Annotated in this window: 32 protein-coding genes and 2 pseudogenes; 17 read left to right on the forward strand and 17 right to left on the reverse strand. The window is 65.3% G+C overall.

Translation table 11 applies throughout. The features are described from left to right. Positions 1 to 539 precede the first annotated feature (539 nt). Positions 540 to 779, reverse strand: a pseudogene (locus tag MRBLAR12_RS11695) (recombinase family protein); the annotation flags it as partial. A gap of 543 nt (positions 780 to 1,322) precedes the next feature. Here MRBLAR12_RS11695 and MRBLAR12_RS11700 point away from each other — a divergent pair. From MRBLAR12_RS11700 to MRBLAR12_RS11710, 3 genes are all read left to right on the forward strand, one after another. Continuing rightward, the gene (locus MRBLAR12_RS11700; protein WP_364746187.1) at positions 1,323 to 1,676 is read left to right on the forward strand and encodes a VOC family protein; all 354 of its coding nucleotides are present in this window, start codon (positions 1,323 to 1,325) and stop codon (positions 1,674 to 1,676) included. A gap of 364 nt (positions 1,677 to 2,040) precedes the next feature. Then, entirely contained in the window at positions 2,041 to 2,298 is a 258-nt protein-coding gene (locus MRBLAR12_RS11705; RefSeq protein WP_229996170.1) for a hypothetical protein, read from the forward strand. Between the two features lie 370 nt (positions 2,299 to 2,668). Beyond that, positions 2,669 to 3,637 carry a DUF4386 domain-containing protein gene (locus MRBLAR12_RS11710; protein ID WP_364746190.1) on the forward strand — a complete coding sequence of 323 codons (969 nt, stop codon included), beginning with the start codon at positions 2,669 to 2,671 and terminating at the stop codon, positions 3,635 to 3,637. Positions 3,638 to 4,442: 805 nt separating this feature from the next. Here MRBLAR12_RS11710 and MRBLAR12_RS11715 read toward each other — a convergent pair. Both MRBLAR12_RS11715 and MRBLAR12_RS11720 read right to left on the reverse strand, forming a co-directional pair. Further along, positions 4,443 to 5,921 carry an FAD-binding oxidoreductase gene (locus MRBLAR12_RS11715; protein ID WP_364746193.1) on the reverse strand — a complete coding sequence of 493 codons (1,479 nt, stop codon included), beginning with the start codon at positions 5,919 to 5,921 and terminating at the stop codon, positions 4,443 to 4,445. Between the two features lie 107 nt (positions 5,922 to 6,028). Further along, positions 6,029 to 7,756, reverse strand: a complete 1,728-nt coding sequence (locus MRBLAR12_RS11720; RefSeq protein ID WP_364746196.1) for a helix-turn-helix transcriptional regulator — start codon at positions 7,754 to 7,756, stop codon at positions 6,029 to 6,031. 478 nt (positions 7,757 to 8,234) lie between these two features. On the opposite strand from MRBLAR12_RS11720, the gene MRBLAR12_RS11725 reads away from it, so the two are divergent. After that, positions 8,235 to 8,666 (forward strand): DUF309 domain-containing protein, encoded by a 432-nt coding sequence (locus tag MRBLAR12_RS11725; RefSeq protein ID WP_229994289.1) that lies wholly within the window; start codon positions 8,235 to 8,237, stop codon positions 8,664 to 8,666. A 98-nt stretch (positions 8,667 to 8,764) separates the two neighbouring features. On the opposite strand, the gene MRBLAR12_RS11730 is transcribed toward MRBLAR12_RS11725, so the two are convergent. From MRBLAR12_RS11730 to MRBLAR12_RS11740, 3 genes are all read right to left on the reverse strand, one after another. Then, the gene (locus tag MRBLAR12_RS11730) at positions 8,765 to 9,313 is read right to left on the reverse strand and encodes a GNAT family N-acetyltransferase (RefSeq protein ID WP_414645504.1); all 549 of its coding nucleotides are present in this window, start codon (positions 9,311 to 9,313) and stop codon (positions 8,765 to 8,767) included. An 868-nt stretch (positions 9,314 to 10,181) separates the two neighbouring features. Then, a complete protein-coding gene (locus MRBLAR12_RS11735; RefSeq protein WP_229994290.1) occupies positions 10,182 to 11,546 on the reverse strand; it encodes an MFS transporter in 1,365 nt (454 codons plus the stop codon). Positions 11,547 to 11,663: 117 nt separating this feature from the next. Beyond that, positions 11,664 to 15,530, reverse strand: a complete 3,867-nt coding sequence (locus MRBLAR12_RS11740; protein WP_364746201.1) for a hydantoinase B/oxoprolinase family protein — start codon at positions 15,528 to 15,530, stop codon at positions 11,664 to 11,666. Positions 15,531 to 15,832: 302 nt separating this feature from the next. Between MRBLAR12_RS11740 and MRBLAR12_RS11745 the strand changes: the two genes are divergently transcribed. Further along, on the forward strand, positions 15,833 to 16,063 hold the full coding sequence (locus MRBLAR12_RS11745) for a hypothetical protein (protein WP_229994292.1): 231 nt from the start codon (positions 15,833 to 15,835) through the stop codon (positions 16,061 to 16,063). 155 nt (positions 16,064 to 16,218) lie between these two features. Continuing rightward, positions 16,219 to 17,046, forward strand: coding sequence for an IclR family transcriptional regulator (locus MRBLAR12_RS11750; RefSeq protein ID WP_229994293.1), 828 nt, complete (start codon positions 16,219 to 16,221; stop codon positions 17,044 to 17,046). A gap of 213 nt (positions 17,047 to 17,259) precedes the next feature. Here MRBLAR12_RS11750 and MRBLAR12_RS11755 read toward each other — a convergent pair whose 3' ends face one another. Continuing rightward, positions 17,260 to 18,006 (reverse strand): IclR family transcriptional regulator, encoded by a 747-nt coding sequence (locus tag MRBLAR12_RS11755; protein ID WP_229994294.1) that lies wholly within the window; start codon positions 18,004 to 18,006, stop codon positions 17,260 to 17,262. Positions 18,007 to 18,740: 734 nt separating this feature from the next. Between MRBLAR12_RS11755 and MRBLAR12_RS11760 the strand changes: the two genes are divergently transcribed. Then, on the forward strand, positions 18,741 to 19,520 hold the full coding sequence (locus MRBLAR12_RS11760) for an N-carbamoylsarcosine amidohydrolase (protein ID WP_229994295.1): 780 nt from the start codon (positions 18,741 to 18,743) through the stop codon (positions 19,518 to 19,520). A gap of 416 nt (positions 19,521 to 19,936) precedes the next feature. Further along, a pseudogene (locus tag MRBLAR12_RS11765) lies at positions 19,937 to 20,242 on the forward strand (IS982 family transposase); the annotation flags it as partial. A 603-nt stretch (positions 20,243 to 20,845) separates the two neighbouring features. On the opposite strand, the gene MRBLAR12_RS11770 reads toward MRBLAR12_RS11765, so the two are convergent. From MRBLAR12_RS11770 to MRBLAR12_RS11800, 7 genes are read right to left on the reverse strand one after another with little or no spacing between them, the layout of a single operon-like run. Then, positions 20,846 to 21,544: a substrate-binding domain-containing protein gene (locus tag MRBLAR12_RS11770; RefSeq protein ID WP_229994296.1), complete on the reverse strand. Its 699-nt coding sequence runs from the start codon at positions 21,542 to 21,544 to the stop codon at positions 20,846 to 20,848. Next, positions 21,541 to 22,515, reverse strand: a complete 975-nt coding sequence (locus MRBLAR12_RS11775; RefSeq protein ID WP_229994297.1) for an aldo/keto reductase — start codon at positions 22,513 to 22,515, stop codon at positions 21,541 to 21,543. Before MRBLAR12_RS11775 ends, MRBLAR12_RS11770 begins: the two co-directional genes overlap by 4 nt. Then, positions 22,512 to 23,465: a Gfo/Idh/MocA family oxidoreductase gene (locus MRBLAR12_RS11780; protein WP_229994298.1), complete on the reverse strand. Its 954-nt coding sequence runs from the start codon at positions 23,463 to 23,465 to the stop codon at positions 22,512 to 22,514. The genes MRBLAR12_RS11775 and MRBLAR12_RS11780 overlap by 4 nt, the downstream gene beginning before the upstream one ends. A 25-nt stretch (positions 23,466 to 23,490) precedes the next feature. Then, the gene (locus MRBLAR12_RS11785; RefSeq protein WP_364746208.1) at positions 23,491 to 24,792 is read right to left on the reverse strand and encodes a protocatechuate 4,5-dioxygenase subunit alpha/beta; all 1,302 of its coding nucleotides are present in this window, start codon (positions 24,790 to 24,792) and stop codon (positions 23,491 to 23,493) included. 1 nt (position 24,793) lies between these two features. Next, on the reverse strand, positions 24,794 to 25,732 hold the full coding sequence (locus MRBLAR12_RS11790) for an amidohydrolase family protein (protein ID WP_229994300.1): 939 nt from the start codon (positions 25,730 to 25,732) through the stop codon (positions 24,794 to 24,796). Beyond that, positions 25,732 to 26,424: a 4-carboxy-4-hydroxy-2-oxoadipate aldolase/oxaloacetate decarboxylase gene (ligK, locus tag MRBLAR12_RS11795; protein ID WP_229994301.1), complete on the reverse strand. Its 693-nt coding sequence runs from the start codon at positions 26,422 to 26,424 to the stop codon at positions 25,732 to 25,734. Before ligK ends, MRBLAR12_RS11790 begins: the two co-directional genes overlap by 1 nt. Before the next feature lie 12 nt (positions 26,425 to 26,436). After that, positions 26,437 to 27,465, reverse strand: coding sequence for an amidohydrolase family protein (locus MRBLAR12_RS11800; RefSeq protein ID WP_229994302.1), 1,029 nt, complete (start codon positions 27,463 to 27,465; stop codon positions 26,437 to 26,439). 145 nt (positions 27,466 to 27,610) lie between these two features. On the opposite strand from MRBLAR12_RS11800, the gene MRBLAR12_RS11805 reads away from it, so the two are divergent. Next, the gene (locus MRBLAR12_RS11805) at positions 27,611 to 28,516 is read left to right on the forward strand and encodes a LysR family transcriptional regulator (RefSeq protein WP_229994303.1); all 906 of its coding nucleotides are present in this window, start codon (positions 27,611 to 27,613) and stop codon (positions 28,514 to 28,516) included. A gap of 302 nt (positions 28,517 to 28,818) precedes the next feature. Here the strand turns inward: MRBLAR12_RS11805 and MRBLAR12_RS11810 are convergent, their stop codons facing one another. Both MRBLAR12_RS11810 and MRBLAR12_RS11815 read right to left on the reverse strand, forming a co-directional pair. Further along, entirely contained in the window at positions 28,819 to 29,469 is a 651-nt protein-coding gene (locus MRBLAR12_RS11810; RefSeq protein ID WP_229994304.1) for a nucleotidyltransferase domain-containing protein, read from the reverse strand. Positions 29,470 to 29,730: 261 nt separating this feature from the next. Beyond that, a complete protein-coding gene (locus MRBLAR12_RS11815) occupies positions 29,731 to 31,527 on the reverse strand; it encodes a CocE/NonD family hydrolase (RefSeq protein WP_229994305.1) in 1,797 nt (598 codons plus the stop codon). A gap of 501 nt (positions 31,528 to 32,028) precedes the next feature. On the opposite strand from MRBLAR12_RS11815, the gene MRBLAR12_RS11820 reads away from it, so the two are divergent. From MRBLAR12_RS11820 to MRBLAR12_RS11855, 8 genes are all read left to right on the forward strand, one after another. After that, the gene (locus tag MRBLAR12_RS11820) at positions 32,029 to 33,180 is read left to right on the forward strand and encodes an FAD-dependent monooxygenase (protein WP_364746214.1); all 1,152 of its coding nucleotides are present in this window, start codon (positions 32,029 to 32,031) and stop codon (positions 33,178 to 33,180) included. A 274-nt stretch (positions 33,181 to 33,454) separates the two neighbouring features. Beyond that, the gene (locus MRBLAR12_RS11825) at positions 33,455 to 33,838 is read left to right on the forward strand and encodes a hypothetical protein (protein ID WP_364746217.1); all 384 of its coding nucleotides are present in this window, start codon (positions 33,455 to 33,457) and stop codon (positions 33,836 to 33,838) included. A gap of 277 nt (positions 33,839 to 34,115) precedes the next feature. After that, positions 34,116 to 34,499: a winged helix-turn-helix domain-containing protein gene (locus MRBLAR12_RS11830; RefSeq protein ID WP_414645505.1), complete on the forward strand. Its 384-nt coding sequence runs from the start codon at positions 34,116 to 34,118 to the stop codon at positions 34,497 to 34,499. A 153-nt stretch (positions 34,500 to 34,652) separates the two neighbouring features. Further along, complete coding sequence (locus tag MRBLAR12_RS11835; protein ID WP_229994308.1) at positions 34,653 to 34,844, forward strand: hypothetical protein; 192 nt, start codon at positions 34,653 to 34,655, stop codon at positions 34,842 to 34,844. 673 nt (positions 34,845 to 35,517) lie between these two features. Beyond that, on the forward strand, positions 35,518 to 36,975 hold the full coding sequence (locus MRBLAR12_RS11840; protein WP_229994309.1) for a cation:proton antiporter: 1,458 nt from the start codon (positions 35,518 to 35,520) through the stop codon (positions 36,973 to 36,975). Between the two features lie 427 nt (positions 36,976 to 37,402). Then, positions 37,403 to 38,728: a DUF2254 domain-containing protein gene (locus tag MRBLAR12_RS11845; RefSeq protein ID WP_364746221.1), complete on the forward strand. Its 1,326-nt coding sequence runs from the start codon at positions 37,403 to 37,405 to the stop codon at positions 38,726 to 38,728. 331 nt (positions 38,729 to 39,059) lie between these two features. Further along, the gene (locus MRBLAR12_RS11850) at positions 39,060 to 40,259 is read left to right on the forward strand and encodes an allantoate amidohydrolase (RefSeq protein WP_229994311.1); all 1,200 of its coding nucleotides are present in this window, start codon (positions 39,060 to 39,062) and stop codon (positions 40,257 to 40,259) included. Then, positions 40,256 to 41,647: a formimidoylglutamate deiminase gene (locus MRBLAR12_RS11855; protein ID WP_229994312.1), complete on the forward strand. Its 1,392-nt coding sequence runs from the start codon at positions 40,256 to 40,258 to the stop codon at positions 41,645 to 41,647. Before MRBLAR12_RS11850 ends, MRBLAR12_RS11855 begins: the two co-directional genes overlap by 4 nt. Before the next feature lie 12 nt (positions 41,648 to 41,659). On the opposite strand, the gene MRBLAR12_RS11860 is transcribed toward MRBLAR12_RS11855, so the two are convergent. Continuing rightward, on the reverse strand, positions 41,660 to 42,013 hold the full coding sequence (locus tag MRBLAR12_RS11860) for a VOC family protein (RefSeq protein WP_229994313.1): 354 nt from the start codon (positions 42,011 to 42,013) through the stop codon (positions 41,660 to 41,662). Positions 42,014 to 42,753: the final 740 nt, after the last annotated feature.

Raw genomic sequence — 42,753 nt, forward strand, 5'->3', positions numbered from 1 at the left:
GCACAGCTGGTCCTTGAACTCCTGGCTGAACCGGCGACGTGATGCAGGCATTCTGCACATTCCTCATTTCAGTAGTCCCCCGATTTTAAGGGGGTCCACTGTCCGAGAACTCCGAGGCGGCCCAAACCTCGGAACTGTCACCATTGACCTGACAAAGAACTGTCACCTATGTCCTGCGACATAACACGTCGGACTGGGTCGTACCTAGGTCGGTTCGGGTCGGATTCCGCATGTTTCCGGGGGAGTCCAGTGTTTGCGTGGGAGGGAATGCGGTTCGAGTCCCACCTCGGGCACGTGTTTTCACTGTTCAGGGGCTTGTGGTCCTCTGAATGTGTACAAATCTCCTTTATGGGCCCCGGGGCCCATTTTTGTTGGTGGCCGTTGCGGTCTGGCGGCTCCTTCTTTTGACGTGGACAGCGGTGTTGCTGGGTTCACCTTCATGGCTGGGAGCGCTTGGAAACTGCATGACTTGCTGTGACTTGGGATCAAATTCTCATGATCGTCCCTGTCGGCGGCCGGAACTCCTGTCCTCGATGATGTTCTCGAGCATCGGGTAGGGGCCGGGCGAACCTATCGAGTTTGGTGACGATCAGGGTGCCGCCGGCCCGGACGGCCGCCAGGGCTTCGTTCAGTCCCGGCCGTTCCCGTTCTCCGGTCACGCCGTGGTCACCATTGATTAGGCCCTCGAGGACGCCCAGACTCGTAAGTGCCTTGCGCTGCGTTGTTAGGTCTTGTTGGTTGGTGGAGACCCGGGCGTAGCCGGAGATCTGCGCGGGCAGGTGCAACTATCGCGATTGTCCAAGTAGAGCGGGACAGTATTGCGGGCGGGATGTACGAGAATCAAGGGTCCCAGCAACTGTGTCGGATTTTCTCGCAGAGCCAGTGCGGGCCGAGGATGTCGCGATGGGGGACCGGCATGCGGGAAACGGTGAGCCCGAACGCCCCGCCTGGGACCTGCACCACCCGGAACTGGCACCGCAGCAGGTCCCGGCAAAGAGCCCGGCGGGAGCTCATGGGCTGCGCGAAGGAGGTGTCGTGGCCATGGAGTTGTTCGTTGTCAGTTCGGCTTCCCAGTCGTTGAAAGCTCCGTTGATTGCGGGGTGCCGTGCCCTAGAAACTTGGACGGCGTGAACCCGTATGGGAAGTCCCCACTCTTGCCAGGTCAAAGGAGAACCGCGCCCCTCAATGGGGAGTGCGGGAGGCGTTCGGCGTGCTCAGAAGGACAATTTTGGGGGTGTGTTCGTTGTCCACACTTTCGGCTTCGGACGTGGTCGTTTGTGGGTCGGACACCGGCGGACGCGTTGCTCAGGTATGCTCCGAAAATGATTGGAAGCGTTGACGAGGTAGTGGTGGATTGCCAAGATCCAGCCACACTCGCTGAGTTCTGGGCCACTGTCCTTGGCGGAACTCCCGTGCATCGAAGCAATGAATGGTCGTTCATCGATCCGCCGGGATGGACGCGATTAGCCTTCCAGCGCGTGCCCGAGACGAAGCAGGTGAAGAACCGCCTCCATATAGATGTGCACGTGGATGACGTGCCTGGCGCTGCCACTGCGGCGGTAGCCCTTGGCGCTGTAATGGTTGGCGCAATCCATGCCGATTCAGTGGGCACATTCCAGGTCTTGCAGGATCCGGAAGGCAACGAGTGGTGTGTCGTTCGCTCAGCCGCCGATTGAGACACAGGTCGTGGCGATTGGCGCGGCCTGCGGAATCGGCGGGGTTACCTCGGTTGAGCATTCACGCTGCCCGCACTGCATAGGTCAGGCTGTCCATTTAGAGCGCCTATTCGAGCCGCGCGCCCTTCCTCCGCCACCTCTGAGGTGGCTGTTGAATTCGGCGCCGGAGTCATCGTGGCCGCCACTGCATTCAAGCTTCCACGCTCGAGGATCAGCCTCTGTACGTGCCGGTAAGTCCGTTCCCTCCATGCGACCATTCAGCTCCGAGCGCCGTGTCATTCTCCGATCGCGGGGCGTAGGCTGAGCACGATCCACTACCCGGACCTGGCGCTTCGGCCGTGGCCACCACAGGAAGGCAGCATCGATGGAGATGATCGTCAAGGACAACTGGCACAGGCTCAGGCCCGAAACGCGGCAATGGCTGGTCGACAACCCGGGATGCCTGATCCTCCCGCGCACGATGGTGGCCACCATCTGTGAGGCGACCGGCGGAAGCGCCGACTGTGACCAGCACGGCGAGATTACGCTCTCACAGGAAGACCGCGATTTTATCCGGTCCCGGGCAGGCCAGATCACGGCAACCGGACCGGACGAGCGTTTCTTCGACGCAACACAGCCCTGAAAGGCAGGCCTTCCAGAGTGCCCCGGGGAACACCGCCGACTTGCCGATTTTCGGGACGGCGGCAGCGGGGGGTGCGCGAGGGCGGAGCCAATTGGCCGAGGTGTGCCGTGTCCTTGTCAGCGTCCCGGCGCAGAGCTACCGTGATGCCGGCGGAGGCAGGATGATGGGGCCTGCGTTGAATGCGGCTTCCTCTATGTCCACCCGGCCAATGTGTGTGGATGTACGCCTCGGCGTCAACCGAACAACTCGGTGACGTGCCCCTGGAGGTGTATCCGCGCACCAGGGTCCGGCGCCGCGGCGGCGGCTTCCAGATGGAAATACTGGACTGACTTATGCCCGGCCGGAAACTGGATGTTGAACATTGACCGTCGTGACATTCACGTACTCGGACAGGAACCTTCGCTGGGTGACGGGCGGATTGTTCGTTGTGTGCGCCCTCGCGTTCGCCGCGGCAGCCACCACACGTTCGGTAACGTTTGACTGGCCGGACATCCTGCGGGAGCCGGCCAGCGTGGTGCTGGCGGCATTCGCAGCCGACGGTCCCAGGTTGGTCTGGATCTGGTTTGCGACGGCCTGGGCGTACGGGCTCCTTGCCGTACCGGTTCTGCTACTGCCCGCGGCGCTCGGCCTCCGCCAGGATCCGGTCCTGCGGGTCGCCACGTACGCAGGTGCCGCCTCGGTGCTGCTGTCTCTCATAGGATTCCTGCGTTGGGTGTTCGTCGTTCCGCCCCTGGCCGGCTCCTATGTCAGCGGCGACGCCACGACACGGGCGGCCGTGGACGCCGCCTGGACCGCCCAACATCAGTTCGGCGGAGCGCTGCCGGGGGAGCATCTGGGTCAGTTGCTTGTCATCGCGTGGTCGGTCACACTCTGCGTGATCATCCTGCGCAGCGGGGTCCTTCCGCGCTGGCTCGGTGCCGTCGGACTCGCCGTCAGCATGATCTACCTGCTGAATCAGGGCGACATCATTGCCACCGCACTCCCGGGCTTCCCCGTCTGGGACCTTGCGGGCCTCCTCGGCAGCACCGGCTGGGGGTTGTGGGTGGCTGCACTCGGCGTCAGCATCGTGGTCTCGCCGGCCCGCCGTGGAACAGCGCCCCGGCGAGACGGCCGGGGTAGCAGCAGCGTGAGCACGGGACTGCACGTCATCTTCGGTACCGAAGCCATCGGGCTCGCCACGTACGACGCCCTCCGGAGCCGCGGCCGGACCGTCCGGCTCGTGAACTGGTCAGGACGAGCACGCGGTCCCAACGACGTGGAAGTTGCCGCCGGGGACGCCAGCGATACCGCATTCGCCGCCGAAGCAGCCCGCGGGGCGCCGTCGTTTATCAGACCCTGAACCCGCCATACCCTGAGTGGAACACACAGTTCTAAGCCCTGCAGTCCGGGGTACTGGCCGCCGCCGAAGGCACCGGCGCCCGTCTGGTCAGCATGGAGAACGTGTACATGTACGGCCGCCCCGATGGACGTCCGCTGACCGAAGAGGGAACACCCCTCGATCAGGCCATCGCCGAAACACTCGTGGATTGCGGCGCTGACGAATTCCCGCTCGTCCGATAGCCCTCCAGAAGGGGAACGCGCCGTTCCGGGGATAGGGCTGTCTCCCTGTCCGATTCGGGGCCGCTGACGACGGCTCAGGGGCGGCTCAGTCAACTTGGTCCGACCCGTTAGGCGCAGGTGTTCCGGGAGGGATCGGGCGAGCCTGTCGAGTTTGGTGATGACAGGCGTGGCGCCATCACTGACCGCGGCGAGGCTTCGCGCAGGCCCGGGCGGGGCACGCGCCAACTTGTGAGCCCGGTATCTGAATGGGATTTTTCGCGGTGGGGGGAACGGGCAGGATATGTTGTGGTGGCGGACCGGCTTACGGGGCGGCGGTGGACCTCCGACTGGTGCGGGGGCCGTACGCCCTGACGCGACTGCATGAAGAAGCGGCGTGGTGAGTGCGATTGTTGGACGAAGTCCTCCCGACAACGTCCGCATCGACCTTTGGGCGATGCCGGAGTCGTGGCCTGGTTGTATGCCAAATCGCGGCTTTCGACCCATGGCGGCCCCGGGGGCGTAGCGGGGCTCGCCCTAGCCGGCAGCAGGCAGTTGATTTCCACCGCGGGCCACACTGCCGCCGCGCATGACCAGCGCCCCGCCCGTCATCCGCTTTCCGGAACGGCTGTGGGTACGACGTTGCGGTTCACCCGGAACTGGTTTCCCGGGTCATATCTGCGTTTGATGTCCACGAGCCGCGCGTAGTTTGCGCCGTAGCTCGCGCGGACACGCTCCTGGCTGTCGTCTGCGGTCTGGAAGTTGATGTAAGTGCGGCCGGTCGCGAAGGGGCGCTGCCGCTGCCAGGCGTCGCGGATCCACTGGCGGTACGCGTCCGCCCGGGGCTCGTTCGGCTCCCACATGCCGTTGACGCCGAGCACATACTGCGCGTTCCGGTTCCCGACCGCGCCGTCGTCCTCGGCGCGTTCGTTGAGCGCTCCGCCGAGGTGGAGGAACCCCAGCTCCGCGCCCGGGACCGGACACTCGGCGAACTGGTCCACGACGGTCGCGAGGAGCCCGTCGCTGAGAGCGGCGACGAACTCGGTCTTCCAGTAATAGTGCAGGCCCTTGGGCTCACCGTCGTCGAGGTAGGACTGGATCTGGGTATACGGCTGCTCGCAAAGCAGGTCCACGATGGGTTTGCCGAGCGCGCGGATCGGCGCGAGCACCTCGTCGACGCGGTCAAGCTCACCGGTGTAGCAGACGGTCATGGCACAGATCTTCCTGCCCTGCCACTCCAGCGGGATGAACGGCTCCGGTGGCGCCTGCATGAGGAGCAGCCACACGGCAAGCTCCCGGGGCGCGTCGCCCGTCATTGTCCGGTAGGCGCGGAGGATCTCATCTGTCCGCTCGGAGGGCCAGGCGATGAAGCCCCCGAACACGATTGGGCCGACGGCATGCAGCCGGAACGTGAAGCGGGTGACGACTCCGAGGTTGGCCCCGGCTCCGCGCACCCCCCAAAACAGGTCGGCGTTTTCGGCACGGTTGGCGGTGCGGATCTGACCGTCAGCTGTAACGATTTCGACCTCTTCCAAATTGTCGACCGTCCAGCCGAATCGGCGGGTCAGATAGCCGAGGCCGCCACCGAGGGCCAGTCCTGCGACGCCAACCTCGGAGATGAAGCCAAGCACGGTCGCCAACCCGTATTCCTGTGTGGCCCGGTCCACGTCCTGCAGCAGACATCCCGGACCGACCCGTGCGAGCCGGGCTTCCGGATCGACGCTGACGGCGTTCATTCCGGACATGTCGAGCATCAATCCACCTTCGGCCACGGCTGTTCCGGCGATATTGTGGCCGCCGCCCTTGATGCTGAGCAGCAGGCGGTTGTCCCGGGCAAAGGAGACGGCAGCCGCGACGTCCTGTGCAGACGCGGCCTGGACCACCAGCGCGGGGGCCTTGGCCACATCGGCGTTCCACAGCATGACCGCTGCCGCCCAGCCGTCAACGCCGGGCCGCAGGAGCGGCCGTCCAATGCCGGAGGCCAGTCCCTCCAGTTGGTCGTCCTTCAGGTGAACCGCGCCGCCGTCGAGTCCGGCGATCACGGTTCGCCCGCCGTTGGACTCCCTTTCCACCAGGTGCCTTGACATTGTTTCGCTCCATTCAGGCTTGTGTCGCTGCTGCTTGTGCACACGAGATTAGGCAGCGGTGGCCACGCGGCGCATCGGTAGAATTGCCCAATTCCGCACCCGGTAATTCAGGCCACGGGCTTACCGCCCTGAATGAGTCCATGCTCGTAGGCGAAGGCAGTAGCTTGAGAGCGTGATGATAGGTCTAGCTTGGTGAAAATGTTGCTGACGTGGCGTGCCACTGTCCGCTCGCTCAGGAACAAGTCGGCAGCAATCGCCCGGTTCGTTTGCCCGCTCGCGACCAGGCGCAGCACCTCCCTCTCGCGGACCGTCAGCGGGATTTCGCTCCCGTGGCCAACTCCTGGCTGCAACGTGTCTATCCTGGCCACATCCGGCAGGGCGCCCAGCTCTTGAAACACCCACCGGGCGGCGTCGAACTCCATTTCCGCCGAGTGTTCGTCTCCGAGGCCGCTGCATGCCAGTCCCATCAGGACCCGGACACGGGCCGCTTCATATGGTGCGTCGAGTTCCTGCCAGTCCGTCCAGGCGCGGCGCAACGCCGCCATTGCAGACTGCGAATGCCCCTCTGCGACGAGTACGGCTCCAGAGGCCTGCGCCGCCTGCGCGCCTAGCCACGACCCGCCGAATCCCTCCGCGATTCCCTGGAGTTCGTCGGTCGCCGCCCGGGCGGCCGGCACATCACCTGCCGCGAGCATAATATCGACACAAGGGCCGAGCAGCTTGGCGCGGTCCACACTGTTCCCTGCTTCGCTAAGCGACCGGCGAATGGCCGCGGCAGCCGCCTCGATTTGCCCTTGGACAAGCCGAAGCAGCGCGAGTCCTGGCTGCGGGTCCCGCACCCATCGGCTGGCATGCAAGTAGGCCGCCTCGGCCTTTGCATATTCGCCGCACAGGCGATGCAGTTCGCCCAGTTGGTAGTACGCTGCGCCGAGTGCGGGCTGGTCCGGCGGGTCGGCCAGCCGCCTGCAGGCGGCCTGTACGGCAATCACGGCATCCGTCCAGGCACCATGGAGTTGCAGGATCTGGGCCCGGTGCACTTGGCACTGCCCTCTGTACGGGACCAAATCCGGTTGGGCCGCGCACCAGCGGCTGAGAGCCGCCGTCCAGTCCTGCGCCCGAGGCAGGTCGAACACGTCAAAACACGCCTCGATCACGGCGCAATATACGATTCCGGCAGCGACTGGGGACACTTCCCCGGCAGTGACAGGGACGATAATTTCGTCCAGCAACTCTACGGCCCGGGTCGTTTCACGCGCACCTACCAGGGACTGCGCGAGCCCGAGCCGGGCCAGCGCCATCAGATCGGGGTCACGGAAGCGGTCGCCTGAGTCAGCGGCAAGGCTGAACGTGGCGCGCGCAGTTGGTACGTTGCCCTCCGCCAGGCTTTCGAGTCCGGCCAACACTAGGACGTATCCCTGCTCGGCACAGTCATGTCCGACGTCGTCGAGCAATCGGCGGGCGCGCGCGAGCCAGGCCCCGGCCCGGGCGTTCTCGCCGCCCAGCACGAGGTGTATTGCGAGCCAAACCCCGCACCGGGCTGCGCCGGAGCGATCCGCACGACGCAATCGCTCTCGGTGCGCGCGTGCCAGGACCTGTTCGCCGACGTCGTCCCTGCCTATCAAGTAGGCTGACGTGGCGAGCAATTCGAGATCATCGGGTTCCAACCGCACGCCACGGTCTGCGGCTGACAGCTCGGCAAACGCATTCGCCCATGCCTGTCTCCCGAAAGCAGTCCGCCCTATTTCGAGCGTGCTGGCGGCCATAGTCAAACCCTTCACCGCTGGGATCGTGTCTACGGTGCTGACAATGGTCATGGCTTCGGTCTTGACGTACACCGTGGAGTCCTATGACATTGAGGATCCTCTTCGGAAAATTCCGTGGCAACAGCAACGCCAGCGCGCCGTGGGGCCAGTGAGGCGTCGGGAGCCACTCGCAGGTTTCCAGCCCCTGGCCGTTATGCCGGACGGTCAGGGGTGTACCGGCCAGGGTGAACCGGACGTCCACTGCAACGTCGGGGGCTGTTCATTCGTTGCTCATGGTGCGCGCTCTCCCAAGTTCCTGTTCATCTGATGAGGACGCCGTCACCCGATCGGCCCAGGCACCAATCGAGCGCCGTGAAACGATCCAGTTGACGTACCTTCGCGGGTCGGCATGCCAGATTGCGCCGCTTGCGACCAGCAGTGATCATTTCTTCTCTCGCGGCCGCTGTCCCGACGGCATCCTAGCGGCGGAGCGGATGTTCGAAGGGCCGGGTCTTAGGATTGGGCGTATGAAGGTCGGTAGGCTCCGGGCACGCTCAGGGCGGAGACGGCAATGACGGGTGACAGGGATCGGGATGCTGCAAGGCGCCCGCGGCAGGCCCGGCCGCGTGACGCTCTTGGCCGGCCGCTGGCGTACGGGAGCGTTGGCGTCGAGCCGGTCTCGGAGGAGCCGCTGCCGCCGGCGGAGACGTTGGTTGCGGCCCGGAGTCTGGTGGAGGCAGGCCGGCCCTTCGCCGCTCATGAGGTACTCGAGGCCCGGTGGAAAGCCGGGCCGGCCGAAGAACGCAACCTTTGGCAAGGTCTCGCCCAGATCTGCGTCGGGCTCACCCACGCCGCCCGGGGGAACAGCATTGGTGCGATCCGGCTCCTCGAGCGCGGTGCGGCCCGCCTAGAGGAGTACGGTTCCGGCGACGGGCCGACCTACGGGCTGGACTTGTCCGCCGTTGTGAGGTGCGCACGTGACCGGATGCGCACCGGCCACTGACCGGCGGCCGGCATCCCCGCGGCAGGCGGCGGAGGCACTAATTCCGGGGGACTGCGGAGAGTTTGCTTGACCATTGGCCTGTCCAATAAGCGGGTCGTTCAGCGGGAGCGGGTTCTCCTGGGCACGACCTTCCGGTCCGTTTCGGCGACGAGGAAGACATCGATCGAATCCTCGTGCTCGTGGACGAATCCGGTGCGTTCGTAGAGGCGTCTCGCCGGGCTGCCTTGGAGGACGGTGAGCCGGAAAGGCCGGTGATCGCGCTTCGCCTCCAATACGTGGCGCAGCACCGCGCTCCCCAGACCCTGCCCTTGATACTCGGGGGCCAGATAGAAGTGTTCGATCCATTTCTCATCCGATTCGGGGCGGACAGCAATGACACCCGCCGCGGAGGCTCCGACGTCGATAACAAACGTATGCGCCGGGTGAAAGCCCGTGAGGAAGCGCTGTCTGACGCGCACCGGATCCCAGCGTCCGAGGCGCTCGAGATCGGGACGCATGACTTGAGCGCGGAGCTCGGCAATCCATGATGCGTCAGAGGGAAGGCTTTGGCGCAATGACCAGACGGGAGGCATGTAGCCATTGAAGCTGAAACTACCCGGTACGACGAAATCGAGCAGGATCCCCGCCCCGTAGCTGAAGAGTGCCATCTGAACGACTGAACCACTCTCGCAACAACGGGCCAAGATCCGCCTGGTTCCCGGGGCGGGATGACCATCCAGACCGTGAAGTGGTTGTGCGGGATCTTCAGTTCCATCGCGCGTTCAAAGAGCTCAACTGCCGTCGGGCGGAGCTGTCCGCCGGGAGGAACTGGAATCCTGGGCAGAAGGTGCCGTCGTCGATGAATTAGTTTTCCTCCGGACCTGACGTTGCCAGTTGTGGACAGGGCTGGGGAGGAGAGTGGACGTCCTAGCGAGGCCAGGTTGCCGGACGGAGCTTCAACGTCCTGGACGGCACGGTCAACGGCAACGGAAGCCGGTTCCATAGTTTTGGCAATAGTGTCAGCGACAGGATCTTCCAAACCCAGCAAGCTCAGAGCTGAAGCTGTCCCAGAGTCACCGCCTGCCCGTCCCGGTTGCAGCGTCCATGCTGCCCACCTATGGGCCCCTTCGGATCACTTCCGCGTTGCGTGATAGCCGCTATCGGCACGCGTCGGGGCATCACCGCGGGCACCGGCCGTGGATGACCGAGCTGGTGGAGCAGGCCAAGCTGCGCAAGGAAGCTTAGCGGAACGAGCGGCCCGTCAGCCCTCTTCGGCAACCTCGGCATGCCACCTCCTGCTCACCCAGGCGGGGAAACGGTGCAGCAGCAAACCCGCTGGACCGGTAGATGACGGGGGTGCATTCATGGATCAGGCGGTGTCAGCGCCAGTGCTTGAGGGCGGTGAGGACCTCGCCGTTAGGTGGTCCACCCGATAAGGGAACCTGCCTTATTAAAGTCATAGGCACGGCGGGAGCTCTCTGGTGTTCAGGGAGTTCCCGCCGTGCGGATGGTGTTTGTGGTGCGGGTTCGTCCCTGTCAGTCCTGGCGGACGTTGCTGGGGTCGACGTTCCGGGCGGCGAAGATGAGCAGGCCGGAGGCCAGGATGGGGAGGACGCCCCACCATAGGGTGGCGTTGATCCAGCCGGCGCCGGCGGCGAGGGCGGCGGTGATCAGCAGGCCGCCGATGATCGCTCCGACCTGGCCGGAGGCGTTGATGATGGAGCTTCCGGTTGCCCGGGTGTGGACGGGGAAGCTTTCGCCGGTGAAGAACAGCAGGGCGGAGAAGGGGCCGATGAGGAAGAACAGCCCGGCGCTGTACAGCCCGATGATGAGCGGGAAGTTCCCGTTCGGTGCCTGGAGCATGGTGAAGAAGGAGGCGGAACACAGGATCCAGCCGATTCCGATCGCGTTGCGGCGCCCGATCCGGTCGCCGAGCCAGCCGTGGAACAGGTAGCCGGCGAAGGCCGTTGCATTGGAGATGATGAGTACCAGCAGCGCGTTGTCGAACTCGATGTTCTTGCCGTCCGGTGCGGTAAGCAGCGACGTGCCGAGGATCGCGAATGCAAGGACGCCGAGCCAGTTCAGGAGGAAGGCTCCGCCGATCGTCAGGGTGGACCTCAGCGACTCTCCGCGGAAGACCGAGACGAGTGGGCTGGCCTTCTCCGAGACGTCGATTCCGTATTTGCTTCCGAGCTGCTGCGCCTCTTCGATCCGGCCGTCCTTGATCATCTTGTCGATCTGGTGACGGTGGGCGAATTGGGGGCTCTCCTTGAGCCAGCGTCCGGCGATGACGATGAAGACGGCGGGGAGGGCGGCGACGGCGAAGCAGAGCGCCCACCCGCCGATGGGGAACAGCAGGTAGACGGACCCGGCAGCAAGTACGGAGCCGACCGGCCAGCCGGATTGGACGAGTGAGTAGATGAGACCGCGGCGGCGGGCCTTGGCGGGATCGCTGTTGTGGGCGAACATCTCGTTGAGGTAGGCCGCGTTGATGGCCTGTTCGGCGTAGCCGAGGCCGGCCAGTGAACGCACGAGGACCAGGAAGACGAGTCCCAGGCCGGCAGCGATGCCCACAACCCAGCCGACAGTGGCGGTCAGCAGTGAGGCGACGGCGGCACCGACGACGGCGATCAGGATGCCCTTGCGGCGGCCGATCCGGTCGACGATCGGGCCGATCCCGAAGGCCACGAGTGCAGTGCCGGCGGTCACCCAGGTATTGATCCCCGTGGACTGGGCCGCGCTCAAGCCGAGGTCTGCGGCCAGCACCGGCAGGAGGTTGCCGAACAGGACGAAGTCATAGACGGCGAAGGTCCAGGCGAAGAAGCAAATCCAGGTGGCCAGCCGGACGTCCTTGGGCGTGACATCAGACTCGACAAATTGAAAGGTTGGGGCAGTGGTCATAACGGTTCCTAATTCACGGGGATGGTGGGGGTGTGATCAGTAGGGAACGAAGGGGGCGGCCTGGAGACCAGCGTCAATAACTGGCTCCAGGCCGCCCCTTTTACTGCGTTTACTGGCTTAGGTTGCGGAACTGAGCTCGGCGACCAAAACCTCGCGGCGTTCGGCGGTTGACCTCAGATCGACCGTGAGTTGGCCGCTGACCTCCTTGAGGACCACACCGTAGTCACGGGCGGCCGCCTCGGCGGTCGTGAAGCCGTCCAGCACGTCCTCGAGGACCTTCAGCGGGTCCCGCTTGTGCGGGTCACCGAAGCCACCACCGCTGGGCACGGTGATCTGCAGGGAGTCACCGGCCAGCAGTTGACGTCCGGTGACCTTGGACGGCCAGGACTCCTCGCCCGCCCGGCCGACGTTCTTCACGAGCGAGCCGTTGAGGCCGTCATGGCCGCCGAAGGCGCCCCATGGCACGTCCGACTCGTGGCGTTCACCCTCGCAGGTGATCGCGGTGTCGGTCAGGAAGGTGTTCTCCCGGACGATGCCGATGCCGCCGCGGAATTCACCGGCGGCCGCCGGCTCGGAGCGCAGTTCGTAGCGGTCGGTGCGCATCGGGAACCGCCACTCGAGCTCCTCGATCGGGTTGTTGCGGGTGTTGGCGATGAGGTTGTCTACGGAGTCCGGCCCGTCGCTGGTGGCGCGGGCGCCGTAGGAGCCCTCGTTGACCTCGAGGTAGACCCAGTACTCGCCCTGTTTCTCGTCCCATCCGGAGTAGGAGATGAAGTGGATGTGGGCGGAGTTGCCGGCGGTGACGCGCTCGGGGATGACGGGGGCGAGGGCCCGCAGGGCCAGGTCGACGGCCCGCTGTACCTGGGAGAACCGCGAGAAGGTTGCGGCCGGGTACGTGGGGTTGAAGATGGTGCCCTCCGGGGCGATGACCTTCAGCGGCTTGAGCATGCCCTCGTTTTGGGGCACGAACACGGGGAAGGCGACCTCGTCCAGGAATATCATCCGGGTGATGAACGTGAATGCCGAGACCGTCGTGCCCTCGAATGCGCAGTTGTAGGCGGTGGGCACCTGTTCGGAGGATCCGGTGAGGTCGTAGGTGATCTCGTCACCCTCGATGATCACCTTCACGACGATCGGCAGCTTCTTGCCGTAGTTGCGGCCGTCGTCGTCCAGGTAGCCGACCTCGGTCTCGTAGACGCCGTCGGGGATCTTGGCGATCTCCTGGCGCAGCATCCGCTCCGAGTAGTCGATCCAGCTCTGGCCGGCTTCGCGGACCGCGCCGAAGCCGTACCGCTCGATGAGGGCGGTATAGCGGGACTTGGCCAGCTCGCAGGCGGCGATCATCGCCTGGAAGTCGCCCTCGTTGGAGGTGGGTGTCCGGGTGTTGTTGAGGATGTGCCGGATCAGCGATTCCTGGCGGACGCCCTTCTCGGAAATCTTCACTGCCCGGAAGATGGTGCCTTCGGACTGGATGTCCTGGATGTCCACCATCAGTCCGGAGTACGCACCGCCGTTGTCGATCAGCTGGCCCGAGGCGCCGGCGAAGCCGACGAGTTCCCCGTCGTGGAAGATCGGTTCGATGATCGCGACGTCGGGGGAGTGCGTGGCGCCGAGGTACGGATCGTTGTGCAGGATGATGTCACCGTCGTGGATGTCGTCGCCGAGGACCGAGATCACACCCTTGACGATCTTGGGCATCGAGCCCATGAACATTGGCGTGGAGTCGGACTCGGCCAGCACGTTGCCGTCCTTGTCGAAGAGCCCTGCACCGAGGTCCTCGGACTCACGGATGATCGAGGAGTAGGCCATGCGGAAGAGCACCGATGCCATTTCCTTGGCTGCGGAGTTCAGGGCGCCGCCGATCACGCGCATCAGGATCGGGGTGGCCAGTTTCTCGGCGCTCTGGGTGGCGGCCGGGCAGTCGATGACGAGGTTGCCGGCTGCGTCCACCGCTCCGGAGAATCCCGGAGGAATAACTGTGGTGGAGTCGTACTGCTCGATGATGGCGGGGCCGGTGAAGGTGATTCCCACGCCCATCCTGTCGCGGTCGTAGAAGCCGGTGTCCAAGGTGACCGGCTTGCCATCCTGTTCGAAGGTCACCGGGCGGGTTTCCACCAGGGCGTCATCGAGGGAACCGGACTTGATCGCTTCCGGCGTGGGCAGGTCATCCATCAGGGCGCTGGCCTCCACGCGGATGTTGATGACTTCCACAGTGCCGTTCTTGAAGCGGTGCCCGTACTCCTCGAAGTGGGCGTCGTGGAAGGCTGCCTCGGCCTTTTCCAGCCAGGCCTGGTTAACCGGTCCGGCGGGCGCAGTGAAGCGGATCTCGTACCCCTGGCCCTCGTAGCGCGCGTCGGCGAGCCATTCGAGCTTGCGGCGTCCGGCTGGCACATCCTCGGCATCGAGTTGGGCGTTGGCCTCGCGCTCCAGTTGCTCATAGGAGCCCTGGATGGCGGCGGGGTCCGCGCTGGCGAACGTGAACCGCCTCGTGGCGACGAACTCATACTTCTCGTCGGTAGCCAGCAGGCCGGTCGCAGCCATGATGCCCGGGTGGGCCGGGATCAGCACCTTCGGGACCTCCAGCTCCGCGGCGATCTCGCAGGCGAACAGTGCGCCGGCGCCGCCTGCCGCGACGAGGGTGAAGTCACGTGGATCGTAGCCGCGGCGTACGGAGTTCTGCTCGATCGCCTGGGTCATGCCGAACTTCTGGATCTGCAGCGCGCCGAGGGCGGCCTGGTCCACGGACATGTTGAGTTTTTCCGCCAGACCTTCCATGGCCTTTCGGGCGCCATCGAGATCCAGATCCATGCCTGAGCCTGCCAGGACGCGGTCAGGACGCATGCGCCCCAGCAGCATCTGGGCGTCAGTTGATGTCGGCTCCGTCCCGCCGCGGCCGTAGCAGACCGGGCCCGGGACGGCGCCGGCAGACTGCGGACCGACGCGGAAGACCCCGCCGGCGTCGACGTAGGCGATGGAGCCGCCGCCTGCGCCGATGGTGTCGATGTCCACCATCGGGACCATTGCCTGGTGGTCGCCGATCTTGGTGTCCAGCAGGTGGCGCATGCGCAGTTCACCCTGGTAGGCCACACCGATGTCCGCTGAGGTCCCCCCAATGTCCAGAGTGACCACGTTCTCGAAGCCGGACTGACGACCGGCCCACATGCCGCCGATCAGGCCGCCGACCGGTCCGGACATCATCAGTGTGACGGGCCGCTTGGCGGCTTCCTTGATCGGGACCATACCGCCGGACGACTGCATCAGCAGGATCTCCCGCTTGTAACCCAATCCTTCTGCCTGCTCCTGCAGGCGGTAGAGGTAACGGGAGACCCGGGGCCCGACATAGGCATTCAGCGCCGTGGTGGAAAACCGCTCATACTCCCGGTACAGGGGCACGATCTCGCTGGAAAGGGACAGGTAGGCCTCAGGGAACTCCTCCGCGACGATTTCCCCGATCCGCTGCTCGTGGGCGGGATTCAGATACGAGTGCAGCAGGCAGACGGCGATGGCTTCGACTCCGGCCGCCTTCAGCTCGTGCACGCGCTCACGGACCTCGTCCTCGTCCAGGGGAACCAGGACCTCGCCGTTCGGTGCGGTGATGCGCTCCTTGACGGTGAGCCTGTGGCGGCGCTTGATCAGGGGCTTGGTCTGCCAGGGCAGATCCTGCTGGAGGGAGAAGTTGTACGGCTTCTTGTGACGGGCGATGTGCAGGATGTCCCTGAAACCCTCGGTGGTGATCATCCCGACCTCCGCACCCGTGTGCGTCAGCGCGGTGTTGGTGGCGACAGTGGTTCCGTGCACCAGCTGGTCGATCTCCGAAAGCGACACACCGGCCTTCGCGCAGAGCTTTATGATGCCGTTGATCACGGCCTCAGACGGATCGTGCGGGGTGGAGGGAACCTTCTCCACAACGGCGATGCGCTGGTCGTCGTCCGAGAAATACAAGTCGGTGAATGTACCGCCGACGTCTACTCCGATGCGCTTCATAAGGGGGTCCTTTCGAAAGTTTGGTTCAGGACTGGGTTGAAGGTAAAGACGGGGGCCTCTCGGCCGGGCCCGGATTCACCCGGGATTGGAGCTAGTCCGCTGGGCCGGGGGTCCGGTCCCGCAATCCGATGTGCGGTAGCTCACATCGTTGCTTAGAAAGCAATTTAGTTCCTTTATGAACAACGCGCAATGCTTTTGACGTTCATTTCTTGGGACTTCCCCTTTTGCGTCAGGGGACGTGCGCCTCCCAAAGTGTTGGAGAGCAGCTTGCGGAAGGATTCGGCAAGGCTCTGCCAAGCAAGGTGGGGAGGGGGGAGGACGCGATCGCCGAGGGCTTCCGCCCGATCATCGTCAAGGAGGCCGTGGGCGACCGCGTGCCAGGAGTCGTGGCGTGGAACCTGTTCGATATGGACTCCAAGTTCGGCGACGTGGAGCCGCTGGAGAACGTCATCCAGTACCTGAACAACCTGCCCGACTTCGCTGATACCGTCCCGACCTCGGCGATCCCGGTCGCCAGGGCTGCCGTCGCCTGATCTGACCCTCAATGCCACAGCGCGGCCCCGGATCTCCTGGGCCGCACTGCGGCGTGCCGGGACAGGTATGATTTGTCCTCCGACGAGAGAGGTTGGATGGGCACACCGTACGATGGCTACGGTGACTGCGCGTAGCGCCTGGAGAGGGAGAACCCATGCTTGACCCACAAACAACCACTGACAAACCGCAAGGGGCGGCAGCATCGCTGCTCAACGGTCTTACCGTGCTCGAAGCCTTCTCCGTCGCCAAGCGTTCCCTCCTGGGCGTCACGGAGATCTCCGAGCTCGTTGGCCTGCACAAGAGCACGGTCTCCCGGATGCTTAGCGGCCTGGACGAAGCCGGCTACGTGCAGCGCGACGAGGAAACAGGGCGATACCGCCTCGGGCTCGGGATGATCGGCCTGGCCGGACCACTGCTGGCCGAGCTTAGCGTCCGCCGTGCCGCCCTGCCCCACCTCGAAGAGGTCACACAGGCCACCGGCGAAACGGCCGCGATCGCCGTTTGGAACGGCAGCAACGCGATTGTCGTGGAACAAACGGCTTCCACCCACCAGGTCAAGCACAGCGCGGCGATCGGCACGCGCTACAACAAGTTCGCCAGTTCCTCAGTCCGCGTGTTCCTCGCCGAACTGCCGCCCGAGGAGACCGACCGTCTGCTTGCCGACCGTACGGTCCTGCGGGAGGGCTACCTCGGTCTCGAAGACCCGGCCCACGAACAGCTCGTCGGCGTGCGGGACGACGGCTTCGCCGTCAACGACGGCGAGACCACTTACGAGGAATACGGCGTGTCCGCTCCTGTGCGGGACTACCGGGGCGAAGTCGTCGGCTGCATCACAGCCAGCGCGCCCAGATCCCGAGTGCAGTACATGCAGAGTCAGTCGATCCTGCGCGATGCCGTGCTAGAGGCCGCGGCGCGGGTGTCTACACGGTTGGGCAGCCTGCCGGGGAAACAGATCCAGGTCGCTGACGGCGCTGTTGGCTGATCCGAGCAGGAGCCGATGGGCCTGCGAGTCGTGATCCTCGATGGTTTGCCAGAGCAGGGACCGACGGAACCTCAAGCAGGGCCACCCCCTCGAAGTTGGCAGCTGCTCCCTCTCGGAAGACTTTTTCCAAGTGCGACAGCGCGGTCAAGCGTCTCGATCTGAATGCGGTCGAATACACGATGTTGCTGACGTTCGCCTAGCCGCGTGGATGAATCACCCCGGAAGCGAGGCCGCCCAGCCCAAGCGGGTGGATACTTCCGAGGCAGCCTGTTGTACGGCTTGAACCAGAGCATCCTTGGTGGCGTGCTTGTGCACACGGGAACGGGGGGCGGATGCAGTGATGCACCCAACCACCTTGCCCCGGTAATCCCGAACCGGAGCGGAGACCCCAAACTCCTCCTCCGTAGTCGAACCGTCGTTAACGGCGTATGCCTGCCGGGCGACTTCCTGCAGGTGGGCGGTGTGGTCCAACGGCAAACCATCTCCTGCCGTGCGTAGTATCTGCCCGGATTCGATCAGTTCGGTCGCGAGAGCCGGCGCCAGCTCCGCCAGGAAAACCCGCACCGAAGAGCTCTCGAATTTGTTGTACCGGGTTCCGATGGTGGCAGTGTGTTTGACCTGATTCGGGCTGGCAACCTGCTCCACGACGATGGCCTCGTGACCATTCCAGACCGAGATAGCGCTGGTCTCTTGGGTGCTTTCGGTTAACCTCTCCAAATACGGAACCGCAGCACGGCGGACATCCAGATCCGCCAGCAAAGGGGCGGATAACGCGAGGAGGCCCAGCCCGAGCCGATACCGTCCCGTCTCCTCATCCCGCTGGACATATCCAGCTTCTGTTAGACCGCTAAGGATGCGTGAGACCGTGCTCTTGTGGAGGCCAACACGCTGAGCAACCTCAGTCACACCAAGAACCGGACTTTGAACGGAAAAGGCTTCCAGTACAGCAAGACCATTCAACAGTGACGCCGCAGCTCCTTGGACCTGCCCGTTGTCCTGCCTCGGCCTGCCTGCCACCTTCATCCTTTCGCGCTACGTGACTATCCCGCCACTCTTTGGGGCCATCATATGCCGCAAACTGTACCCGCCTCACTGAGGTTGTCAGTTCCATACTGCGGACGTGAGATTAACGAACAGAAAGCCCGCCTTGGCGGGCCTTCAAAGTGTTCCGCTCAGACTACATCCGAGTTTCGGCAGGCTTCCCTGCCTTTGCCTTGTCCCGAAGGGGCTGCTTTGCTAGCAACATAGTCACAACAGGAGCAACGCACATAGGCCTACTGTGCGCTCTATCCACCCGATATACCTGACCAGGCGGGCCGACGATGTTGCTCGTGGAGCAATGGGAGCCTCATCAGAGAAACCGGGGGATGTTGTCATCGCGTGGCACGAATGTTTCCGCCGGGAAAACTGCGGACGCCTCAGCCCGTGCAGCTGGGGTCGGCGGGCGGCCCCCGGGCAGGCACTGCTGATCGCGCCCGGATCGTGGTCAGCAGTGCCGCCGCGGCCGCGAACCGGACCCTCGCCGGGCTGCCGGAGTGACGCACTCGCCGATGCTCGCCCTATCGAAAGTTGGTGCGGTGGAGATGCGGACTCCGGGCACCTCTGGTGCTGTGCCGGTTCGTGCGCTACAGTATCCACTACAGCAACCTCGTTGCTACCGTAGAAACACAACAGCCGAGAGAGTGGAGAGAACCATGACAACAGAGACAGAGACGTCCAACGACATCGAAGCCCGTCTTGCAGCAGTGCTGGAGGAGGCGTTCGAAGCAGGCACGGGCATCTACAACGAGCGAGGATTCAAGCGTCGGATCGGCTACGGCAACCGCCCCGCCGTCATCCACATCGACCTCGCGAACGCTTGGACCCGTCCGGGCCACCCGTTCAGCTGCCCGGGCATGGAGGAGATCATCCCGAACGTCCAGCGGATCAACGAGGCCGCGCGCGCCAAGGGCGTCCCGGTCTTCTACACCACGAACGTGTATCGCAACCGCGACGCCACCTCCGGGACGAACGACATGGGTCTGTGGTACTCGAAGATCCCCACGGAGACCCTTCCGGCGGATTCCTACTGGGCGCAGATCGACGACCGCATTGCGCCTGCGCCCGGCGAGGTCGTGATCGAGAAGAATCGCGCCTCGGCGTTCCCGGGGACGAACCTGGAGCTCTTCCTGACCTCCAACCGCATCGACACCCTGATCGTGACCGGTGCGACCGCGGCCGGGTGCGTGCGCCACACCGTCGAGGACGCGATCGCGAAGGGCTTCCGCCCGATCATCCCCCGGGAGACCATCGGCGACCGCGTCCCGGGCGTCGTGCAGTGGAACCTCTACGACATCGACAACAAGTTCGGTGACGTGGAGTCCACGGATTCGGTGGTGGAGTACCTGAACCGCCTCCCGCAGTTCGAGGACACGGTCCCGAAGACCCTCTCGGATCCCCAGCCCGAGGTGGCGACCCCCGCGGATCCGGCCTGAGCCGCACCGCACTCTCGGAACCCCGCGGCCCGGCATCCCCAGGCCGACCCGACGACAGCCGGCACCCCTCAGCGGGTGCCGGCTGTCGTCGGGTCGGGCTGGGCTGCGGTGATGAGTGCGTTTCTGGAACACTGGCTGGACCGCCGACGAACTGCGCTCGGCCGGCCTCAGCGAACCCGAGAAGAAGCTTCGCGTGCGCAAGCGTGCAACGTGCCGGAGCACGCTGACGCCGTCGGCGTCGGCGTCGGCAAGGACTGAACAGCCTCACCACCACGGTAGCCTCTCGCCCACGGTAATGATGGTAAAGGTCCTGAACCGGCGTGACTCGTCGCCCACCTGACGCGTGCGAACGCTGTCTTCCTCATGATTTGTCCACCGGTCCAGGACCCCCACCAAGCTCGTTGAGCCAGGCGGGCGACAAAGGCTTCGCCGGCCGGGAGTTCGAACGGTTCATCACCGAGGACCTCGGCGCGCACCTGATCCGCCCGGACCGCAAAGACGAGAAGCCCCGCTTCGGGAACTTCGGCGGCATCCGGCAATGGATCGAATCCGTCTTCGACACCCTCAAAGGCCAACTCACCCTTGAACAGCACGGCGGACGGGCCCTCGCCGGAGTCTATGCCAGAGTCGCGGCCAGACTCTTCGCACTCGCCGCCGGCATCTGGCACAACTGGCACATCGACGCACCCCGCAAACGCTCACTCATCGCCTACGACCACTAAACGAATACGGACTCACTCATCTAGGCAGAGAAAGCCTTTCCGGTACGACATCGGATATCCACGACGTCGACGCGGACTGCCCGTCTTACGTCCATCGCCCAGGCCATGACGGAGGAATAATCCCAAGGACAGCGCCACATTCAGTCAACAGGGAGCGCCCAAAGCGGCAGGTCTCGATAGGCCGAAGAGCGGGCCTGCTCACAAGGTCCCTCCAATCGAAGCCGGTTGCAGCATCGGCCCTGTCGCACGAGGCGCCTTCGGTGCTGTTGGCGCTGAGAGGCAATGTCGGACATAGAGCGCCGGTGCGAACGAGTAGCCGGTAACCTCCGCCAAATCTGGCTGACAAGAGCGAAGCGGTTCCACCTTACGGGACATGACCACGTTATGCGCGACTCCGAAGCCGCGGGAAGAGCTCGGACATCGCCGCGCCCGTGAGGCGCGGCGTCAAAGGGACATTCTGGCAGGTCACCAGCTCGCCGAGGACCCCGGCGCGAGGTGGACAGGACCGCGCTTCGCCCGTTCGTTCTCTACGGTCGTCTGTGCGCCTCGCATCGGTCTAAACGTCTGCAGGACCCGTATCGGTCAATCCGTCACGGCAGGGCCTCAGGGCGCGCGAAAACTGTGCGACGACTTGATGGATGCCGCGAGGTCGGAGCGGAAGAATGCCAACACCTCCGCAGCACGAGCCGCGTCGCTGGAGGATGTCGCGACAGCACCCGCGAAGACCGTGCTGATCGCGCAGTCGGCGGGGAGGACGCCGAGGATGCGCACGCCGGGCTGCCCGACCAACTCGCTGAGCTGCTGCAGGCCGAGATCGACCTCGCCCTCGGCGAGCAGGCGCGCCACGGGCACGCCTGGACGGGCCTGCACCAGCCGGTCGCGGACCTCATCGGTCATGCCCCAGTGGTCGATCATTAGCAACAGTTCGGTTCCGCTCGGACCGGTGGAGTATCCGATGCGGGATGCCGTGCGCAGGGCGCTGCGAAGCTCATCGGCATTCGCAAAGGCCGTGCCTTCGGGACGTTTGGCTGCATCGGGGCTGCGTGTGGGCACGCCTACGGCTACCTCCGACAGGACGATCGGGGCGATGGATGCCGGATCGACGTGCCGCTCGGCAGCGAGGCGTTGGAGAGCGTCCACGGCGAGGAACACAAGGTCGAACGGCTCGCCGACGGTAACCCGCTGGGCGGCGTCCACTCCGCCGACGGATTCGAGCTGCAGAAGCGGTAGCCCCGCCGCGGCGGCAGCTTCAGCGAGGTCGGCGAGAACGTGGCGGGTGGCCATCGACGAGATCGCCCTCATGCGGCATCCTCGAAGGTCTCGGCGTCGACTTCGGCGGCAGATGCCGGTGCATAGCGCGCGCCAGAGATGGTGGCCGTGCCAATCAGCTCGCCGGCCCGCGCCAGCAGCGCGCCGTCGACAGAGATGCCGACCGCCGCCATGTTCTCGCGCAGGTGCGCGACGCTCGTTGTTCCCGGGATCGGCAGAACGTGATCGCCGCGGGAGAGCAGCCAGGCCAGTGCGAGCTGTGCGGGCGTGCAACCGGCCTCCGCGGCCAGCTCTCGCCAGAAGTCCAGCAGTGCCGCATTCGCACCCCAGTGCTCGGGCTGGAAGCGCGGCATGCTGCGGCGGATGTCGTTCGGGGCCATCTCGCCCGGGTCCTTGATCGCATCGGCCAGGAAGCCCCGTGCCACCGGGGAAAACGCAACCAGAGTCACGCCGTCCTCGCGAGTGGCGTCGAGCATGCCAAGCTCGGCATTGCGGCTCCACAGCGAGTACTCGTTCTGCACAGCCGCGATAGGGGTGATTGCCTGCGCCTCGCGCAGCCGCGCCACCGACACCTCGGACAGGCCGATTGCGCCGATCTTGCCCGCGGCGACCATCTCGGCCAGCGCGCCGACGCTGTCGCCGATCGGCACCTTCTTGTCCCAACGGTGCAGGTAGTACAGGTCGATGTAGTCGACACCGAGCCGGCTCAGCGAAGCATCGACCTGTGCGCGCAGCGTATCGGGGCGTCCATCGATGACTTTCACGCCGTCGACGGACGCCATCCCGCATTTGCTCGCCAGGAACACCTCGTCGCGGCGCCCCGCGATCGCGGCACCGACAAGTTCCTCGTTGCGGCCGCCGCCGTAAAGCGTCGCCGTGTCGAGCATCCCGATGCCTTCGTCAAGAGCCGCGCGCAGCATCGCCAGCCCCTCGCCACGCGACGGGGGGACGCCGTACGCGTGGCTCAGCGACATGCAGCCGAGCCCGGTGGAGGGCAGCCTCACGCCAGCTGCTTCTCAAGCGAGCCGAGCACGCGGTAGCAGTCGATCACCTGGCGAAGCGACGAGTTCGGCTCGCGTCCCTCGCGGATAGCCGAGATGAACTCACGATCCTGCAGCTCGATACCGTTCATGCTGACAGCGACGTGCGACACGTCGATCGACTCCTCACGGCCGTTGTAGAGATCGTCGTAGCGCGCGACGTAGGTCTCGGTGTCGCCGATGTAGCGGAAGAACGTGCCGAACGGCCCGTTGTTGTTGAACGACAGCGACAGCGTACAGATCGCGCCCGACTCGCTCTTGAGCTGGATCGACATGTCCATCGCGATGCCGAGTTCGGGGTGGATCGGGCCCTGGATCGCGTTCGCCTGCACGATCTTGCCTGCCTGGTAGGCGAACAAGTCGACGGTGTGCGCGGCATGATGCCACAGCAGGTGGTCGGTCCAGGACCGGGCCTCGCCCTTCGCGTTCGTGTTGGTGCGGCGGAAGAAGTACGTCTGCACGTCCATTTGCTGCACGTGGAACTCGCCCGAGGCGATCCGGTTATGTACCAACTGGTGCGAGGGGTTGAAGCGGCGGGTGTGGCCGACCATTGCGACGCGATTGGATGATTCAGCCGCCTCGAGCGCTGCCTCGGCGTCCACGAGCGAGTCGGCCAGCGGAATCTCGACCTGCACGTGCTTGCCGGCGGCGAGCACCGCCTGGGTCTGAGACGCGTGGAGCCCCGTGGGCGTCGCAAGGATCACCGCGTCGACGTCGTCGCGCTCGAGCACGGCGTCCAGGCCGACAACGGCGTTCGCGACGCCGTATTTCTCGGCGACCGCCTGGGTCGGTTCGAGCCGCGTGCCGCTGACGACGGTCACCTCGGCATCGGGGATGTTCATCAGGCCGTCGAGATGTTTCATGCCGAAGGCGCCTGCGGCGCCGACGACGGCCACACGGATCTTGTCAGTCATGGGGGCTCCTTTGTTGCGGATGCGGTCAGTCGGTCGGGTTCGTGAGAACAAGGTGGCCGACGGCGGTGTTCGACGCGGGCACGTGGTAAAAGCGGTGGTTCACCTCGGGGCTCTCGCCTCCGAACTGATCATCCATCGCACCGCGCGCGATGAGCCAGTCGACGAGCTCGATGCCCTCGGACCCGGCCTCGTCGACGTACTCCATGTGCTGCCATTCTGTCAGGCCCACGGGGTCGGCGATGAGGTGGTCCAGGAATGCGTTGTCCCACTCCTCGTTAATGAGGCCAGCGCGTGGGCCCTGCAGCTGGTGGCTCATGCCGCCGGTTCCCCAAATTTGTACGTTGAGCGGCTCACCGTCCCACTTGTCCAGCGCACGGCGGAGCGCACGCCCGAGTTCGTAGCAGCGACGTCCGGACGGCACCGGGTACTGCACAACGTTTACGGCGAGGGGGATGACCCTGACGGGCCATTCCTCGACATCGCCATACACGAGCGACAGCGGCACCGTGAGGCCGTGGTCTACGACCATCTCGTTGACGAGCGTGAGGTCGAAGTCGTCCTGGATCACGGACTGGGCGATGTGTGCGGCCAGCTCGGGATAGCCTTTGACGTCGGGCACCGGGCGGGGGCCATAGCCCTCGTCGGCGACCGGGTACTCCGCGCCGGTGCCGAGTACGAAGGTCGGGATGATCGAGGAGTCGAAGGCCGTGGCGTGGTCGTTGTACACCAGGATGACGACGTCGGGCAGGTTCTCCTTGGCCCACTTTCGCGTCCACTCATACCCGGAGAACACCTTCTTCCAGTACGGCTCCTCGGTCTTGCCGAGGTCCATCGCCGCGCCGATCGCCGGCACGTGCGAGGTGAATAGTGCCGAGGTGTACTGCGCCGGAGCATCCCGCCGCATCGTCTCGGCCTTCTGACCGGGCTCAGGAGGCGTCCATCCGTCGAGATCCTTGAGGCGGTTTCCCTCCGGGCGGCGCCCACCGCCGATCATCATGTCTCGGTACGCGGCCTCAGACATGCCCGTCATCGAGCCGGCCATCTGCTGGAAGCTCAGGCCGTGAGTGGCGCCGATCTTGGCCAGGAAGTAGATGTTCCCGCCCTCGGCGATGCAGGTGTTGAGGTCGATGTCGAGCACCGCCTGGCGCTGCACCGGGTTGAGAGGCCACTCGTCCAGGTACGCACCGCGGTCGGCCAGGTACCGTTCGCGGTTCTCCGGTTTCATCAGCGACATGCAGAACTGGTTTAGGTTGTAGCCCTTTCGGGCCTGCTCGGCATCAAAGATGGTGGTGCCAGGGACGTTCTTGTACGGTTTGTCGAGTGCCATGTCATACTCCTTCGGGCCAGTAGAGGCGGCGAGGATTGTCGACAAGCAGCTGCTGCTGCAGTTCCGACGTCGCCGCGATCTGCGGGATGTAGTCGACCAGAAGCCCGTCGTCGGGCATGTGGTCCTTGAGGTTGGGGTGCGGCCAGTCGGTTCCCCAGAGGACGCGGGAGGGGAACTCCTCGACTACGCGGCGGGCGAAGGGCACGACGTCGCGGTAGGCGTGCTGTTCGCCTTCGAGAGCGCGGGGGCCGGTGACGGACAGACGCTCAGGGCAGGAGACCTTGGTCCACACGTTAGTGTTCTCACGCATGAATCGCAGGAACAGTTCGAACTCGGGACCGTCCGGGTCCTTGGTCACGTCGGGCCGTCCCATGTGATCGACGACCAAGTCGGTCGGGATCGACGAAAAGAAGTCGTACAGCTCGGGCAGATCCTCGGCCTCGAAGTAGATCACAACGTGCCATCCAAGTGGCGCGATCTTGGTCACGATCTCCTCGAGCGAGTCGGTGGGCACGCGGTCGACCAGACGTTTCACGAAGTTGAACCGGACGCCCCGTACCCCGGCCTCATGCAACTCGGCGAGTTGCTCGTCGGTCACGTCACGGCGGACGGTCGCAACGCCGCGGGCGCGACCTCCGCTACGCTGCAATGCGTCGACCAGGGCTCGGTTGTCGGAACCGTGGCATGTCGCCTGTACGATGACGTTGCGGTCGAATCCCAGCTGGTCTCGCAAGGCGAACAGCTGGTCCGCCGAGGCGTCGCACGGGGTGTACTTGCGCTGAGGTGCGTAGGGGAACTGCCCGCCCGGCCCGAACACGTGGCAGTGGGCGTCTACAGAGCCCTCTGGCAGCCGGAACGTCGGTGTGCTCGGTCCGTCATACCAGTCGAGCCAGCCCTCCGACTTCTCGAAATCTCCGGTGGTATCGCCGTGTGTCATCATCAGTTCTCCACGTATTCCAGGCCGGCCTTGGCGAGAGGCTCGCGCATGCCGTAGATATCCAGGCCCAAGACGCCTTCACGGAACTTCACGCGTTTGGCTTCCTCGTTATCCTCGCGCTTCTGGCTGGCGTCTGCCACCGCTCCGACAAGCTCGCCCGGGACAACCACGACGCCGTCGACGTCGGCCACGACCACGTCGCCAGGGTTCACCACGGCGTTCGCGACCACTACGGGGATGTTCACCGATCCGAGGGTGGCCTTGACCGTGCCCTTGGCGTTGACAGCGCGGGAGAACACCGGGAAATCCATCTTCTCCAGATCGGCGACGTCGCGGACACCACCGTCGATCACCAAGCCCTTGCAGCCGCGGGCGGTCAGCGAGGTGGCGAGCAGCTCACCGAAGAAGCCGTCCTCGCTTTCGGTGGTGCAGCCGGCGACGATCACATCGCCCTCCTGCACCTGCTCGGCCGCGACGTGGAACATCCAGTTGTCACCGGGCTGCAGCAGCACGGTCACTGCCGGACCACAGAGCTTGGCGCCGGTGTAGGCCGGCCTGATGTAGGGGCGCAGGAGCCCGACTCGCCCCATCGCCTCGTGGATAGTGGCGACGCCGAACTGCGAAAGCCGTTCGACGTCCGTGGGATCCGGACGTTCGATGTTGGTGCGGACGATGCCGAGGTTGTTCAGTCGCATTTGATGGTCCTCTCAGAGTCCGCGCGCAGTAAGGGCGCGGTCAAGCCGTGGGTAGACACGGCGGGCGTTGGCTTCGAACACCTGCGCGCGCTGTGCGTCGTTCAGGTTCGTGGTGGCGTCGACGTACCGCTTGGTGTCGTCGAAGTAGTGTCCACTGCGCGGGTCGACGTCGCGCACGGCGCCGATCATCTCGCTCGCGAAGAGGATGTTCTCGGTCGGGACGACCTTGGTGAGAAGGTCGATGCCCGGCTGGTGGTACACGCAGGTGTCGAAGAACACGTTGTTCAGCAGGTGCTCCTCGATTACGGGCTTGCCCAGCGCCATTGCGAGTCCACGGAAGCGCCCCCAGTGGTAGGGAACGGCGCCGCCGCCGTGAGGGATTACGAGCTTCAACTCGGGGAAGTCGCGGAACAGGTCGCCCTGGAGCAGTTGCATGAACGCGGTGGTGTCGGCGTTGAGGTAGTGCGCTCCGGTCGTGTGGAAGGCCGGGTTGCACGACGTGCTGACGTGCACCATCGCCGGGATCTCGTACTCGACGAGTTTCTCGTATATCGGGTACCACGAGCGATCGGTCAGCGGCGGGGACGTCCAGTTGCCGCCGGACGGGTCGGGGTTGAGGTTCACGGTGACAGCGCCGAGTTCCTCGACGGCGCGAGTAAGCTCGGCAACGCTCGTCGCGGGATCCGTACCGGGGGACTGGGGGAGCATCGCCCCCATTAGGAAGTGTTCGGGATAGAGCTCGCTGACGCGGGCGCACAGGTCGTTGCAGATCCGGGCCCAGGTCTCGCTCACAGCGAGGTCTCCGATGTGGTGCGCCATGAACGAGGCACGAGGGCTGAATACGGTGACGTCGCTGCCGCGCTCGTTCATGAGCTTGAGCTGGTTGGCCTCGATGGTCTCACGGATGTCGTCATTGCTGATGCGCAGGGTCGCGGGGTCAGGAGCGTCCGCGCGTCCTTCAGTGAATGCGATCTGCAGGTCACGCCAGGCTCCGAGCTGTGTTGGAGCTGTGGTGTAGTGGCCGTGGATGTCGATAATCACGTGTGTCGTCCTTGTCACTGGGTGTAAGCGGTGCGAGAGCAGCTGCACGTCGTTGAATCAGTGCTGCCCCAAACTGACTTTAGGGGTGTTTGCCACTGTGATCCAATAGATATGCAAAGACAGAGCCATAGATAGGATCTATGAGATGACGTTCACCGACCTCAACCAGCTCCGGACATTCGTCACGCTCTACGAGCTGCGCAGCGTCACGGGCGCCGCCAGGCGACTGCACGTGACACAGCCCACGGTCAGCTATTCCCTGAAGCGGCTCAGGGAGCGGTTCGGCGACGAGCTGTTCCGTCGCGAAGGGAACGACATGGTGCCGACCGCGAAGGCGACGCAACTGTTTGGGCCCCTACACAACGCCTTGGCACAAATAGACGCGACCGTCATGGGATCGGACGTGTTCGAACCGACCGGATTCAGCGGCGAACTCGTCCTCGGACTCACCTCGATCGGCGAGCAGACGTTCCTCCCACCGATCATGACCGCCCTCGGGCGGGTCGGCGCCGATCCGCGGATTCAGGTAGAACGGCTCGATTCAGACGAGGTCGAGGGCGGGCTAATCCGCGGCACCATCGATCTGGCACTGACCGTGTCGCGGATCAGCACACCGCGGCTGTGGAGGACGCACGTGCGTTCGGTCGAATACGTGGCGCTGTCGTCCGGGTCCCATCCACTGCCCGCGACCGGGCCTGACATGTTCGAGGGGAGGCGCTTTGTGCGGGTTTCCGCCCGTGGCGGGCACGTCTATCCTGTGCAGGCGCTGACCGAACACGACTTGATGTCCCAGGTCGTGCTGACCATGGAGGAATACGGCACCGTGCCCGCCGTGCTCGAGGCGACGGATCTGGTCGTCCTGCTGCCTCGACATGTAGCGGGGGTGTTCTGCGGCTGGTTTCCCGGCCTTCGCATCGCCGAGCTGCCCTGGTCCGGGCAGAGCACGCCGGTGGAGTTGTACACGCGGCGCGAGGCCAGCCTCTCGCAGGCGCAGCGATGGTTCCGCTCGCTGGTGCTTGATGCGGTTGCGGCGGATGAATACAGGTCGTAGTCGTAAGCGTCTGCGGGCGTCTCAAAATCGGACAGGCCGCTCACGCTGCATCGGCGCAACTGAAGAGGTCGGTGGGGACGGTGCGACGCGGTGTCGCCAGTCGACCTCGAGATTGTGAGGTTCTTGTAATGAAGGCACCTGTTATTCACGGCACTGGCAGCATGACCTGGGAGAAGGCCCGACCATGTCCTGCAGGGTGCTACCACTCGCTCTTGAGAATCGGCTGGATCGTAGGCCACCTCATCGACGCGACACAGGCAGGACAGTCAGGCTTCCCATCGCCGGCCGGTCCAAGCGGAGCGCTAGCGTTTCGTCCTGTTCCAGCTGGCCTTACCCGGAGCGAACGGGCTACGCACATGGATCGACCATGACGAGTGCGGGTGGATCGTCAGAATCGCGTGCTCCCACCAGGCGCGGGCTTCGTTTGAGAGCTCCGGTAGAACCGCATCCTTGTCGGCGTCGTCCTCCGGACGGGGACGCAGCGCCTTCCAGACCAGCTGCACCTCGGGCGCCCCGGTCGGGATGCCGTCGACGTCGATCACTGCACGATCCCACGGCAGTTGCAGTCGGGGATCTCGGCGATAAACCCAGACGCGATCCGTGCCGTCCTCGACGTCGACCTGCAGTACCCATGCGCCCGTCGCGTCGTCATGGATACGGATCGGCTGCAGATCGGCATCCATATCAGCCTCTGCCCAAGGGAGAACGCCGTCGCCTGACGGAGCCCACGCGCTAAACGGCGCCGGCAGGTCTTGCACCAGTTGGGGCAGGTCGGCGATCGTCGTGCTGACATCGACATTGTCGTGCTCGCGAGTGTTAGTGCCGAGCCAGTGGTCGAGCGCCACCCCTCCGGACAGCCACCAACGCGCCGATGACGGCCCGAGCAGCTCCGCTATGACTCGCGGGGGCAGGGGTTCCCAGCGCGTCGCGAGGGTGGGTGCGGATGAGGCCATGGCTCAAGGCTACCCGTAGGCTTCGGTGGTTTGTCGAAATGGCATTGGGATCGAACCCACCTGTCCGTGAACCGTCCCGGTTTTGATGCCGCTATCTTCTGTGAGACAGATAGTGATTATGCCCAAGCAGTTCCCTTCACCCGGCCTGTGCCGGTAGGCAACAGCAGCCTCAACGGCGTGACGTAATCCGCCCATCGGCAGAGGCCCAAGCAGGGGGTAGCCCGAAAGGTTACCCTCCGATCGGAAACTCCTTTTTCTTTTTCATGCCGGCCCTGCGGGGCATGGACGACGACGGCGGGACCCCTCGCCGGAGACCCGCCGCCGTCGGACTGCCGTCAGCTGCCCCTTTTGTACGGAGACGCAGTTCAGATGGGTGTGGCGTCCGTCATGAGAATAGTGGGCTGCGCCGCCTGGGTGAGGGACGACCTGAAGATTCAGGGTAGAGGGGTGCGGGGGGTCGTGGAGTATTTCCTGATGGGCGACGCGCAGCTCGATGGCAGTGGCCAGCGGCTCGCCTGTCCCGGGGTTGCGGTTAAAGCGCGGGTGGGCGCCGCTTGAGACCTGTAGCCGGATGCGGTGGCTGCTGCGGAAGCGGTGGGCTGTCGGCCAGAGCTGGATGTGGACGGTTCGGATTCTTTCGGGGTCCGGGAGGTTGTTTCCTGGGTGCAGGCGGATGATCCCGTCGCAGAGATTTAGTGACCGGCCGTGCGGATCCACGTCGCAGAGCCTGGCATGGAAGTCTGTGTGCTCGAGGCTGGAGCGGATGTACAGTGTCGCGGTGACGGGGCCGATGACGTCGAGATCGGTTTCCAACCGGTTGCTGGTGAAGGTCAGGACGTCCGTGCCGGCTTCGAGTGTCCTGTTGTCCTGGCTGCCGGCGCCCCAGCCGACGACGCTGCCGCCAGCCGCGGGTGTCGGGTTGGCCGGGTCGTAGACGTAACGGGACGGGGGCGAGGGCGGGGCCGGCCGCATGTCGAGTATTCCGGCAGGCTGCAGGTACCACCGGGCCGGACGGCCGGTCGCCGGGGGCCAGCCGGGCAGTTCGGCCCAGTGGCGGGTGCCGGTGACCCGCACCCTGACCGGCAGAGCAGGTTCTGACGGGCGTCGGTTTCCGAGCGCGCGGTCAAGCGTGGCGAACGCATCGCGCTGGTAGGACCGGAGTGCCATGTTCCGGCCGTGAGCCGCCGAGCTGATGAACAGCCGCACGGATCGTCCCGGGCGACTTAGCGCTGCGTAGTCGGCAAGGACGTTGGGGAGGAAGAAGTCCCACCACGCTCCGGCCAGATGCACGACCGGAGGCATGTTCGAGGCGTTGGGGCGGTAATCCATTGCCGCCCAGTATTCGTCGTAACGCTCGTGCCGGATCCATTCCTGGAAGTATCCGATCCGGTCACCCGTGGCGACCCTGTCCGCTCCACTGACCGGCAGCTGGTTCGCGGCGCGCGTCAACCGGGCCTTGGCCGTGAGCGCCGACACGGTCCGGGTCCGGATAGATTGGTCCGGGCTAAACATGCTGCTCACCAGTTGGGCCCATCCGAGGGCGTTGCCGAGGGCGAAGACACCTCCGGGGTACATGAACGTGTGATAAAAATCCGATGGACCGACGTCGAGGATCGCCGCTTTCCATTCGGGTATCACCTGGGAGGCCAAGTCCCATTGGGCGTACCCGAGGTAGCTGGCGCCCCACGTGGCGAACGCGCCGGGGAACCAGTCCCGGCCCCGCATCCACTCGATGATCGCCAGGCCGTCGTCGCGGTTCATCACAAATCCGTTGAAGGTCCCGCCGGATCCGCCGGTGCCGCGCAGGCTCTGGACAAGGACCTGGTAGCCTCGCTCGGCGATCAGCCGCGACACGAGGATGTTGGCTGACCCCCTCCCATACGGCGTGCGGATCAACACCACCGGCGCCCGGGCGTCGGTCACCGGAAAATACCGGTCCGCCAACAGCACCACCCCATCCCGCGCCGGGATCGCCAGATCGCGCTGCACCCCTACGGATGGCGACCGAACCGGTGGAAGGCCAAGCAGCCAGCCCAGAAGCCGGCCAGACGTACTCACCGCCTCACTTTTCCTCCCACGAGAGGACCTCCTTAGCGGGCTGGCCCCGTTGTTCCTTCTCGAACGAACAGTGGCTCTCAGCACCAGGCGGACTCGCATAAAAAGTTTGCTGCTGAAGTGGACTGACTTGCGAGTTGCCGCTGCAGATAAGCATGCATGTTCTTCGGATACCGGGCCACTCTTTCTCCGGGACGGTTCTAAGGCCTTCGCCGCTGGTCTGGGAGAGTGGGGGGTCAAATCGCGGCTTGAAATGGCGGTTTGCGGTTCCGTCTGCGCGCGGCTGTGCGGGAACAATTTAGATGAGTCTTTCGCGGCGGGGGAGCGGTCGGAGGGTGTTGCGGTAGGGGGCCGGCATAGGTGCAGGGGCCAGACGCTTGCCGGCCGGGGCCCTCAACACCGCCCCGGACCACGGCTGGCGCTTAGATGATCCGCGGCGCGCACATCAGTGGCCGCGGGCTGAGCCAGGTTCTTGGGCACTTCGAAATCGTTAGGATGGCGGGTATGGGGCTAGGCACAGTGCTGATCTGCGGTGCCGGTATCGCCGGCCCGACCCTGGCTTACTGGCTGGCCCGGGAGGGATTCCGCCCGACGGTCGTCGAACGCGCCCGGGGACTGCGCTCCAGCGTTAACCCGGTCGATGTGCGTCGCGGGGCCGCCCAGGTGGCCGGCCGGATGGGAATCCTGCCGCGTTTGCGTGACGCGGCCACCGACGCGACCGGCTTCGCGTTTGTCACACCCTCCGGCCGCCGGATCGGTCCGCTAAGGCTGGGCCGGTCAAATCGCGGCGAGGTCGAGGTGCCCCGGGCCGACCTATCGGCGATCCTCTGTGATGCCGCCCGCGACGATGCCGAGTTCGTCTTCGGCGACTCGATCACCGCGCTGCGCCAGGACGCCGGGGGAGTCGACGTCACCTTCGAGCACGCGGCCCCGCGCCGGTTTGACCTGGTGGTTGGCGCCGACGGGCTGCACTCGAGCGTGCGCACCCTGGTGTTCGGCCCGGAGGCGGACTTCGTCCGCCACCTCGGGCTGTACGTCGCCACACTGCCGCTCGACCGCCTCGCGGCAGATCCGGCCACGATCCTGATGTACAACGCGCCGGGCCGGTCACTAACGGTGCACCCCGTGCGGGGCAGCGAGGGGGCCGCGTTCATCTTTCGCGGCCCGGACCGGCCCGGGCTCGACCGGCGCGACGTCGAGGCCCATAAGCGGATCACTCTCGACGCCTACGCCGGCTGGCCGGCACCCGCGCCACCCGTGCTGCCTGAGCTGCTCGAGCGCCTGCGCGCCGCCGACGACCTGTACTTCGACTCGGTCAGCCGGGTCCGGCTGCCGGCCTGGTCCCGCGGCCGGGTCGCGCTGCTCGGAGACGCCGCCTCCTGCATGTCCCTGTTCGGAGACGGATCCAGCCTGGCCATGATCGGCGCCACCACCCTGGCCGAGACATTGGCCGTCACCCCCGAGGACCACGCCGCCGCCTTCCGCGCCTACGAAACCCGCCACCGCAAAGCCAGCGGCCCGAGCCAACGCGGCCATACTCTCGCCTCCGCGCTGCTTGTGCCCGCGACACATACCGGCATTACCGTCCGCAACCTCACCGCATGTTTGCTCCCACGCGTGCCGACCCCACCACCGCGCTCCGCGGGATCCAAGTGACCGGCCCTGCGAACGCCTCAGCGGGGCGAACTCGAAAGCGCAACCGGCACACCGGCCCGCACCGCAGATCCTTGCCCCGGCGCGTCGGCGGCTGACGCAGATGGGCGAGTGAGCGCCGGGACGTTATTCACGCCATCTGGGGTCCGAACAGGATCTGCTGTCGGCTTTTGAGTACGTTGGGGAAGCTGCGTGCATCATCGACCGCAGCGGCACCGCCTACCGCCTGGCCCTGGATCCGAACCGCCACCTGATCCTGGGACCCTCCCGCGGCCCGGTGGAATTCCATTGGCTCCGCCACGCGTGGCTGGACGCGCAAAACGCGCACCCGGAGGGGCACCGGCTCCGGCGCTTCTACCCCGCTACCCGTCACGAAGTGGTCTCGGACCTGTTCGAAACCCTCGGCTTGGAACGCGGGACAGCACCGGCCGCGGGCGCCTGGTCTCTGAACATTGACGGCCTTGCATCACACCCGTCCAACATTCAGGAGATCGACCAAAGGCTCGCAAGCCAGGACCGGCTGGAGCAAGCCCGTGTGGAGGACCCCTTCGGACACCTCTACCGGCCCGCACGACACCGTAAACACCGGTACCTGCGGCCCGCCGCCGGATCCATCCTCTACATCGAAATCCCCGCCCGCGGCTCCATGAGTTCGCGGTGAAGACCGCGCAACGGCCGGTGTTAAGGGTCCGTCCAGATTGATGCCGGCCCGGGAAGCGCGGCCCGGGCCGGTGTTATCGTCGGCAGTGAACACGACGGCGGGCATCGCGCGGAGAGGTACACATGACCACGATGAGCAGGCCGCCTGCGGATCCTTCGGCGGTGCGGCCGGGAGTCGGGGAGAACTTCAGTCGGTGGCTGCTGTTCGGTCTGCAGGACGCCAAGGGCGTCCGTCAGGGGCCCGGCGCGGTGAGCGACTCCCACCTGAAGAAGCATCAGTGGTGGCCAAACCCTTCGGACTGGACGAGCTCCTGGCCCGGCTGCGCGCCGGCCAACGCCGGACCACCCAAGCTGACGAAGCGCGCGTGGTGACCACAGCCTCCTTCACTGTCGACCTGGCCCTGAGACGCGTCACCCGCAACGGGCAGGACGTGCGCCTGACCCCCACGGAATGGGGCATCCTGCAAATCCTGGTCCGGAACCCCGAAAAACTCGTCACCCAGCAGCAGTTCCTCACCGAAATCTGGGGTGCCGCCTACACCAAGGCAGCCAACTACCTGCGGGTCTACATGGCCCAGCTCCGCCGCAAGCTCGAACCAGAACCCGGCAACCCCCGCCACTTCATGACCGAGGCGGGCATCGGATACAGGTTCCAGCCCTGATCCGGCCGCCACCACTCCGGCGATCGGTCGCCGTACGTTCACCGGCGAGCGGCCCCGGATCCTCCGGCAGCCACCATCACCCGCACCGGTGGCCGCTGACCCGGCTCTGGGACCCACAGACGGTTGACCCCGCTGGCTGGCATACAGTCTGCCATGGCTGTCGGACTGAAATTGGAAATTGAGTTCTCCGGACCTGAGGGACAGCGTGCCACGTTCGGAGATCTCAAGCGTTTTGTGGCGCGCGCAGATGCAGGCGGTTGCTCAGACGAGGACAAGCTGCACATCGAGATGAACGAGAACGACGAAATCACTGGATTCTCGCTCTACCTCGATCCAAACTCCTAAAATTACCCAACGAATGCACGGTTCCCCGACTTTGACCGCAAGACAGAGATGTCTCATCAGAATTCCTGCCGGGCGCAGCCGGCCAACGATGATGGGCGAGTGACACCAGGGGATCCCGCCGCCCCCCTGTGGTCCAGCCGCAGAGTTCCCGTAGTCCGCCGGGAGCCAGGGAAGCCCCGGACAACGAATGCCCTCTGGGGCTTCCTTGGTCGTTCGACACCGGCTATAGCACGGGCGATGCGTCAGGCGTGGGCGGTTCCTCGTCGTGCAGCGAGGGGGTACGCGGCGGCGCCGATGGCGGTGTCCAGGACGATGAAGGCCAGCAGGCTCCAGCCCAGTTGCGGGCGCACAGCACAGACCCTGGCCCAGTTCGGCATTGCCGGACCATTGATCCTCGGCGGGGGACTCGGCATCAACGTCCCTCGACTTTAGGCCGACTTCCGCGACGAGCTTGCGGGTAAGGGCAACACGGATGTGCGGGGCACGCCAGCGTTGATTGACGTCTGTGCCAGGCCAACACAACCACGTGCCCGAAGGCTGCTGAGCGGCGGCGAAGTTCACGCAAGCGCCGCCATATGACTGATGAAAGTCTTCGGTCGACGAATTGCGGCCGCGAGTGCTGACAGGCCGGGCCCTGGCCTCTGACACCCGTCACTGGCGTAGCATTCAACACGTGATCGACGTCGAGCCGTTCAGCCTCGTCATGCTCTTGGTCGCGGCCGCTCTTCTTGCCGCCGTGCTGGCCCACCGCCTCAGCGCCCGGCTCCGAGTACCCGCGCCGGCAGTGTTTCTCTTGGCCGCGGCCCTGGCCTCCGATGTTATCCCTGCGTTGGAACATATCCCGGTGACAGTGGAACAACGAATTGTCACAGTTGCCTTGGTGTTCATCCTCTTCGATGGTGGCATGCACATCGGCTGGCGCCGGTTCCGCCAATCCGCCGGGGCCATTGCTTGGATCGGTATCGCCGGGACTGCAGCAACGGCCGCCGCCCTGGCGCTGACCGCACATGCGCTTTTTGGATTCGGCTGGAGCACGGCCCTGCTCATTGGCGCGGCGCTGTCCCCGACAGATCCCGCCGTGGTGTTCTCCGTCCTGGGCGGCCGGGAAATCACTGGTCGGACCGGCACCATCCTGGAGGGTGAGTCGGGGGCGAACGACCCCGTCGGCATTGCCCTGATGATCAGCCTGCTCGGTGTCACCGGAGTCGGGCTTGACGCCGTGGCCAGTGTCACTGCGGATTTCACACTCCAAATGGCCGTCGGCGCGCTCATCGGTTTCTTCGCCGGCCATGGCTTATTGGCGCTGATGCGCAAAGTTGTCCTGCCTAACGAAGCCCTGCACTCGGTGGGAACGATGGCGGCTGTAGCCTTCATCTACGCCGCAACGACCCTGCTCCACGGTTCAGGGTTTTTGGCCGTCTTTCTGGCAGGAATCATCATCGGAGACCAACGCGCCCCTCACAAACGCGACATCGAACGCTTCAGCGCCGGTATCGCCAGCCTGGCCGAAATCGTTGCATTCACAGTTCTCGGGCTCAGCGTCTCGCTCCGAGATATCCTCCGATCCGGCGAGCTGGAGATCGGGCTGGTCCTTGCCGGCCTGCTCATCCTCATCATCCGCCCCGCCCTTGTCGGATTGCTCATAACACCCATCCGGCTGCGTCGGGGCGAACGTGCATTCATCCTTCTCGCCGGCCTCAAAGGAGCCGTCCCGATCCTGCTGGGCATGTTCATCCTCAGCGCCGGACCGGCCGATGCGTCACGTATCTACTCCATTGTATTCATCGTCGTACTGACCTCGGTCGTCGTTCAAGGCACATTCGTGCCCTACCTCGCCGCACTCCTGCACGTGCCGATGCGCCACATCGACCCGGAACCCTGGGGCATTGGCCTGCGGTTCACAGACGAACCACACGGACTACACCGGCACGTCGTTGAGCCAGGATCCCCGGCAGACGGCTCCACGATAGCGGACATGGCCCTAGGCGAGTCAGGGTGGATCAGCATGATCCGACGAGATGGCCATCTCATCCAAGTCCGCGGCAATACCACACTGCGTGCCGGTGACGTCATCCTCGCCCTCTCGGATTCAGAAACTGGGCTGGCGCGACTCTTTCAACAACCCCCGTAAAGCCCCGCAGGCACATCGAACCACTTGAACGTACCCCGGCCAGAGGAACTTTCGGCTCGAGAGGCGCCGCCCTGGATCAAACGGCGTGCCTTGGCGGGCCACCAGCCGGCAATTCGCTAGAGCGGTCGTCAATAAAGAAGAGCGGCCAGAACCAGGCAATGTGGGGCTGGTTCTTCGAATCCGGTCTGGGTTCCGATTCGCTGCAACGGAATTATGGGCATCCGCTTCGCGCGGTCGGCTGTCGGGCCCCGGTCCGGCTCCGAAGGGCTCCGCCGGCCCGGGACCTGGTCTGTCTGCGACGTTTTGCATGTGGTCCCCTGACTTGCAGAAGCACCCCATGCGCCCCCAGGGCGACTGCGCCCCACTGGGCGGCAACCCTGCAGCGCTGCCCTTGACGGGCGAGGACCGTCGGCCGAGAGTGTTACATGTGAGGCGTGAGGCCGTTCGGGAGTATCTGGCGAGTGCCCTGTGGGCGATGCCGACGTGCGCCGTCGCCCTCGCGCTCATCGCGGGGGCGGGGCTCTCCGCAGTGCAGCTGGGCGCAGCGCCGCCCCTCGCCGTCCTCCTATTCCAAGGGACGTCCGATGACGCGCGGAACCTGCTCATCGGGATCGCGAGCACGATGGTCACCGTCATCGCCGTCGTGCTCGGGCTCACCGTCGTTGCCCTGCAGCTCGCGTCTACGCAGTTCAGCCCGCGACTGCTGCGGAACTTCCTGCGCGACATCCCCAACCAGGTGACGCTGAGCACGTTCATGGCCACGTTCGCGTACAGCACGGCGGGCCTCTACACCGTCGGCATCGCCGGCGGACAGCGCACCCAGGACTACCCGCGCCTCGCGGTGAGCGGCGCACTGCTGCTGCTGTTCGTGAGCATGATCATGCTCGTCTACTTCGCCCACCACCTGGCGCATTCGATCCAGGTGGACCAAGTCATGAAGCGCGTCGAGACGGCCACACTCAAGGTGATCGAGCGGTCGTTCGTCCCGGGCGACCCCACTCTTCGCATGCCAAACCCGCCGCCCGGCGCCACGGCCTTGCCGGCACCGCGGTCTGGATATGTCCAAGCCTTCCATGTTGAGGCGTTCGTCGGCGCGCTCGCGAGCCGAGGCCTCACTGCCCAGATGGTGCCCATGGTCGGCCGACACGTCGTCGCCGGGGCTCCGCTCGCCTGGGTGTGGGCGAGCGCGGGCGAAGGTCCCCTGGCCCCCGACGCTGGCGCTGAACTGCGGCGGGCGCTCGTGCAGAGCGTGCGGATTGGCTACGAACGGACCCTTGAGCAGGACGTCGCCTTCGGGATCCGGCAACTCGCCGACGTCGCGTCCAAGGCGCTCTCGCCCGCCATCAACGACCCCTACACCGCGAACCAGGCGGTCGATCATCTCGGCTCGATCCTCGCGGCCCTCGCGCTCCGGCAGCACGGTCCGCAGGCCGTGGCGGACGCGCAAGGCACCATAAGGCTGCACGTGCCGGCTCGCGATTTCGCCTATCTCGTGGATCTCGCCCTCGGACAGGTGCGGCGGTACGGCGCGAACGAACCTCGCGTCGTCCGGGCTCTGCTGCGCGTGTGCCGCGATCTCTTGTGGTTCGGCGACGCGGCCCACCACGCTGTAGTCCGGCGGTACGTCGAGACTCTCCTGAGCGATGTGACCCGGCGTGTGGCCCAGCCAGCCGATCGCGAACCTCTTCTCGCGGAAGGCGCGGCAGTGCTCAAGGCCTTCGACGTCCCGGGCGGCACGACGGGCGCCGACTAGACGACCCTTCTATGGTGGCGGGTTAAGCCATGAGTGTCTGGAGTTGGCGCAAGAGCTGTCTGGTGATGAGGCGCTTCAGGCAGCGGCGGATTTCCTGTGGGCAGCATCGGCAGGGAGGTACCGCGAGTAGTCAGACACATAGACGGCGTAGCTGATGTTGTAGCCTGCATCGAGTGAGAGTTGCACGAGGAATACGCCTGGACCTCTACGACTGGCTGCGCCGTGGCGGCGACAACTGTTAATAGGCCGAAAGCGGTTAATAGGCCGAAAGCGGTCATGCAGTGGAAATTGGTTTTTACTTGGTGGCAGTTCACACTACTCGGAGGTTCATTTGGAAACCGTCAACCAGCTCCTGGATTCGATCAAGGACGTGGGCCGCGACGCGGTGCGCGGTGGTTATTCCCGGGCGGTCTACTCGACTGCGGAACTCGACCTGAGGGCGTGGTTCATCGAACAGGCGCTCCAGCGTGGCCTGGCCGTCGAGACCGACCGCAACGGCATTATCTGGGCGTGGTGGGGCGAACCCCAGGACGGTGCCCTGGTCACTGGAAGCCATCTCGATTCAGTACCCGGCGGCGGCGCCTTTGACGGCCCGCTCGGCGTCGCATCGGCACTCGCCGCCGTCGACATCCTTATTGCCCGCGGAAATGTGCCGAACCGGTCCCTGGCCATCACGGTGTTCCCTGAGGAGGAGGGCTCCCGCTTCGGCGTGGCCTGCCTCGGATCCCGCCTTCTTACCGGAGCCATCGACGTCGACAAGGCGCGGAACCTGCGCGACGGCGACGGCAACACGTTCGCGGACGTCGCGCGGTCGAACGGGCTCGACCCCCGGCACGTCGGTCCGGATGCCCAGGCCCTGGCCCGAATCGGCAACTTTGTTGAACTGCACGTTGAGCAGGGCAAGGGCCTGGGAACGGGCGGCCCGGCCATCGCCGTCGGAAGTTCCATCCTGGGGCACGGCCGCTGGAAGCTGAGCATCAGCGGCCAGGGCAACCATGCCGGGACCACCCTGATGGCTGACCGTGCGGATCCGATGGTCGCAGCGGCGCAGATCATCGTCGCCGTGCGCGACACTGCCGCAGCCCAGCCGGATGCGCGCGCCACGGTGGGACGCCTGATGCCGGTACCCGGCGGAACCAACGTCATTGCCTCCCGCGTAGACATGTGGCTCGACGCCCGGCATCCCAACGACGCCGTGACCGCCCGGCTGATCGAATCGATCTACGGCGCCGCCCAAAGGATAGCGGCAGGTGAAGGATGCTCCGTTACCCTCACGGAGGAGTCTTACAGCGACACTGTCCATTTCGATCCCGGCCTGACCCGGCGGATCAGCGGGATCCTGCCCGGGGCTCCTGTGCTTCCTACCGGTGCCGGCCACGACGCCGGAGTGCTCTCCGCCTATGTGCCGTCCGCGATGCTGTTCGTCCGCAATCCCAGCGGCATCTCGCATTCCCCGGAGGAATACGTTGCCGACGAGGACGCCAACACCGGTGCCGAGGCCCTGGCGAATGTCCTGGAGGGGCTGCTGTGACCGGGTTCTGGTGCGAGTCGGCTGTTGTGGCCGGCGACGCTCCGGCTGACGGGAGCCCGGGCGACGACGACGGCGGTGCAGTTGACCCCGCCGCGGCGCTCGCGTCGGTGCGGCTGGACGTCCGGGACGGCCGGATTACTGCGATCACACCGGGTGCAAAGCCGCAGCCCGGCGACCACGTACTAAAGGGCGTCGTCTTTCCGGCCGCCGCCAACGCCCATTCCCACGCCTTCCACAGGATCCTGCGCGGACGCACGCACCACGGACGCGGCGACTTCTGGGTGTGGCGGGAGCAGATGTACCGGAGCGCGGCCGAGCTGACACCGGAGAGCTACGAAAAGCTCGCCAGCGCGGTGTTCGCGGAAATGGTGGTCGCCGGTTTCAGCAGTGTGGCCGAGTTCCACTATGTCCACCACCAGCCGGGCGGGGCCCACTACGCAGAACCCCATGCCATGGAGCTGGCGCTGGCCAGGGCGGCGATGGCGGCCGGGATCCGACTGACGCTCCTGGACACGTTGTATCTGGCGGGAGGGATCGATACGCCGCTGAGTCCCGAACAGTCGCGGTTCGGCGACGCTGACGTCCAGGCCTGGCTGGCGAGGCTGGCATCGCTTCGCGCCGAAATGGAGCGAAGCTTTCCCCCGGAGATGGTCGGTCTAGGGGCAGCGCTGCATTCCGTGCGTGGCGTCCCGGACAAGGACCTGGCAGTGGTGGCCAAACAACTGCCCGTAGACATGCCCCTTCACATCCACCTCAGCGAACAGCCGGCGGAGAACGAGGCCTGCCTTGCCGCCTATGGCGTCACGCCTGCCGGTCTGCTGGAGCGCCGCGGCCTGCTGTCCGGCAGGCTCTCGGCCGTCCACGCCACGCACCTGACGCCCGGGGACGTCGCCTTGCTCGGCAACGCCGGCGCCACGGTGGTGATGTGCCCCAGCACCGAGGCCGACCTCGCCGACGGGATCGGCCCGGCCCGCGCATTGTCCGACGCCGGAGCAACCATAGCGCTGGGTACGGACCAGCACGCTGTCATAGACCCGTGGGTGGAAATGCGCTCGCTGGAGCACGGTGAACGGCTCGGTTCCGGTCAGCGCGGAAGGTTTTCCCCGCAGGAACTGCTGCGGGCCGCTACGGACGGTGCCGCCCGATCGATGGCCACCCCCATCGCTGCATCTGTGCTGGCGGTCGGTACGGTCTGCGACCTGATGGCCGTGGATCCCGGTTCGGCCCGAACGGCCGGTTCCAGGGCGCTGCAGTTTCCCTTCAGCGCCACGGCCAGCGACGTCACCGACGTCGTCATCGCGGCGGAAGTGGTGGCCTCCAACGGCATCCACCGGCGACTCGGCCCGCCGGGCCGCCTCCTGACGGAGGCATTGAAGGAGTTTTCCTGAGGGGCTTGTCTGTCATGCGCCTGCGGCGCGCACAACGCACCATTCGTTGCCTTCGGGATCCTGGAGCACTTGGAACGTGCCCACAGTACCTATGTGGATCTTGCCGATCCTGCGAGCTCCGATGGCTTCGGCGGCGTCAGAGGCGGCCGGCACATCCTCCACGTGCACGTCTATGTGGAGCCGGTTCTTCCCTTGCTTGTTTTCGGGCACCCGTTGGAAGGCCAGCCGCGTCCATCCCGGCGGATCGATGAAGGACCACGCATCGCTTCGATGCACTGGTTCGCCACCGAGGACCGAGGACCAGAACTCCGCAAGTGCGGCCGGGTTTTGGCAATCCACTACGACCTCATCTACTCGTCCAATCATTTTCTGAGCCTACGGCTGCCCTGGAAAGTCCGGTGCCGAGGGCATGAGGACATCCCGGCCCCACCCCGGAGAGGTGCTTCCACAGGCCGGCCTTCGTCAGTTTTTTCGGCGGGTTGGCAGTGTCTGATAGACACTGCCAATGGGCTCAACGCCTGCGCAGCGTGGTGGTTGTGGACAGAAGAGTGGAATCCGTGAGTTCCCGATCTCAATGTGGCAAAAAGGAAGTGTGTACAAAGTACACACTTTGGGTGTCGGATCGGGTCATACCGGGGCCGGATCGGGCCGGATTCCGCATGTTTTCGGGGGAGTCCAGTGTTTGCGGGGGTGGGAATGCAGTTCGAGTCCCACCTCGGGCACAGCAACCCCCTCGTCAGAGGGGGTTTTTGCTTTAACGTGTGGACATTGACCCTGCGTGGGTCCCTCTGACATTGGCCGCGGTCTGTGGCTGGCGCCGCGGTGGCCTGTTCGGTTGTGTGGGTGGCGGGTTCAGGGCCCGGGCTAGTGGGCCCTCCGCCGGCTGGGAGGTGGGGTCATCTGGGTCTCCTTTCTGGTTGGTTGTGCCGGGCGTGGTTGGTCTTGTACGTATTCATGCCGTGGGGTTGTGGTGTTGACATGGGCCGCTTGGGAGATTTCGGACAGCGGATTAGTGGTTTTCTCTACGCTGCCGCGGGCGGCTGCTGGTAACTGTAGTGGACCTCGTTGGGGTAGCGGTAATCCAGGGCGGAGTGCCGGCGCCGGCT

This window comes from Arthrobacter sp. LAR12-1-1.1, assembly GCF_040676555.1.
Lineage (GTDB): Bacteria > Actinomycetota > Actinomycetes > Actinomycetales > Micrococcaceae > Arthrobacter.

What these genes read in the sequence shown, in the direction of transcription:
- MRBLAR12_RS11750 (WP_229994293.1), top strand. Translation starts at nt 16,219, where the DNA reads ATGCTTGACCCACAAACAACCACTGACAAACCGCAAGGGGCGGCAGCA.
- MRBLAR12_RS11725 (WP_229994289.1), top strand. Translation starts at nt 8,235, where the DNA reads ATGACGGGTGACAGGGATCGGGATGCTGCAAGGCGCCCGCGGCAGGCC.
- MRBLAR12_RS11735 (WP_229994290.1), bottom strand. Translation starts at nt 11,546, where the DNA reads ATGACCACTGCCCCAACCTTTCAATTTGTCGAGTCTGATGTCACGCCC.
- MRBLAR12_RS11730 (WP_414645504.1), bottom strand. Translation starts at nt 9,313, where the DNA reads ATGGCACTCTTCAGCTACGGGGCGGGGATCCTGCTCGATTTCGTCGTA.
- MRBLAR12_RS11810 (WP_229994304.1), bottom strand. Translation starts at nt 29,469, where the DNA reads ATGGCCTCATCCGCACCCACCCTCGCGACGCGCTGGGAACCCCTGCCC.
- ligK (WP_229994301.1), bottom strand. Translation starts at nt 26,424, where the DNA reads ATGCGACTGAACAACCTCGGCATCGTCCGCACCAACATCGAACGTCCG.
- MRBLAR12_RS11860 (WP_229994313.1), bottom strand. Translation starts at nt 42,013, where the DNA reads ATGATTGGACGAGTAGATGAGGTCGTAGTGGATTGCCAAAACCCGGCC.
- MRBLAR12_RS11820 (WP_364746214.1), top strand. Translation starts at nt 32,029, where the DNA reads ATGGGGCTAGGCACAGTGCTGATCTGCGGTGCCGGTATCGCCGGCCCG.
- MRBLAR12_RS11780 (WP_229994298.1), bottom strand. Translation starts at nt 23,465, where the DNA reads ATGACTGACAAGATCCGTGTGGCCGTCGTCGGCGCCGCAGGCGCCTTC.
- MRBLAR12_RS11805 (WP_229994303.1), top strand. Translation starts at nt 27,611, where the DNA reads ATGACGTTCACCGACCTCAACCAGCTCCGGACATTCGTCACGCTCTAC.
- MRBLAR12_RS11785 (WP_364746208.1), bottom strand. Translation starts at nt 24,792, where the DNA reads ATGGCACTCGACAAACCGTACAAGAACGTCCCTGGCACCACCATCTTT.
- MRBLAR12_RS11790 (WP_229994300.1), bottom strand. Translation starts at nt 25,732, where the DNA reads ATGATGACACACGGCGATACCACCGGAGATTTCGAGAAGTCGGAGGGC.
- MRBLAR12_RS11705 (WP_229996170.1), top strand. Translation starts at nt 2,041, where the DNA reads ATGGAGATGATCGTCAAGGACAACTGGCACAGGCTCAGGCCCGAAACG.
- MRBLAR12_RS11770 (WP_229994296.1), bottom strand. Translation starts at nt 21,544, where the DNA reads ATGAGGGCGATCTCGTCGATGGCCACCCGCCACGTTCTCGCCGACCTC.
- MRBLAR12_RS11740 (WP_364746201.1), bottom strand. Translation starts at nt 15,530, where the DNA reads ATGAAGCGCATCGGAGTAGACGTCGGCGGTACATTCACCGACTTGTAT.
- MRBLAR12_RS11835 (WP_229994308.1), top strand. Translation starts at nt 34,653, where the DNA reads ATGGCTGTCGGACTGAAATTGGAAATTGAGTTCTCCGGACCTGAGGGA.
- MRBLAR12_RS11700 (WP_364746187.1), top strand. Translation starts at nt 1,323, where the DNA reads ATGATTGGAAGCGTTGACGAGGTAGTGGTGGATTGCCAAGATCCAGCC.
- MRBLAR12_RS11760 (WP_229994295.1), top strand. Translation starts at nt 18,741, where the DNA reads ATGACAACAGAGACAGAGACGTCCAACGACATCGAAGCCCGTCTTGCA.
- MRBLAR12_RS11715 (WP_364746193.1), bottom strand. Translation starts at nt 5,921, where the DNA reads ATGTCAAGGCACCTGGTGGAAAGGGAGTCCAACGGCGGGCGAACCGTG.